At 70.4% G+C, this 43,677-nt stretch carries 52 protein-coding genes; 42 read left to right on the top strand and 10 right to left on the bottom strand.

All coding sequences use genetic code 11. The annotated features are described in order from the left end of the window. Positions 1-179 precede the first annotated feature (179 nt). From ACIQU4_RS28700 to ACIQU4_RS28630, 15 genes are all read left to right on the top strand, one after another. Positions 180-425, top strand: a complete 246-nt coding sequence (locus ACIQU4_RS28700) for a hypothetical protein (RefSeq protein ID WP_403736572.1) — start codon at positions 180-182, stop codon at positions 423-425. A 62-nt stretch (positions 426-487) separates the two neighbouring features. Then, positions 488-919, top strand: coding sequence for a hypothetical protein (locus ACIQU4_RS28695; protein ID WP_403736570.1), 432 nt, complete (start codon positions 488-490; stop codon positions 917-919). 793 nt (positions 920-1,712) lie between these two features. Beyond that, on the top strand, positions 1,713-2,009 hold the full coding sequence (locus ACIQU4_RS28690; RefSeq protein ID WP_403736567.1) for a hypothetical protein: 297 nt from the start codon (positions 1,713-1,715) through the stop codon (positions 2,007-2,009). Beyond that, positions 1,982-2,701, top strand: a complete 720-nt coding sequence (locus ACIQU4_RS28685; protein ID WP_403736565.1) for a hypothetical protein — start codon at positions 1,982-1,984, stop codon at positions 2,699-2,701. Before ACIQU4_RS28690 ends, ACIQU4_RS28685 begins: the two co-directional genes overlap by 28 nt. Continuing rightward, entirely contained in the window at positions 2,698-3,189 is a 492-nt protein-coding gene (locus ACIQU4_RS28680) for a hypothetical protein (protein ID WP_403736563.1), read from the top strand. Before ACIQU4_RS28685 ends, ACIQU4_RS28680 begins: the two co-directional genes overlap by 4 nt. 94 nt (positions 3,190-3,283) lie before the next feature. Further along, positions 3,284-4,195 carry a hypothetical protein gene (locus ACIQU4_RS28675; RefSeq protein WP_403736560.1) on the top strand — a complete coding sequence of 304 codons (912 nt, stop codon included), beginning with the start codon at positions 3,284-3,286 and terminating at the stop codon, positions 4,193-4,195. Positions 4,196-4,558: 363 nt separating this feature from the next. Beyond that, entirely contained in the window at positions 4,559-5,743 is a 1,185-nt protein-coding gene (locus ACIQU4_RS28670; protein ID WP_403736557.1) for an RNA ligase, read from the top strand. A gap of 126 nt (positions 5,744-5,869) precedes the next feature. Then, the gene (locus ACIQU4_RS28665; RefSeq protein ID WP_403736554.1) at positions 5,870-6,247 is read left to right on the top strand and encodes a hypothetical protein; all 378 of its coding nucleotides are present in this window, start codon (positions 5,870-5,872) and stop codon (positions 6,245-6,247) included. Between the two features lie 147 nt (positions 6,248-6,394). Further along, on the top strand, positions 6,395-7,423 hold the full coding sequence (locus tag ACIQU4_RS28660; RefSeq protein ID WP_403736551.1) for an ADP-ribosylglycohydrolase family protein: 1,029 nt from the start codon (positions 6,395-6,397) through the stop codon (positions 7,421-7,423). Positions 7,424-7,452: 29 nt separating this feature from the next. Then, positions 7,453-8,043: a hypothetical protein gene (locus tag ACIQU4_RS28655; RefSeq protein ID WP_403736549.1), complete on the top strand. Its 591-nt coding sequence runs from the start codon at positions 7,453-7,455 to the stop codon at positions 8,041-8,043. A gap of 111 nt (positions 8,044-8,154) precedes the next feature. Beyond that, on the top strand, positions 8,155-8,652 hold the full coding sequence (locus ACIQU4_RS28650; RefSeq protein WP_403736546.1) for a hypothetical protein: 498 nt from the start codon (positions 8,155-8,157) through the stop codon (positions 8,650-8,652). After that, positions 8,649-9,077, top strand: coding sequence for a hypothetical protein (locus ACIQU4_RS28645; RefSeq protein WP_403736544.1), 429 nt, complete (start codon positions 8,649-8,651; stop codon positions 9,075-9,077). Before ACIQU4_RS28650 ends, ACIQU4_RS28645 begins: the two co-directional genes overlap by 4 nt. A gap of 18 nt (positions 9,078-9,095) precedes the next feature. Beyond that, positions 9,096-9,881: a hypothetical protein gene (locus tag ACIQU4_RS28640; RefSeq protein WP_403736541.1), complete on the top strand. Its 786-nt coding sequence runs from the start codon at positions 9,096-9,098 to the stop codon at positions 9,879-9,881. Positions 9,882-10,053: 172 nt separating this feature from the next. After that, a complete protein-coding gene (locus ACIQU4_RS28635; protein ID WP_403736538.1) occupies positions 10,054-11,238 on the top strand; it encodes a hypothetical protein in 1,185 nt (394 codons plus the stop codon). 145 nt (positions 11,239-11,383) lie between these two features. Next, complete coding sequence (locus tag ACIQU4_RS28630; protein WP_403736536.1) at positions 11,384-11,830, top strand: hypothetical protein; 447 nt, start codon at positions 11,384-11,386, stop codon at positions 11,828-11,830. Positions 11,831-12,046: 216 nt separating this feature from the next. Here ACIQU4_RS28630 and ACIQU4_RS28625 read toward each other — a convergent pair whose 3' ends face one another. Beyond that, complete coding sequence (locus ACIQU4_RS28625) at positions 12,047-12,346, bottom strand: hypothetical protein (protein WP_403736532.1); 300 nt, start codon at positions 12,344-12,346, stop codon at positions 12,047-12,049. A gap of 33 nt (positions 12,347-12,379) precedes the next feature. Here ACIQU4_RS28625 and ACIQU4_RS28620 point away from each other — a divergent pair, with 33 nt between their 5' ends. From ACIQU4_RS28620 to ACIQU4_RS28540, 17 genes are all read left to right on the top strand, one after another. Beyond that, entirely contained in the window at positions 12,380-13,120 is a 741-nt protein-coding gene (locus ACIQU4_RS28620; protein ID WP_403736530.1) for a hypothetical protein, read from the top strand. Between the two features lie 127 nt (positions 13,121-13,247). Continuing rightward, on the top strand, positions 13,248-14,084 hold the full coding sequence (locus ACIQU4_RS28615; RefSeq protein WP_403736527.1) for an N-6 DNA methylase: 837 nt from the start codon (positions 13,248-13,250) through the stop codon (positions 14,082-14,084). 54 nt (positions 14,085-14,138) lie between these two features. Further along, a complete protein-coding gene (locus ACIQU4_RS28610) occupies positions 14,139-14,876 on the top strand; it encodes a hypothetical protein (RefSeq protein ID WP_403736525.1) in 738 nt (245 codons plus the stop codon). Between the two features lie 296 nt (positions 14,877-15,172). After that, complete coding sequence (locus ACIQU4_RS28605; RefSeq protein ID WP_403736522.1) at positions 15,173-16,195, top strand: DUF932 domain-containing protein; 1,023 nt, start codon at positions 15,173-15,175, stop codon at positions 16,193-16,195. Between the two features lie 112 nt (positions 16,196-16,307). Beyond that, positions 16,308-16,577 carry a hypothetical protein gene (locus ACIQU4_RS28600; RefSeq protein ID WP_403736519.1) on the top strand — a complete coding sequence of 90 codons (270 nt, stop codon included), beginning with the start codon at positions 16,308-16,310 and terminating at the stop codon, positions 16,575-16,577. A gap of 240 nt (positions 16,578-16,817) precedes the next feature. Then, a complete protein-coding gene (locus ACIQU4_RS28595) occupies positions 16,818-17,333 on the top strand; it encodes a hypothetical protein (protein ID WP_403736517.1) in 516 nt (171 codons plus the stop codon). 204 nt (positions 17,334-17,537) lie between these two features. Then, positions 17,538-17,897 carry a hypothetical protein gene (locus tag ACIQU4_RS28590; RefSeq protein WP_403736515.1) on the top strand — a complete coding sequence of 120 codons (360 nt, stop codon included), beginning with the start codon at positions 17,538-17,540 and terminating at the stop codon, positions 17,895-17,897. Positions 17,898-17,958: 61 nt separating this feature from the next. Beyond that, positions 17,959-18,315: a hypothetical protein gene (locus ACIQU4_RS28585; RefSeq protein ID WP_403736512.1), complete on the top strand. Its 357-nt coding sequence runs from the start codon at positions 17,959-17,961 to the stop codon at positions 18,313-18,315. 47 nt (positions 18,316-18,362) lie between these two features. Next, positions 18,363-18,725 (top strand): hypothetical protein, encoded by a 363-nt coding sequence (locus ACIQU4_RS28580; protein WP_403736510.1) that lies wholly within the window; start codon positions 18,363-18,365, stop codon positions 18,723-18,725. A 118-nt stretch (positions 18,726-18,843) separates the two neighbouring features. Beyond that, complete coding sequence (locus ACIQU4_RS28575; protein ID WP_403736507.1) at positions 18,844-19,236, top strand: hypothetical protein; 393 nt, start codon at positions 18,844-18,846, stop codon at positions 19,234-19,236. A 68-nt stretch (positions 19,237-19,304) separates the two neighbouring features. Next, complete coding sequence (locus ACIQU4_RS28570; RefSeq protein ID WP_403736504.1) at positions 19,305-19,799, top strand: hypothetical protein; 495 nt, start codon at positions 19,305-19,307, stop codon at positions 19,797-19,799. 27 nt (positions 19,800-19,826) lie between these two features. Continuing rightward, a complete protein-coding gene (gene ligA / locus ACIQU4_RS28565; RefSeq protein ID WP_403736503.1) occupies positions 19,827-21,914 on the top strand; it encodes an NAD-dependent DNA ligase LigA in 2,088 nt (695 codons plus the stop codon). A gap of 149 nt (positions 21,915-22,063) precedes the next feature. Beyond that, positions 22,064-22,585: a PH domain-containing protein gene (locus tag ACIQU4_RS28560; RefSeq protein ID WP_403736501.1), complete on the top strand. Its 522-nt coding sequence runs from the start codon at positions 22,064-22,066 to the stop codon at positions 22,583-22,585. Then, a complete protein-coding gene (locus ACIQU4_RS28555) occupies positions 22,582-23,898 on the top strand; it encodes a PH domain-containing protein (protein ID WP_403736497.1) in 1,317 nt (438 codons plus the stop codon). The genes ACIQU4_RS28560 and ACIQU4_RS28555 overlap by 4 nt, the downstream gene beginning before the upstream one ends. A 93-nt stretch (positions 23,899-23,991) precedes the next feature. Beyond that, positions 23,992-26,847 (top strand): protein kinase, encoded by a 2,856-nt coding sequence (locus ACIQU4_RS28550; protein WP_403736494.1) that lies wholly within the window; start codon positions 23,992-23,994, stop codon positions 26,845-26,847. 3 nt (positions 26,848-26,850) lie between these two features. After that, positions 26,851-27,117 carry a hypothetical protein gene (locus ACIQU4_RS28545; RefSeq protein WP_403736491.1) on the top strand — a complete coding sequence of 89 codons (267 nt, stop codon included), beginning with the start codon at positions 26,851-26,853 and terminating at the stop codon, positions 27,115-27,117. A 77-nt stretch (positions 27,118-27,194) separates the two neighbouring features. Next, positions 27,195-27,620: a hypothetical protein gene (locus tag ACIQU4_RS28540; RefSeq protein ID WP_403736489.1), complete on the top strand. Its 426-nt coding sequence runs from the start codon at positions 27,195-27,197 to the stop codon at positions 27,618-27,620. A 63-nt stretch (positions 27,621-27,683) separates the two neighbouring features. Here ACIQU4_RS28540 and ACIQU4_RS28535 read toward each other — a convergent pair whose 3' ends face one another. The 5 genes from ACIQU4_RS28535 to ACIQU4_RS28515 form a co-directional block, all read right to left on the bottom strand. Then, on the bottom strand, positions 27,684-28,151 hold the full coding sequence (locus ACIQU4_RS28535) for a hypothetical protein (protein WP_403736486.1): 468 nt from the start codon (positions 28,149-28,151) through the stop codon (positions 27,684-27,686). Between the two features lie 229 nt (positions 28,152-28,380). Continuing rightward, complete coding sequence (locus tag ACIQU4_RS28530; protein WP_403736483.1) at positions 28,381-28,812, bottom strand: hypothetical protein; 432 nt, start codon at positions 28,810-28,812, stop codon at positions 28,381-28,383. Beyond that, on the bottom strand, positions 28,803-29,021 hold the full coding sequence (locus ACIQU4_RS28525) for a hypothetical protein (RefSeq protein WP_403736480.1): 219 nt from the start codon (positions 29,019-29,021) through the stop codon (positions 28,803-28,805). The genes ACIQU4_RS28530 and ACIQU4_RS28525 overlap by 10 nt, the downstream gene beginning before the upstream one ends. A 465-nt stretch (positions 29,022-29,486) precedes the next feature. Continuing rightward, complete coding sequence (locus ACIQU4_RS28520) at positions 29,487-30,410, bottom strand: alpha/beta fold hydrolase (RefSeq protein WP_403736477.1); 924 nt, start codon at positions 30,408-30,410, stop codon at positions 29,487-29,489. Between the two features lie 2 nt (positions 30,411-30,412). Continuing rightward, positions 30,413-30,943: a GNAT family N-acetyltransferase gene (locus tag ACIQU4_RS28515; RefSeq protein ID WP_403736474.1), complete on the bottom strand. Its 531-nt coding sequence runs from the start codon at positions 30,941-30,943 to the stop codon at positions 30,413-30,415. Between the two features lie 508 nt (positions 30,944-31,451). Between ACIQU4_RS28515 and ACIQU4_RS28510 the strand changes: the two genes are divergently transcribed. The 6 genes from ACIQU4_RS28510 (at position 31,452) to ACIQU4_RS28485 (ending at position 36,656) form a co-directional block, all read left to right on the top strand. After that, a complete protein-coding gene (locus ACIQU4_RS28510; protein ID WP_403736470.1) occupies positions 31,452-32,729 on the top strand; it encodes an ADP-ribosyltransferase in 1,278 nt (425 codons plus the stop codon). A 195-nt stretch (positions 32,730-32,924) separates the two neighbouring features. Then, positions 32,925-34,280, top strand: coding sequence for an ADP-ribosyltransferase (locus ACIQU4_RS28505; protein ID WP_403736468.1), 1,356 nt, complete (start codon positions 32,925-32,927; stop codon positions 34,278-34,280). 72 nt (positions 34,281-34,352) lie between these two features. Continuing rightward, the gene (locus tag ACIQU4_RS28500) at positions 34,353-34,751 is read left to right on the top strand and encodes a hypothetical protein (protein ID WP_403736465.1); all 399 of its coding nucleotides are present in this window, start codon (positions 34,353-34,355) and stop codon (positions 34,749-34,751) included. Continuing rightward, positions 34,748-35,065 (top strand): hypothetical protein, encoded by a 318-nt coding sequence (locus tag ACIQU4_RS28495; RefSeq protein WP_403736462.1) that lies wholly within the window; start codon positions 34,748-34,750, stop codon positions 35,063-35,065. The genes ACIQU4_RS28500 and ACIQU4_RS28495 overlap by 4 nt, the downstream gene beginning before the upstream one ends. Positions 35,066-35,147: 82 nt before the next feature. Continuing rightward, on the top strand, positions 35,148-35,822 hold the full coding sequence (locus ACIQU4_RS28490; RefSeq protein WP_403736459.1) for a hypothetical protein: 675 nt from the start codon (positions 35,148-35,150) through the stop codon (positions 35,820-35,822). A gap of 162 nt (positions 35,823-35,984) precedes the next feature. Next, complete coding sequence (locus ACIQU4_RS28485; RefSeq protein WP_403736456.1) at positions 35,985-36,656, top strand: hypothetical protein; 672 nt, start codon at positions 35,985-35,987, stop codon at positions 36,654-36,656. Positions 36,657-36,738: 82 nt separating this feature from the next. Here the strand turns inward: ACIQU4_RS28485 and ACIQU4_RS28480 are convergent, their stop codons facing one another. Together ACIQU4_RS28480 and ACIQU4_RS28475 are read right to left on the bottom strand one after the other, a co-directional pair. After that, positions 36,739-37,131: a hypothetical protein gene (locus ACIQU4_RS28480; protein ID WP_403736453.1), complete on the bottom strand. Its 393-nt coding sequence runs from the start codon at positions 37,129-37,131 to the stop codon at positions 36,739-36,741. 12 nt (positions 37,132-37,143) lie between these two features. Then, positions 37,144-38,100 (bottom strand): hypothetical protein, encoded by a 957-nt coding sequence (locus ACIQU4_RS28475; protein WP_403736451.1) that lies wholly within the window; start codon positions 38,098-38,100, stop codon positions 37,144-37,146. 385 nt (positions 38,101-38,485) lie between these two features. On the opposite strand from ACIQU4_RS28475, the gene ACIQU4_RS28470 reads away from it, so the two are divergent. The 3 genes from ACIQU4_RS28470 to ACIQU4_RS28460 all read left to right on the top strand — a co-directional run bounded on the left by ACIQU4_RS28470 (position 38,486) and on the right by ACIQU4_RS28460 (position 40,538). Further along, a complete protein-coding gene (locus ACIQU4_RS28470; protein WP_403736448.1) occupies positions 38,486-38,680 on the top strand; it encodes a hypothetical protein in 195 nt (64 codons plus the stop codon). Positions 38,681-38,777: 97 nt separating this feature from the next. Next, positions 38,778-39,587 (top strand): hypothetical protein, encoded by an 810-nt coding sequence (locus ACIQU4_RS28465; RefSeq protein WP_403736445.1) that lies wholly within the window; start codon positions 38,778-38,780, stop codon positions 39,585-39,587. Between the two features lie 129 nt (positions 39,588-39,716). Beyond that, the gene (locus ACIQU4_RS28460; protein ID WP_403736443.1) at positions 39,717-40,538 is read left to right on the top strand and encodes a hypothetical protein; all 822 of its coding nucleotides are present in this window, start codon (positions 39,717-39,719) and stop codon (positions 40,536-40,538) included. 107 nt (positions 40,539-40,645) lie between these two features. Here ACIQU4_RS28460 and ACIQU4_RS28455 read toward each other — a convergent pair whose 3' ends face one another. Next, positions 40,646-40,927 (bottom strand): hypothetical protein, encoded by a 282-nt coding sequence (locus tag ACIQU4_RS28455; protein ID WP_403736439.1) that lies wholly within the window; start codon positions 40,925-40,927, stop codon positions 40,646-40,648. A 1,491-nt stretch (positions 40,928-42,418) separates the two neighbouring features. Here ACIQU4_RS28455 and ACIQU4_RS28450 point away from each other — a divergent pair. Further along, positions 42,419-43,303 (top strand): ParA family protein, encoded by an 885-nt coding sequence (locus tag ACIQU4_RS28450; RefSeq protein ID WP_403736436.1) that lies wholly within the window; start codon positions 42,419-42,421, stop codon positions 43,301-43,303. Positions 43,304-43,495: 192 nt separating this feature from the next. Here ACIQU4_RS28450 and ACIQU4_RS28445 read toward each other — a convergent pair. Beyond that, positions 43,496-43,677: hypothetical protein (locus ACIQU4_RS28445; protein WP_403736434.1), on the bottom strand; the 182-nt coding region annotated here is incomplete at its 5' end.

The following is a 43,677-nucleotide window of genomic DNA, read 5'->3' as shown; positions in this document are numbered from 1 at the left end:
CCCACGGGGCGGGCGCTCGGCGAGGACGGCTGGCTCGACGTCTGGGTCTGCGACGGCGACTGCGCATGGGAAGCAGCACGCGACGCATAGAACCCACCCAGGCCCAAGGCGCCCGGCCGGCAGCCCCCCGCCACCAACCGCGACCAGACCCAGCAAATCCACTGATTCGGAGAGACCACTTGGACTACGTCGCCCGCCGCTGCCAGATCGACCAGTTCATCGCCGCAGCCACTCCCGACCAGCTTCGCGCCGCCATCCGGGCCGCTCTCGCGGAGACGTCCTCCGCGCACGCTGACGGCCCGGACGTGACGAGCTACGGCATCGACGGCACCCTCCCTCGGGACGCAATCGATGCCGGGTACAGCGCTCGTCGCGACATGGCCGACGACATCGACGCAGCAATGCACGCGGCCCTCACAACGTAGACGGGTCACCGCACGACATACATAAGTTGATATCGGATGCGATTAGGTATAAACTAGTTTTCATGTTGAGACGGTTCTTCAGCACCAAGGAGGCATCCGTGGCCATCGCCCACGCCGAGTTCCATCCCGTCATCGTGGACAACTCCCCGAAGACGAAGACCGGCCAGCCCAACCAGCACCTCCCCGAGGGAGTCGGCCCGGACGCGGTACGCATCGTCCGCGCCGCCGACGTCCGCCCCGGCGACTGGTACCTCGGCACCTGCCAGCAGCCCTCCCCCTCCGGAAGCGGACTCCGCTACAGCACCTACCTCCCCATCGGCTACTCCTCCACCCCCCGCCTGCGCAAGTGGCGCAAGAAGGTCGCCATCGACGGCACCAACTACCGCCTGCGCGCCGACGACCTCGTCATCGTCGTACCGAGGCACCTGATACCCGAAGACGACTGGATGGGCGAGTCCTTCATCTGGGAACCGGGGGACCTCCAGAGCTCCTGAGTGCCTCATCCGCACGGACCCTTATCAACCGAACCAGCCCCAGGAGGCACACCTCGATCAGCAAGCAGCAGGCCGCTGAGCTCAACGCGGCAGCGAAGTTCTACCCCCTCGACCCCGACGAGGACGGCACTCTGCCCTGTGTAAACAACGGCGGCGCCCATACCTACTCCTACTGGAAGCCCGGCTCGGGGTTGTGCATCTCCATCCATCTGGACACCGGTGAGATCCCCGACAGCCTGCTCAGCTCATCCAGCACGGTGCCCATCGAGGTGGTCATCAACGGCGACACAGTGTTCGCCGCTTCCTGACCTGAGTACCCCTCGCCGGACTCAGACCCGTGCGGCGCGGCCTTCCCGCCGCTCCGTCCGTCACCCGGCCGGTCGCCCCGTGAGCCCCCGACCTGCCAGAACCGGAGCCCAGCCAGTGGCCGATCATAGGCCCGTCGTCCCCCAGAGCAGGACGCCTTCACAGGGCAGCGGGCGCATCCCGTCGCCCAACTCCTGCGCTGTATGTGGGATCGAGGAGCGAGAGCATGCGAGCAGGTGGAAGCCCCCTGTGGGATGGCACACCTGGATCCAGCCCACCTCTGCACTGATCTTGGAGCGGATGCGTGCCCGCCGAGCGCGTGCCACTCGCGTCGTCGAGCAGACAAGCAGCACCTCCACGCGCATCTGAAGCAAATCCGCCCGCTGACCCCATCGCGCCCGAGTCGTCGCGCAGGCACTCCGGCGCTCTGAGGTCGGCCGCGCACCTACCAGACCCACACCTGCCCGACACCAATGAGGAGCCGCCGATGGCCCGCACTATCGGAGGGCCGGACTCGTTGCTCTACCGCGCCGTCATCACCGCGACGTACACCGACGAGGTCACCCTCGCGACCGATCAGCGGACCTACGGCCGCAAGAACAAGTCGTTGACGCGTGAGGGCATGACTCTCACCTGGTACGAGGGCCCGTACGACGCGCCCGGCAAGGTCGAGTCCCGCCGCACCATCTGGACCCGCATCTACGAGAAGAAGCCTGCCGCGCGCATGGAGTGCGAGTTGCAGTCCTGCGTCCCCCAGTGGGCGCCCCTACCCGAAGCCAGCTAGGGCGCGCGCCGTGCCGTGCGCCGCCGGTAGCCCCCCGCCCTCTCACCGAGCCACGCCTGGAGACACCGCTGACCATCACCTCTGCCGATACCGCGGCTGCCGCCGCCCGCCGGCTCGACCACCGCGTCGGGCCGCTCGCCGAGCTCGCCGTCGGCGACCTGCCCGCCTGCTTCGCCCGGCTCCGTATCCAGCTGGGACGCCTCACCGGTGACGCGCACTCCACGTACGCCCTCCTCGACATGCCCGACGGTCCCGACGACGCTCTGTGGGAGCGCGGCAAGAACGAGATGATCGCCCTCGCCCACGGCCTCGGCGAACTCCACGCATGGGTGTCCGCGCAGGACTGTCTCCTCGAGCGCTGTGATTGCCGTGCCGACCGGCTCCTGCGGCAGCTGCTCCGCGAGGCCCGCGTTCCGGAGTGCATCGGCCATTCCCCGAAGCTGGGCCGCGCCACCAGCGTCATCGCCGGGCACTTCGAGCCGGACCTGGGCGGCCGCTACGTCCTGGTGGACTACCGCAACAACATCGAGCACGCGGTTCGCTTCCACGGAGGCTGGCGGGCCCGTCTCGTCACGGACGCCGGCGTCTATCCCCTCTACACCTCGCACGAGTACCCGCACACGCCGCTCGGAGGCTTCGACCGCGACACCCGGGCCTGCGTCGACGCCGTCGCCGCCGCCCTGGGCCGGTGACCCAGCGGATGCTGGCCGACCCGGTGGCGCACGCCGTCGCACGCGGCCATGGCGAGAACCACTACGAGACCAAGTGCCGGCTGGCCGGCTGGAGAGGCCATGCGATGCCCCAGGACCTGAAGAGCTTGGACGACCTTCGCGGCGTCATGCAGGACGGCTACACCCCGGAGGACGTCAACCGCGTGTTCAGCCGCATCGAGGAGACCTGCGGTCTGAGCCTCATGTGCGTGTGGGAGATGTGCGACGCCTTCGGCTTCGGCGGCAACTCCGAGTTCTACGTCCAGGCGCCGACCGGTGACCTGCACGCGCTCGTGGGCGACTTGTGGGCCTGGCTCAACGGAGACCCGCAGGACGCCGCGAACCCGGACGCCCCCGGCGCGCCGGAGAGTTGGATCGGAGCGAGGGCTGCCGTAGCCGAGCCCGCATGCGACGACGGGTTCTGCAACGTCGCCTTGGCCTGCGAGTGCGCGCCGGACGGGTCCCTCTGAGGTTCTCGACTGGACAGGTCGAGCGTATAGGTGTAAATTAGTCTTGTTGTAATGACGTCTGCACCCTCGCCGCAACACTCACCCCTGGAGCACGATGACCACCCACAAGGCCCTCAAGGAGAGGTTCGCCGCACTCCCCGACCGGATCACGCGCGAAGAGATCGCCGGCGCGACCTTCCGCAAGGTCACCGGCGTGCAGAACTGGATCAACGCCTATGAGGACTTCCCGCCCGTCGTGGGGAAGCGAGAGCGGTCTGGTGTTCGCGAGCGGGACGCGGTTCTCGTCTGGCTTCTCGAACACGAGAATCTCCTCCAGGAGCGCCGGCCTGGGCCGCGCAACCTCACCGGACAGGTGCGCAGCGCCCGCCCCGGCCGAGTCGTGACCGTTGTCGACCTGACCAGCGTGCTGGGGGTCAACCGCGCGGCCGTAACCCATTACGCGAAGACGGCCCCCGAGGGAAGCGCGGACCCCTTCCCGCCGTACACGGAGCGGGGCCGACAGTCCGTGCGGTCTTGGCCGGCTGTGCGGTCCTGGCTGCTGCGCCGGGACGACCCCCTGCCCCAGGGCGACACATCCTGGGAAGATCTGCAGAAGTGGCTGCTGGCTGTGTACGAGGTGGACAAGGACGACGAGAGCCTCGGCCACGACGAGCACGGCCTGACCGTGGCGCAGCGCGACGTCCTGGAGCGCGTTCGCGTGGCCAAGGCGGCCCGACGCCGCGTGCCTGCTGAGTGGGCGGCGGAGGTGCTCGGCCTTTCCGGGCCGAAGGATGTGGCGCGCCTGCTGGCTGCCCCGGTGGCTCCGGCGCCGCTGGCGGAGCACCTGGGGCCGGCTGCCCTGGCGCGCGAGGTCGGCATCTCGGAGCGGAGCCTTGATGGGTATGCGCGGCGATACCCGGCCGGATGCGCCGACCCGTTCCCCGCCAAGGGTGACGACGGCCTTCGCAGCGTCGCGGATGTCCGCGCCTGGCTGGCACGTACCGGCTCGCTGGTGCAAGGCTCCTGACCTCACCGTCTGCCGCGTTCAACGCACCTCTCGCGGGCCCTTGTCGCCCCGCCACCGGCCTGACCGCCGGAGGCGGGGCGACTGCCGTTTCCGAGAGGCCGGCACGCGGGGACCCCTGGCGGCACCCAGCATCGCGACACATAAAAGTTTGAATAATCGGCCACCTTCATATATACTTTTATGTGTCAGCGGGAATCGGTCCCACTGGCAGCCGCCCCGCCTCGCGCGGAGAAGCAGCACATTCCGACCGGTTGCGCCGGTCGATGACCGCCGTCCCGACGTACGCACCCCCATCCCCCTGGCGTGCGCGGGGCGGCGGGCCCCACTCCCGCGCTGCCGCGCATCCCTGCCACGGAGGCTCATGTGACGCTGCTCGACACCCTGTTCGCGCCCGGCGACGTGCAGGATGCGATCACTGCCGGGCACGTTGTCCGCACCGAGCACCCCGACCTGCCGCTGGCGCTCTACAGCTACACCCGCGCCTGCCAGTACTCCTCGGCGTGGACCGCGGTGACCACCCGGTGCCGCGGCCTGATCGTCGACGAGCGCACCGGCTCTGTTGTCGCCTGGCCCTTCGAGAAGTTCTTCAACACCGCCGAGCACGACCTCGGCCGGTCCTACGCCCCGCCCCTCCCGGACGAGCCCTTCCGCCTCTACGACAAGGTCGACGGCTCGCTCGGCATCGTCTTCTTCTTCTTCGGCGGCCGCTGGCACGCGGCGACGAAGTGCGCCTTCAACTCCCGCGAGGCGCAGTGGGCGCAGCGGTGGCTCGACGCCGGGGACACCACCGGTCTGCGGCCGGGTACGACGTACCTGGCGGAGATCGTCTTCCCCGGCAACCGGGTCGTGGTGGACTACCGCGGCCGCACCGACCTCGTTCTGCTGGCCGCCTTCGACTCCGACGGCGCCGAGCTGGACCTGGACACTGCGGCCGGTCACTGGAAGGGCGTCGGGTCGGTGGTGCGCTCCTGGCCCGCGATGGAGCTCGCCGAGCTGATCGCGAACACCGAGGCCAACCAGAGCGCCGATGGCACCCCGGCCTCGGGCCTGGACGCCGAGGGCTACGTACTGCGGTTCAACTCCGGAATGCGGGCCAAGGCCAAGCTCACGGAGTACGTGCTGATGCACCGCACGGTCAGCGGCACCACCGAGCGGACGGTGTGGCGGCACCTGGGCGTGGAGAAGTTCCATGCCCAGCCCGCCAAGGCCGTCGCCCGGGCGGTGCGCTGCTCGGAGTCGGAGGTAAACCGTCTGGCCGCAACCGCGTCAGGCCCTCTGGAGGTCCTGCTGGCCGGTGTGCCGGACGAGTTCGACGCGTGGGTGCGCGATGTAGTCGTGCGCCTGGAGGCCGAGTTCGATGAGACCACCGAGGTGATCAAGGAGACGTTCGAGCGTCATCGTCACCTCGTCGGCGATCGCGAAGCCTTCGCCACCGCTGCCCGCGCCTACGCGCCGCTCATCCGCAGTGCCCTGTTCCTGCTGCGCGACGGCGCGGACATTCCCCTGCACCTCTGGAACGGCATCCAGCCCCGCTCGGCTCACGCCTGAGCCTGCCGCGGGCCTGTCACCGCTCGGCCGCCGACTCAACTCCCCGACGTCGGCGGCCGGGCGGCACCCGCCCGGCCCCTCCCATCTGGCCCTGAATCTCCACCGTCTCGGAAAGGCCGGCCCTTCTTGCCCCACCACCACACCGCCAACAGCGTCTGCGCGGCCTGCGAGGCCACCGGCCTTCCGTACGTCAAGGCCCGCGACCTCAAGCCCGGCATGCTGATCCAGGACCGCTTCAAGCCCGGCCCGTACACCGAGTACCAGGTCGGCGAAGTCGGCGACGTCGAGATCGACCCCCTAGAGGGCGAGGACGGCGAGGAGCCCAGCGTGTTCGTGCGGTGGAACTTCGCCTGGCACCGGCGCTACCGCGGCGACCAGCTGCTCGCCGAGGAAACCGGCGACTGGCGCGTGACCCACGTCGCCATCGGCCATAGCGAGTACTTGCCGCTCGAGCCCGGCAGCGTCCAGCGCCCCGCAGACCCGCCCCCCGCGGAAGCCCCGTAGCGGCAGCTGGCCGCCCCTGTGCGGCGGCCGGCTGCCGCCGCCCGGCCAGCGTTCCGCCGCATCCCGAAACGGCCGGCGCGTACGCGCCACGGCCGGACGCTCCAGCAGAGCGGCGCCGAGAACTCCCGACTCCCTTGAAGGACCTTCATGCCCCCGACCTCCGTTCCCCGCCCCGCGCTGTACCCGGCGGCTGGCACCCTTGTCGGCCTGGCTCTGGGCGATGCGCTGGGCTACCCCACCGAGTTCGACGACGTAACAACGATCCTGGCCGGTCACGGACCCTGGGAGCAGATGTCCCTGGCCTCTCCGGCGCTCGTCAGCGACGACACACAGATGGCCCTGGCCGTCGGCCGCGCGCTGACCGCCGCGCAGGGGCACGGCTGGCTCAGCCCCGCGCTTCTTGCGCGGGCGCTGGCCTTGGAGTTCGTGCGCTGGTACGACTCTCCGGACAACGACCGGGCTCCGGGCATCACATGCCTGCAGGCATGTGCCCTGCTGAAGTCGGGGACACCATGGCTGTCGGCCACCCAGGCCGGTTCCAAGGGCTGCGGCGCAAACATGCGCGTCGCCCCGGTCGGCCTCGCCCCCGGGCTCGACGCCGAGGAGCGCGCCGGGGCCGCGCAGTTGCAGGCCGCGCTCACCCACGGCCACCCCACGGCGCTGGCTGCGTCCGACTTGACCGCCCACGCGGTGCACCTGCTCGCCGGCGGCACCGAGCCGGCCCGCCTGCCGGGCCTGCTGCGGCAGTACGCGCTCTCGAACCGAACCCGGTATCACGAGCAATGGCTCGGCGAGCTGTGGACGCGCGGGCCGGCCCGGACTCCTTCCGGGTTCATCGCCCGCGGCTGGGACGAGGTCCTCGCCGTACTCGACCGTCTCGACACAGCCCTTGCCAGCCCGCGGCCCGATGCCGACCCCTGCCTGGCCACCGGCGAAGGCTGGATCGCCGAGGAGGCCCTGGCCACCGGCCTGCTGTGCTTCCTCCTCTTCCCCGACCAGCCGCTCACCGCGCTGCGCCGCGCAGCCTGCTCCTCGGGCGACTCGGACTCCATCGCCTGCCTGACCGGTGCGTTCGCCGGCGCCCACCACGGCCTCGCCGCATGGCCGGCCGCCTGGTCAGGGCGCATCGAGTACCGCAACGAGCTGATCACCCTCGCCACCAGCTGGGACCACTGAGCCCGCCCCACTACCTGCACAGGAGCGCCGTGCCCGTTTCCCACCCGCCCCGCCACCCGTCCATCGACCCCACGCGGCCGAGCCCGACCGGCAGCTTCGCTGTCCGCGTCGTACGTGCCGGCGGTACCGAGACCCGCATCGGGCCCATCGACGACCTCGCCCTGGCCGACCGGATCCAGGACTTCCTCGCCCGGCAGACGCACAGCACGCGCCCGGACGCCTACGGCTGCACCGCCACCGTTTACCCGTACGACTGGCAGCACCAGCACCTTCCGCTGGTGCCGACGGAACCCGGTGAACTCCGCGAGGTCCTGGATGACCCCGAGCAGGGGATCGGCGGTCTGTTCCCGGACGTCTGGGACCGGATGTGCGCGCAGCTGCCCTACCCCGACGCCCGGAATGCGTTCGACCAGGCCATGGACATGCCCCGGAGCAGCACGGGCGGGCTTGCGGCCCGGCCGGGCGTGCACGCGGCGCCTGGGCGGAAGGCCGGCGGGACCGCTTCGATCGAACTGACGCTGGCCGACGGGACGAAGGCCCGGTGGACGATGCCGAGCACCGACCCCCGCCTGGACCAGGTCGAGCGCCTCCTCGGCTCCCCGGACACTCTCATTCCCTGACGCGTCGACGTCACCGCACGGCCTGCCGACCGGCCGCGACCGCGGCAGCCGCTCCGGACCGGTCGACCAATCGGCCGGCCGGTTCCGTGCCCCCCACCTACCAGGAGGACGATGCCCACGCCCCCGGCACAGCAGCAGGACCGGGCCTCATCCCCGACGACCTACCTCGGGACCGCGGTCCCCGACGACATCAAGGCCCAGTGGCACCGCTGGGAAGCAGCTCACTGGCGCCGCATGCGCCACATGGCCGCCAACGACATCTATCCGCCCGACCAGCCGTTCTCCGTGCGCCCGCCCGCGGGGATGTGCCGCGTGCACCACCAGCAGTGGATCGCCGAGCGCGACCGGATGTACAACCCGCGAACCGGCCACTGCTGGCCGGGCTTTCCGGGATCGCCGTTCCGGCCAGTCGACCGCGATCTGAACTGTGAGAGCGAGCCGCGCCGCTGTGACTGGGACCGCAAGGCGGCCGAGCAGATGCAGCAGGTTGAGGCGGTCTGTCTCTCCGGCCGCTCACCGCAATGCAGCAACAACGTCCCGGTCTGGGTCCCGCGACCGCCTGCCCGCCGGACACCGTTCTTTCCCCCTTACCGCCTTGGAGGATCATGACCGCAATTCGCTGGGGCCAGCCCGAACAGCTTCTGACCGAGGCGCCCGAGACCTTCCTCGGCGTCGAGGTCCCCGAGGACATCAAGGCGCAGTGGCAGCGGTGGGAGGGCACCGACTGGCGCCGCAACCGCTACTGGGGCACGAACAACCTGTTCCCGCCCGACCAGCGGTTCTCCGTGCGCCCGCCGCAGGACATGTGTCCGAAGCACCGCGCGGGCTGGACGAAGTGGCGCAACCACCGCTTCGACCCCGTCACCGGCAACCGGTGGCCCGGCTGTCACGGATCCCCCTTCACCCCGATCAGCCGCGACCTGGACCGGGTGCGCAACGAGCGCCGATGCGAGTGGGAGGAGAAGTGCCGCGGCCAGATGCTCATGATCGAGGGGTTCTGCCGCAACCGCCGCAACTGCGGCGATGCCGCGTGACCTTCCCCCGAAACCGAGATGGAGCTCCCCCTGACCACGTCCGACCGAGCCGTCCGGCTCGCTGAGATCCAGGCCCGCGCGGCCGACAACTCCGCGGGGGACCTGGCCTTCCTCACCGACGAACTCGCCCGGCTCAAGGACCGCTTCGACGAGGCCACCGCGCGCAACGGCGAGCTGATCGAGGAGCTTTCGCGCCTGCACCACGTCCACATCCACCCCCTCGCGGGCACGTTCTGCCGCACGTGCGCGGCCGAGGTCGAGGATGTCCGCGACGGCTGCCCCTCTCACTCACCGACGCGCATCGTGCGGGCCCTGCTCGTGCGCCACGCCGAGCTCACAGCGCGGTTCACCGTCCCGCTCGACGGTCCGGCCCCCGAGGCCGATCCCGAGCACCGACGGCAGCTGGCCGGCGAACGCGCCCGCCTCGCCGTGGACCTGCTCGACGAGACCTGCGCCCTGCTCGCCCCTGCGATGCAGACCCCGGGCCGTATCCAACTGCACCCGGGCCACCGGCCCGGCTGCGCACCGTTCGACTGCCGGTGCGGCTGTCCGCGTGGCCGGGCCTGCCCGGACTGCCGCCGCTGCACCTGCTGGAGCACCGAGTGCCGGCCCACCCGGGACGGCGACGACGCCGCAACTGCGGGCAAGGAGTGCGGCACCTGCGGGGACACCACCTGCACCGCGCCGGGGACCGAGGCGCACCTGTACTGCGTGCTGTGCAAGTGGCCGCACGGAGAGCACCGGTTCGTCGAGTGCGACAGCTTCACCCCCGAGGCCGCGACCCGGCCGTCCCATCACGCCTGACGGGCCACCCGGCTCGGTTTAGCTCGGTCCCTTCCGGGCTGCGTCGGCCGGGGCCGGCGCCGGTCTCGCAGGGCTGCCCGCTTCTTCCCCCTTGTAATTTTCGTGGAGGCCGTTCATTCCTGCTCTGCTCACCCCGATACCGGGCCTGTTCGACGAGGCTGCGGGCGATCCCTTGGTCGACTACGTGATCAACTGGGGTCGCGGTGTGGACTCCACCGCCTACCTGGTGGCCATGCTCGACGACCCTGCAGCCCACGGCGTCGATCTCGAACGAACGTGCGTGATCACCATGGCGACCGGCGACGAGTGGCCCGACTCCGATGCCGATGCCGAGCACTACATCCTTCCCCTGCTCAAGAACCGCGGGGTCCGGCTGGTCCAGCTGGCCCGCGGCGGACAGCCTGCCTCGGCCGGCATCGACGTCCTGGACGACTCCCGCAGCCCCGAGCGTCTCATCCGCCGCGGCCGGTGGTCGCTGTGGGACGAGATGGAGGCCACCGGGACAGTCCCCCAGCAGGGAGGAGTCCGAAAGTGCAGCATTCGCTCGAAGGCCGACGTGGGTGACCGATGGGTGAAGCTGCCCACGGGCGGCCGCCCGTTCCGGCAGATGATCGGCTTCAACGCCGACGAGATCGGTCGCAGTGAGCGTGACCGCCGGGAGAACAAGAACCCGCTGCGCACAGGCGTCTACCCGCTCATCGAGTGGGGCTGGGGCCGGCAGAAGTGCGAGGACTTCCTCCTCGACCGCCTCGGAGTGCGCTGGAAGAAGAGCTACTGCACGTTCTGCTGCTTTCCGGTCTCCATGGGAGCGATGGCGGCGCACCTGGACCGGATGCGAGCCTTCCCCGACATCGCCGGGCGAGTGCTGCGCCTGGAGTACACGGCCATGCGGCTGAACCCCAACGCGCGCCTGTTCGGCCGCCATTCACTGCACAGCAAGTTCGACCCCGCGCGCAGCGAGGACGGTCCGGTCCTGGAGGCGTTCGCCCAGGAGCTGACCTCGTGCCCGTGGGCCGTCTACCACCTGCGCCGCCTGCTTCCGCCGAGCACCAACGACCCCGCCGCCCCAGGCGAGTGGCTGCGCTCGGTCCGCCGGCTACGCACCGGCCAGCCCGCGGACCTGGCCCGCACCGTGGAGCGGGTGGGCGGGCGGATCGGTGCCCGGCTGGAGTACGAGGAGCAGTTCGGATCAGTGCGCGCGTGGAAGCGGGAGCGCGGGCAGGCCCTTCCGGTGACCGAGGAGTTCCTGGTCAGCGCGCCTGCGTTCGTCGCCGACAAGGAGAAGGACGTCTTCGCGAAGAAGTGGGCGCGGTACACCGATGCGGAGCCCACCCTCCAACTGACAATTAAAAGTTGACCCGCAGGCACGTCCTGATATATGCTTTTAATTGTCAACACGTTCCGGCGGGTCATCCCGCCGGATCCGGGACGAGCCAGGATCGCGCCGACTGCGAGCGCCCGCCGTCCCCTCCGCCTGCCGCGACTCCCCCCGAGGACACCGCATGCCTTCTTCCCACGCGCGCTCCACCGCGACCACCACGGCGTGGCCTTCCCTGCGCCGCCAGCGCGACGAGAGCGCGACGTGGGCTGCCGTGTCCCGCGCACTGGAGCAGGCCGGTGTCGCGGCCGCCCAGTTCAGCCTTCCCGCGGCCGACCGGGTCCGCGCCAGCCGCGGGCACCTGACCGCGGCCCGCTTTCTGTACCACTGCATCGCTGCCCGGTACGTGGCAGACGCGAGGACCGGCATCGGCCGTGCCTGGCGACGCCGCCAGGTCCGGCGCAGCGTCTACACCCGGGCCTTCGAGCAGGCAGAGAGCTACCTGTTCGCGGTGGAGACAAACCCGCACGTGATCGCCAGCTTCCTCCCCCCGCTCTACGAGCCCGCCGACTGGTTCCCGCTCCCGCTCCTGGATCGACGGGGCCGCCACCGCGCGGCATCCATGGCCTGACCCGGCTTCCGGCCACCCGTCCATCTGCCATCGGAGGACGCATGCCCCTGAGCCTCACCGAGTTCAAGCGCCGCGCCATGCAGTGCACCGACTTCGAGGTCGAGAACCACCGACTCCCCCACCGGTCGGGCCCTGCACGGTGATCAGCATGAACTCCACCGGCGTCCGGGCCATCCGCCCGGACGCGACGAACGAGGAGAGCTTCACGGCCTGGCCCTACGCGCGGCTTTGCCGGATCGAGGGCAACCGGATGACGTTCCTGCACGACGGCGAACACGCGCCCAGGCACAGGAAAGGAGAGCTGCCCTGGAAGCATCCCTCGACTACTTCCGCAAAGCCGAACTCGAGCGCGAGGCGCTCCACGCGCAAGCCGACGAGATCGGCCGTCACCTGACCGCCGCCCTCAACGAGGAGGGTGTCGAAGGCGGCGGATGGACCCACCAGACCGAGCCCGGGTACTACTACCTCAGCTTCGACCTGCTTCACCCCCGCGGCCTGCACCTGGCTCTGCGACACGAGAAGACCCACCTCAAGGGCAGCGCAGGTCGGATGCTGACCGTCAGCGGGGTCTACCCAGACGGATACTGCGGATTCCGCGCGGACCCCATCAACGTGGGCATCGGTACGGCGGCCGGCCACATGGCGCGCCGCATCACGCGGAACCTGCTGCCGGACTACCTCACCACGCTCGAGGTCGCCCTGGCCCAGCAGCGCCAGGACAAGCTGGACGAGCAGAATCGCCGGACGCTGAACCGGCAGATGGAGCAGGCGCTGCCGGCACTCCACGCTACGGGTCATGAGCCCGACTACACCAGGGCCGCCCGTACCTCCTCCTACTGGTACACCAGCCTGCCCACGGTGCCCGGCTCCCGCCGGGCTCTGGTCTCGGGCCGGGTGCGGTTGAGCTCCAGCGGCACCGAGGCCGAGGAGCTCCGTCTCACGGGCGTGCCCCAGGACCTGCTGCTGGAGATCCTCGCCCTGCTCAACCCGTCGCGGCCCATCGAGGGCCGGATCATGCCGCGCGCCGTCGCCCCGGCCCGGCGTCCTCTGTCCGCGACCCGCATCATCCCCGGCGAGGTGGTCGGTGCCGCTGAACGCGCTGCGCCCGGCGAAGTAGCCGCGCTCGCGCCGGCTGCGGCAGACGGTGCGCAGCCCGCGCTGCCGGGCGCCCGGCGCGAGGCGGCATGGCACCGCCTCCTCATCGACCCCGCACCCGCCGAGCAGCCGCAGTACGCCGATGCGGTGTCCCCGCGGCCCCGTACCTGGGAGGCACCGACTGAACCGTCCTGACAGCCCGTCCCCGAAGCGGTTCAGCGCCGCCCAGCCTCCGCCTCGCTTCCGCGCCCTCCGCTCCGGCGGGGGTGCCTTCGGCGAGGCGATCGCCGACACCTGGCACCGCACGTACGGCTCCGGCCGCATGGACATCCCCGCCGGCGTCGTCGCGGCCCTGGCTCTGTGGCCCATCAAGTCCGACGGGGCCAGGCACGCCCAGCTGCTGACGGACTTCTTCGCGGCCCAGCCCGCGGACACGTGGCCGGGAACCGTCCGCGAGGCCACGGCCGCGCACTGGGTCCGACGTCCGGACCTGATCAGCACCGCCGCGCCGATCCTGCGGTGGGCCGAGGACGAGCACTCCCCAGACCTGCTGTACGCGGTCAGGGCCGTGGCCCTGACCGCGCTGAAACACGGGGTCCTGTTCCACACCGGCGCCAGCGACCCTGCGATGCGGTCCGACACGGACCTGATGTCCTGGACGATCACGGCTCTGCGCCACCGTGGGGACCGCGCCTGGCTCGGCGAGTTCCATACTCCCCCCGAGCTCGCCGAGGCGATGAACCGCATAGCCATCGGCGACAACCCGCCCACCGTGAGCTCGCTGTACGAATGCGCCGGCGGTACGGGAGGCATGTTCCGGGTAGCAGCCCAGCACCTGCGAGAGCGCAACGTCGACCCGCAGCGGTGGACCTGGCATCTGCAGGAGCTCGACCCCGTCGCGGCAGCCGGCGCCGCGGTGAACTTCCTGATCTGGGACCTGGGCCCGAAGGCCACCGTCGCCTGCGGCAACACCCTCAGCCAGCCGGACCTGTACGAACGCTCCCTCGGGGACCGGGCCGAGCTCGACGAACTCCGCGACCGTCTCGTCGGCCGTGCCGCCACCGCCGCCGCGCACCTGCGGGTCCTGCGCACTCTCGGGGACCTCGGCGTCAGCGCCCCACGCCCGCCGGCCAGAGAGAGCAGCCAGAGCGCCGCTTGACCTGCGCGCCGCGCTTCACGTCCCTTCCCACACCTGCACGAAAGGGCTTCCGTTTTGCCGCATCACGTCATCCAGTTCAGCGGCGGCATCGGCTCCGCGCTGACCGCAGTGCGTGTCGCCGAGCGTCACCCGGGCGAGCAGATCACTCTGCTGATCGCCGACACACGAGTCGAGGATCCCGATCTGTGGCGCTTCTCCGAAGACGTGGCCGGCCTGCTGGGCGTGGAGCTCACGGTGGTCCGGGACGGCCGTACGCCCTGGGAGGTCTTCGCCGACCAGCGGTTCCTGGGCAACGACCGGCTCGCCCCCTGCACCTTCCACCTCAAGCAGAAGCCGTGCCGAGAGTGGATGGAGAAGCACGCGCCGCCGGGGGACACCATCGCCTACGTGGGCATCGAGCCCAACGACCGCGACCGGCGCCGCCGCCAGGCCATCGCCCGCAACTGGCAGCCGTGGCGTACCGAGTTCCCGCTCGCCGACGGCCCCGACGCCACCAAGGACGCGCTCCTGGACGAGGTGCGTGCCCTGGGGATCCGGCCGCCGCGCCTGTACGAACTGGGGTTCTCGCACAACAACTGCGGTGGGGCCTGCGTGCGCGCGGGGATCCGCCAGTGGCGCCACCTGCTCGCCACTCTGCCCGAGCGCTACGCGGAGGCAGAACTCCAGGAGGAGCGGCTGCGCGCACAGCTCGGCGACGTCGCGATCCTGCGCGACCGCCGGGGTGGGAAGTGCCGGCCGCTGCCGCTGGCGGCCCTGCGCGAGCGGGAAGAGACCGCAGCCGGCACGGCTTGAGAATGGCCGCGGCCTCACTGCATCGCGTGGGGACCGGGCTGTTACGGCAACCCGAGCGCGACGTGGGGCGACCAGTGCCTCCCTCAGTGCGGCACGAAGTGATCCCGGCCGCTCGTCGTCTGAGGCGATGCCCCTCTCCTCCGATCGTCATGTGCGCGCCGCGCTACCGGCCTTGAGAAGGCGGACCCCTCACCACTCGACACATTAAAGTTGACACAACAAGCTCATAGGAGTAATATTAGTTCTGTCGAGAGGGGCGAGGGAATCGCCCCGCAGGACTAGTCGAGGAGTCGCTCTTGTCTCACGCTCTTGAGGTTCACGCTGATGGCACCGCTTCCTTCGTCTCCGCCAACGGGGTCGACGCCTGGCACCGGCTGGGCACCGTCACCCGGGGCGCGCTGACCGCCGAGGAAGCCCTGGAGAAGGCGTATCTGTCCGGCTGGAACGTCCGCAAGATCGGCGACGTCCGGGCCACCGAGTACACCGAGAACGGCTTCACCGTCATCGAGTCGCCGGACGACTTCTTCACCGTCCGCACGAACCCCAAGACCGGCATCACCGAGCGTCTGGGCACCGTCGGCAGCAAGTACGAGCCCGTTCAGAACGAGGCCCACGCCGAAATGCTCAACCTCCTCGTGGACGAGTCCGGCGCGAACTTCGAGACGGCCGGATCCCTCCACGGCGGCAAGCAGGTCTTCGTGACCATGAAGCTGCCCATGGGCGTCCAGGTCGGCGGGTTCGACCGCCACGACCTCTACCTCTCCGGTCTCAACAGCCACGACGGCAACAGCGCCTTCCGCCTGCTGCTCAGCCCGACCCGCATCGTGTGCGCGAACACCCAGGCCATGGCCCTGAAGGACGCCGAGGCGTCCTACTCCATCCGCCACACCGTGGGCGCCAAGGGCAAGATCGCCGAGGCGCGCAAGGCCCTCGACATCGTCTTCGCCTACCGCGACGCCTTCGAGCGCGAGGCCGAGAAGATGATCAACGAGACTCTGACCCTCGGCGCGTTCGAGAAGGTCTGCGAGCAGATCTGGGGGCTCACTGAGCCGAACCCGGGCAAGCGCATGGTGGAGAACCACCGCCTGCGCATGAACACCCTGCGCAACCTCTTCGAGAACGCGGAGACCCAGGCGTCGATCCGTGGCACCCGGTGGGCGGGCTACAACGCGATCACCGAGTACCTCGACCACCACGCCCCGGCGGGCAAGGACGCAGTCAAGGCCGCCGAGGCCCGCGCCACGCGGACCCTGACCACCTCCAGCAAGGCCACCAAGGAGAAGCAGCAGGCGTACGACCTGCTGGCTCTGGCGGCCTGACGGGTCCGGGCCGCCGGGAGCACCCCGGCGGCCGCCCCGGCCGCCTTCGCCCAGTCGCGGAGCGTGGCGGCAGCCTCCGCCCACCCGCCCGCCTGCCGAATGGAGTCCCACGTTGACCCTCGCTTCGTCGGCCGCGGAATCGTTCGGCCACGGAGTCAGCTACCACGATGGCGGCCGACTCCTCCATCTCGCCGCCACCCCCTGGCGGTACGACTCATGGGCTGGAGCTCCCCGGAGCCCCTTTCCGGAGCTCCGGCTCCCCTGCCACATCCAGGCTGCGCAGGCCCGGTGCGGCCGCCGCCTCACCTGGCAGTCCGGCACCCCGCTCCCCGACGAGGCGCGCCCCCGCTGCTCCACCTGCTTCACCGCGGACAGCCCCTGAAGAGAGCCACACCCCTTCCCGTCTACAGGCCGTTGCGGCGCCGGCCGTTCACGCCGAAGCAGGAGAAACACCCCCCTGAACCCCGATACACACCCCTGGGCGGGCCGTTGGTCCTTCACCAGCGTCTCCGGAGTCACCTCCGGCACAGCCCGCACCGGTTCGTTCCGGGAACTGAGCTCGGCCATCTGCCGGGCGGCCCAGGAATCGCTGGGCGGCCTGAGTGAAGACGAAGGCGACGCGATGGACGACGCGTGGAACAGGTTCATCGGCAAGCTGGAACTCTGCGCCGAGACCGTGGCCACCGCAGTCGGCCGCTGGCGCTACAAGGCAGACGGGTGGGCGGACATCGAGACGACCTACCAGCGGCTCGAACCCGCAGGAAGCCCGTCGGCCCCGATCTACTCCCTCGTCCGCTTGTCCGCCGAGTGCACGTCTCTCTACACCCTCGACGCCCCCGACCTGTCGCCCGGCAACACCGAGCTCGCTCTGCCCCTGCGCCCGGCCAGCGCGATCGTCACCTACACCAGCCGCGACGGCCGATCCTGGCAGATCGACGCGATCGACATCATCGGTCGCCTCGTCCAGGACGACGAGAGCCTCTCCGAACGCTCCCGCCGCCAGCGCTACCACGTGGAGACCGACCCCCTCACGGTCGCCACCGAGTTCCGCACCGACGGACCGGAGTGGTTGCGCGAATTCGCCTCCACGGTCCGCACGCCGTCGCCGTCCGGACGGCACGAGCGAGACGCAGCGTAACGCCGGTGTAGAACGGCGCCGTCCATCTGGCGGGCCGGGCCCGCGATTCCCCGTACTTCTACCTGCCCTGCCGCCACGGCTGCGGCGCCCAGCCGATGGCCAGCGCTCCCCTCTCGTTCCTTCCCACCCGACTGCCAGCCGGCACGGACGCGCGGACCGGCCCCCTTGCCCCCGCCACGCGAGCGGAGCCCCAGAAAGGCCCCCTTGACCCAGCTCACCTACACGCACGAGCACGGCACGCGCACCTTGCACTACTCGCTCACCGACGCCGACGGCGCCCCGTTGGACTCCGGTATCGCCGACGTGCCTCCGATCCTGCCCCGCCGCGCCGCCCTCACGTATCACGCGGAAGAGGGCTCGCCCTGGGAGCTCTCGCGCATCCGTCTGCGCGGTCCCCGTTCGAAGGCTGCGCCAGCGGTCGCACCCGGTGCGCAGCTGCACGACCAGTCGTACTTCGTCGGCCCCGGCGATCACTTCTGGCAGACCGCCCCTGCCTGGGTGCGGGCGCTGGCCGAGCGGCACCGCCGCCTGCCCGCTTCGCACCCTGCTGCCTCCAGCAGCTGAGCCGCGCTTCTTGCTCTCCGGCTTCGTTCCCGTTCGGATTCCTCGACGCAAAGGACAGTTCTTGATCACGTTCCCCGACGCCGTCAACTACATCGCCAACCGCGCCAGCCTCGGTGACCTCGACCTCTTCGAAGAGGCGGCCCGGCAGCGCCAGGCCACCTTCAACCAGGAGCGCATGAAGGCGCTGGCCGTCGGCGACGAGGTCCGTCTCGGCAGCCTGAAGCCGGCGTACCTCAACGACCTGCAGGGCACCATCCGCAGCCTGAACACCTCCGGGCGCAGTCCGCAGGCCACCGTCAACCTCGACGCCGCCTCCACCTGGCTCCTCAGGAGGCAGTCCAAGTTCATGGACCGCATCCCCGACGGCGCCGAAACGTACCCGGTGACCGTGCCGCTGGCCTGCGTGTTCTCGGTCTGACCGATCCTCCGCACCACCTCGCTTCCCGCCGACGAAAGGGCACCCGCTTGACCACCTCCACGCTCACCGAAGTCCGCGCGACCGATATCGCCACCTTCATCCGCGACCACGCCACCCCGCAGGACCTCGAGGTCCTCCGCGAGCTGCGCCGCCTGCGGCGGGAGGTCCAGTGGACCGTGCAGGGCAGCCTCGTGCGGGAGGGATCCATCGTCGAGATCCACAACATGCGCCCGAACTACCTCAACGGCCTCATCGGCACCGTTACGAGCACCGGCAAGAGCCACAAGGGCGAGACCATCGCCAGCCTGCGCCTGGAACCCGCCTCGGCCGCACGCCTCGCGAAGGCCCGGCGCAACGCCACGGACCACCTCGACGGCATCCCGCTGAGTTCGTTGACCCCCCGCACCTGACGCTTCGTCTCCACCCGGCGGGCTCGAGTCGCCCGGGCCCGCCGCCCCCGCCCCCGCCCCCGTTCAAGGGAGACGCCCCATCACCGCGACCATCGTCAACGGCCTGAAGGTCCTGGAAGTGCAGCCGGCCGAGGCCCGCATCAGCACGCCCGACAAGCCGGTCACCTTCAAGCAGACCGTGCTCCTCCTCCTCGAAGACGGCACCGAGATGTTCGGCTGCGCGCACGCGGACTGCGTGTACACCCACCACACGCTCGAAGGTGTCCGCCCGCACCTGAAGGTCCACAAGCCCACGCCCCCGGCCGAGCCGACGGACCCGGCCGACATGAGCGTGCGTGACCTGCTTCAGCTCGCCTCCTCCGCCGAGCAGATCGGCGCCGAGCTGAAGTCCACCGCCCGCGAGCGCGACCGGGCCATCGAGGACCGCGACCACTGGAGGCGGCGCGCGAAGAGCTCCGAGCGGCAGCTCCGGACCATCCAGAACGCGCTGCGCCCCGTGGCCACCGCGTGACGCCCCAGGCAGGGGGACACCACCCCCGTTCCACGGCTTCTTCCGCCACCACCCCGGAGCTCCTGCGTATGACCTGCGACCGCAGTGACTGGTCGGTTCAGCTCTTCACCCCGGACGCCACTGCCTACGGCCCCTACGCCGGGCTGGCCCCCGCACGGTGGAACCCGTACGACGCGCCGCTGTTCACCCGCGCGACCGCCGAGCAGATCGTGCACGACCTCCACCGCGACACCTGCGGCCTGACCGCAGCCTGGGACGGCGACCGCCTGCACTTCGACTGGACGGCTGACTACGACGGCACCGGCGGCAGCGAAACCGTCAACCCCGACCAGCACGGCCGGTACGCCATCGGCCGGTGGCCCTGGCAGGACTGGGACGAGGACATCGCGCAGACCGTCGGACAGGCCGCCTACGCCCGCGGCGTGGCCGAAGCCCGCCTGCCGGAACCGACGCCGATGCCGGACGGGCTCGCCGAGTTGTACGCCGACGGCCGCGCCGAGGCTCTGCGTCTGACGCCCTCGCCCGCCCGAAGCCCCGGCCCCGCCGCCGTGAACGCGACCTGACCGCCCCCGACCGTAAGGACCTTGCCCTTGACCCTCGCCACCGGCACCGCCCTGGCCAGCCGCGACGACTACTCCCAGGCCATCGCCCTCGTCCGCCGCGCCTCGGCCGCGTACCACATCAGCGGGGAGAGCCCGCTGGACGACGCCACCTACGACCTCCTGCGCCAGGACGTCGCCGCGTACGAGACCGCGCACCCCGAGCACGTCAGCGAGGACTCCCCAGCCGGGAAGGTCGCCGAAGGCGCGCTCGCGCCCGGCGCCGTCGCGCACACCGTGCCCATGGGCTCCCTGAACAACGTCACCACCCCCGGGGAACTCGCCTCCTGGTACGCCAAGCTCGACACCGCCCTCTTCTGCGGGCTGACGGTGGAGAACAAGCTCGACGGCGTGGCGCTGGCCGCCCGCTACGTCGACGGTCGTCTGGTCGAGCTGCTGCTGCGCGGCAACGGCCGGCACGGCGACGACGTGAGCCACGCTATCGGCACCATCACCGGTCTGCCCGAACAGCTCGCCCAGCCCTACACCTTCGAGGCGCGGGGCGAGGTGGTCTTCACCTACGAGCAGTACGAGCAGGCGAACGCCATCCGCGCGCAGCACGGCGCGAAGCTGTTCTCCAGCCCGAGGGCCGCCGCCGCGGGCACGCTGCGCGCTACCAACCGGCCCTACCGGCTGGAGATGACCTTCTTCGCGTACCACGCCGTCGCCCTGCCGCTGGGCACCGGTATGCCCCTGCCGCCGGTGGAGACCCAGGCGCAGCTGATGGAGCAGGTGGCCTTTGCCGGGGTGCAGACCACGGCGGCCACCCCGCACGGGCTGCGCGTCGTCGCCACGGTCGAGGAGGCGCAGCAGCTGGTGGAGAAGACCGCGGCGGAGCGCGCCGGGCTGCCGTTCGGCATCGACGGCGTGGTCATCAAGGCGAACTCGCTGATCCAGCAGGCTGCGGTGGGAAGCGACGCGCGGGCCCCGTTGTGGGCGGCGGCCTACAAGCTGGCCCCGGCCGAGCGGATCACGACGCTGGAAGACGTGAAGTGGAGCATCGGCAAGACCGGTGTCCTGGCGCCGCGCGCGGTCCTCGCGCCGGTCGAGCTCGGAGGGACGACGGTCACCTCCGCGACGCTGCACAACGTGGCGGACATCCAGCGGCTGGGGCTGTGTCTGGGCGATGCGGTGACCGTGATCCAGGCCCAGGACGTGATCCCGCGTGTGCTCGCGCCGGTCGTGCACCTGCGCACCGAGGCGATGCGGCCGATCGAGATCCCGTCGGTGTGTCCGGAGTGCGGTGGGACGCTGGACCGGCGCGAGAAGCGGTGGCGGTGCGCGGCGACCGCCGTGGGCACGGCCGCGTGTGGTCTGCCGTCGGCCTTGCACTACGCGGGCCACCGGGACCAGCTGGACATCGACGGGCTGGGCCCGTCGGTGATCGCCGGTCTCATCGACGGCGGGCACGTCGCGGACGTGGGTGACCTCTTCGCCCTCTCCCCCGCGCAGCTGAGGAAGGCCACTGGCGACAGCGTGGTGCTCGCGGACAAGCTCGCCGCGCAGATCGAGGCGTCCAAGTCCCGTCCGCTGCACCGGGTGCTGGCCGCTCTCGCGGTGGCGGGCACCGGCCGGGAGCTGTCGGAGCGTCTGGCGGCGCACTTCGGTTCCATGGAGGCGTTCCTGGCGGCCGACACCGTCGCGCTGATGGCCGTGGACGGCATCGGCGTCAAGAAGGCCCGGCAGATCGTCTCCCAGTTTCCGCGACTCGCCCCGATCGTGGCCAAGCTCGCTGCGGCGGGCGTCAACCTGACCGGACCGCGCCCGCAGGAGAACGGGGACACCGGGCCGGAGGGGCCGCTGTCCGGGATGTCGGTGGTGGTGACCGGGACGATGTCGGGCACGCTCGCCAAGCTCGACCGGTCCGGGATGCGGCAGCTGATCAAGGCGGCGGGCGGAAACCCCTCGGAGAGCATCACCAAGAAGACGAGCCTGCTGGTCGTCGGGCAGCGCGCCGGGTCCAAGGTGGCCAAGGCCGAGAATCTCGGCGTCACCGTGATCGCTGAGGACGACTTCGCTCGACAGGTCGCCGCCTTCCTCGACGCCGCCGTCGGCGCCGTAGCTGCCGATCGCCCCTGACGCTCCCCGAGTCGGGGCGGCCCTGGATAGGGCCGCCCCGACACGCGAGCAGGCAGCCGCAGCTCCCCACCTCCTCTTTCCTTTGCCGCGTGGTCGTCGCACTCGCGGAATCCCAGCGGAATCCCCTCGACCCCTGGAGTCCTCCTTTGATGTCCCGCGTCCAGCCCGGGCCGCTCCTGGCGCCCGCGTCGGTCACCTTCACCGCCCTGCCCCGGGCCGCGCTGAGCGTGTGGCGCTGGAAGCTCACGATCGCGGTGCTCCCCGTAGCCCTGGTCGTGGCCGGCGTCTTCGGTCTGCTCGTGCCGCTGGCGCGGCCGTCCGTGCCGGCCTGGCCGGGCCTGGCCTTCGCCGGCGCGCTGCTGGCGGGCGCCGCGTTCCGCTGGTGGCGGCTCAAGGCCGCTTGGGCGATCAGCGGCTACACCCTCGCCGAGGACGAACTGCTCTACCGCGGCGGGCTGTTCCGCCGCTACCTGTCCGCGCTGCCGTACGGGCGGATCCAGACCGTCGAGGTCGGGTCCGGGCCGCTGCAGCGCAGGTTCGGGCTGGCCACCGTGAAGGTGGCCGCCGGCACGTTCCACCAGCTCGTCGTCCACGACGTGCCGACCGCCGAGGCGGAGGAGATCCGGGACGCTCTGACCCGGCTCGCCACCGAACGGCAGGTGTCGCTGTGAGCGAGCCCGCCGTGATCGAGGGCCGGCTGCACCCGGTCACGCCGTGGCGCCGGGCCTGGGCACTGACCTGCGCGGTCGTGGCGTTCGTCTTCCGGGACCTGCCCGAGTGGTTCCGCCAGGCGCAGCACTGGCCCCGGTGGTTCCTGGTGCTGGTGGCCGCGCTGGTCTCCCTGGCCGGTGCGGCGTACGGGTCGTGGAGGGTGACCTCCTACCGGCTGACCGCCGATGCCCTGCACTACCGGACGGGGATCCTCTTCCAGCGTCGGCGCCGGTTCGAGCTGAAGCACCTCCAGGCCGCCGACATCCACCGGCCGCTGCTGGGACGGCTCTTCGAGGTGTGCACGCTGCACCTGTCGGTGTCCGGCCAGAGCAATAACCTGGCTTACCTGAACCACGACCAGGCCGAGCAGTTGCGCGCGGCGCTGGTGGAACGGATGTCCGCCGATGCGCTCGCACCTCGTGCGCCGGGGAGTGAGCCGGCGCACGAGGAGGGCGGGCAGGTGCTGCTGGCGGTGCAGCCGAAGACGCTCGCCCTGTCGCTGGTGATGGACGCGAGCACGATGCTGAAGGCCGTCCTGCTGCTGGTGTCCGGTCTGGTGCCGTACGCGGTGTCGAAGGAGCCGTTTGCCCTACTGTCCGTGGCGGGCGTGCTCGGGCCCGTGTGGCGGATGACCGGAAGGCTGTGGCCGCGCTGGCACGGGTGGACTCTCACCCGGGAGCCGGGCGGTTACCGCGCCGACTTCGGCCTGTTCGACACCCGGCACCAGACCTTCCGCCACGCCCGTACCCAGGCCGTCGTTCTGGAGCAGCCGTGGCTGTGGCGCGGCCGGGACTGGGTGCGGGTGCTGGTTGCCACCGCCGGATACCGGCAGCCCCAGATCCTCGCGCCGGTCGCCACCCGGGAGGAAGCCGAGCGGCTGGTGGCCGAGCTCCTCGGCCAGCGGGCGGTGGAGGTCATGAACGCCTCGGAGCCCGCGCCGCGTCGTGCTTGCTGGGCAACCGCGTTCAGCAGGGCACTGTCCTACCGGGTGGACAGCGGTCATGTCTCGGTGTGGCGGGGGATGTTCCTGCGCAACGAAATCCACCTCGCCCCGGTGGACAAGATCCAGAAGGTCGTGGCCGCTCAGGGCCCGTGGCAACGTCGCCTGTCCCTGGCCACCGTGTGGATCCACTTCGCCGGCGGCGAGGCGGCGGCCGCCTGTCACCGCGATGCGGCCGAGGCAATCGCGATCACTGCCGACCTGCGCCGCCGTGCTGGGTCTGCACCCGAAGCCGCAGACCCAGCACGGCGGCGCCGTGCCGGTCTGACCTGACTGTCTTCGTCCCCGAGCCGGGGGTGGCCTTGTGCCACCCCGGCTTCGCCGTTGCACGCGAGCACCAGCGAACTCCGGCGCCACGCTGCCGCGATGGGACACAATGCGCTCATGCTGGCCCCGGGCGCCGGCACCGGGGAGCGGGAGAACACGAACAGCGTGGATGAAGCACGGGCGCTGCTGGCCGACTACGGGCAGTGGGCCAAGGACGACACCGCGACCGACGCGCAGAGGTACGAGGCATTCGCCGATCTGGTGGCCGCTCTCCTTCGTCAAGTCGTCGCCGACGGCGCCGTGCAGCGCGTCGACCTCGAGGGACTGCCCGGGCTCAGCTTCGAGTACGAAGGGCGGGACTATCTGCTCAGCCTGGCCGTCGGCCCGAAGGATGCCATGGGCGGGGCGGTGATCTCCGCGCGCCGGTCGGGAAGGGAATCCGAGCGATGGGCGCTGCTGTGGTGGACGGACACGGTCACGCCCGACGACGAGGATCTGGACCGGGCCGAGGATGCCGTGCGGGCTTTCGGCGTGGTGCTGGACCGAACCCATCTGGACGCGGCCGTGGCCGGCCTGCGGCCCCTTCCGGAACTGATCCGCGACACCTTCCGGCAGCGCCGGCCGCACGTCCCGCTCGCTCAGCTGCTCACCGCCTCCCGCCCTCCGGACCGTGCATGGTCAATGACGCCCTCAGCGCGTATCAGCCCGACGGTGCGGGTCGAGATGCAGGCCCAGGCACCGCTGACCGCTGAGCTGCTCTTCATTGGCGTGCGAGCCCTGGCGGATCCCCCCTCCGGCCTCACAGCTCGTTCGGGGTCCGGCAGGACCAGCCTGCTGATCACCGGCGCTCACGGCGTGATGGAAGTCGGTACACGAGGGGCGGCGCGCTGGCGCCTGGAGCTGTCCGGGTGTCATGGGACGCCGCTCCTCCAGAGCGACGATGCGCTACTGGTGATGTGCGGGCCGGCGCTGGTCCGCTGGCACGATGGCGCCCTGACCGTCCTGGCCGGTGCCTTCGAGGAGGGTGCGCAGCTGCTGGCGGGTCCCGGCGGGGAGCCGTGGGTGCTCTCCGGTTGCGGTGTCACCTTCGGCGCCGGTAACGGCACGCTCGCTCTGACCCGCGTCGGAAGAATGCTCGGCGACCAGCTGCGCTACCCCATCGCCTTCGAGGCAGCGGTCCGGTCGGCCGTATGGCTGGACGGGCGCCGCTTCTTCCTCGCCGCGGGCGGGCACAGCACCGTGGTGGACCTGGCCCGGAGCACGGATGCGGGCCGGCGCGAGCAGTGGATTCCGACAGCCGGGCACTACCCGGCGTACCTGTCGGCCGACGGGCGCGGCAGCGTGCTCAGCGCCTCGACCGATGGGTCGGGCAACCGCGTCCTGCTGCACCGCACCCTCGTGGCAGAGTGCTCGGCGGAGACGGTGGCCGACCTCCGGCTCGCCCAGGTCTTTGGCCTCGCCCAGAACGGCGGTGCCGACGGGCCCGTTTTCCTGCTCGCCTCCCTCCCGGACAGCGATCCTTCCCGGGTGCGCCCTGTGGTGGTCAGGATCGCCGCCCACCGGCCGGCCGCCGAGTCCGGCAGCGGGGACACCGGCCCAGCCGGGGCGCGCGTGCAGGAGTACGGCCAGGTGAGCGGATCCGCCCGTGGAGAGAAGAAGGACTACCGGATGGCACGGCTACCCATGGCGGAGGGCGGGCAGGCCGCGGTGTTCCGCGCCATGCACAAGGCGTCGCGCATCGATGTGGCGTTCAAGCGCCGCCTGGGGCAGGGGCAGCGGGAGCGTCGGCGTATGCGCCGGGAGATCGAGCTCGCGCAACGGCTGGGCGGCCACCCCCATGTGATGCCGGTCCTCGACTTCAGCCCAGACCACTCCTGGTTCGTGATGCCGATGGCCCAGGCCACCGCCGAGGAGCGACGCTCGGAGCTCCTGAAGCCGGGGCGGCTGCGGGTCCTGGTGGATGCCGTCGCCGCGGCGCTCGCGGCGGCGCACGAGCACGGGTGGCTGCACCGGGACATCAAGCCGTCCAACGTCCTGTACCTGGAGGACCGGTGGGTGCTGGCCGACTGGGGCATCGTGCGCCGGCCGCGCGGCCAGACCAGCGACCTCGGGATCCTGACCAACAGCGCGATCGGCACCGAGGGGTTCGCCGCCCCGGAGCTGTCAGCCGGCGCGCACGAGGCCACCTTCGCGAGCGACATCTACAGCCTGGGCCAGCTCATCGGGTGGATTCTGACCGGTACCTGGCCCCAGCCCAACGTCCCGCTGCTTCCGCCGCCGGGCCCGTGGTACGGAGTCGTGCGCCGGGCCACGCACCTCGACCCTTCCTTGCGGCCCCAGGACATCGCGTCCTTCCTCGACCTGGTCGAGAAGGAGACCGCCCCGGCCGCCGGGCTGCCGATCATCCGCGCCCGCCGGCTACTCGAGGCCGCGGGTGGCGGCGACGCATCGGCAGCCGGGCAGCTTCTCGACCTGGCAGCCGACCGGCCCGGCGACTACGAGCTCTACCTGGAGACGGTCACCGCGCTCGACGTCGAGGTCGTCGGCCCCGCGCTGCTGTCGGACGTGTCCCGGGCCACGGCGGTGGTCAGGGCCCTCGCCGCGCATTCCCGCGGCGACGGGCAGGGCAACTGGGCGCAGTGGGGCGAGATGGACCGGGCGATCGGTTGGCTCCTGGCCGCTGCCTCGCTGGCCACGCTGGAAGAGCACTGGGCACTCCTGGACGTCGCGGCGGACGGCATGTGCGAGTGGGACGGCTCGTGCGACCAGTGGAACGCACAGAATTCGATCAAGGGATGGCTGCGCTCCTTGGACGGGCAGGCGGCGGCCGTGGTCGCCGCGGTCCTGCGCCAGCATCCGTACAGCGCCCGGCACTTCCACGAGCTCGTCGACGAGCGGACGGTCGATGTGTCTCTGCGCAGCGCGATCCACGATGCCATAGCCGGAATGGGATGAGGCATGGGAAAGCCGCGAGGGCGCCGGATCTACGGCGCCGACCACGACGACCCGGAACCCGGACCCCAGCCCGGGCACAGTTACATGGAACTGGTGGGCGGCCCGCAGGACGGCCTGCTGCTCGACATCACCGGCTGGGGCCCGGACGACCTCGCCGAGGGCGCCGCGCTCATCAGCGAAGGCGGACACTACGGAGCTGGGGGGCGTGCCCTGTACGGGCCCAGGGCGGGTGACGCCTTGTACTTCGACTGGGAGGGCGACTGCCCATGATCGTGGACTGATCGCCGTAGGCTGACCCGATGGGGTTCTTCGAACGACTGAACGGCACCAGGCGCCCTGCAGGCGGCGTGACACCGCTCACCGCGGCCGCGGTCCGTGACGCAGTCCTCGCGGTGAGCGGTCCGGAGGCGCCCTACCGTGTGCGCCTCGCCAGCCCTTCGGAGAAGGCCGACCTGATAGCGAACTGGCGGATCCAGCACCGCTCTTTCGGCGAGGACGTGGACCTGCGTCTGAGCATCCGCATGCGGCTGGACCCTCACCGGCGCGAGGTGCGGGCCCTCCAGGTGCAGCGGTCGAGCACCAGGGGCCGGCTGTCGGCGTCGCGCGAGTACGGCCGCGGGGGAGGCTTCACCGTGGAGTGGACATACGAGCGCGGCTCTGACGGACGCCGCCGCAGGGTCACGACGTTGGATACACGCGTGATGGGAAACGCCCTGCGGCAGGCGGTCCTGGGCGCCGGATGGACCTGGCGGCCCAGGCGGTTCAAGCTCTGATCGGGAGTTCGAAGCTCTGAATTGGCCAGGGCTACCTTCACAGCCTGGCGGTGACTGCCGGAGTTACGTGGCCGTGTAAGCGATGGAGGCTGCAATCAGTCGGCCTCGTTGTGCCGCTGCGGTCAACTGGCGCTGTTGCTCCTGCTCACCGGTACGACGGGGCAGCCCCAGGTCGTCCGCCGCGTACAGCACGACATATCCCACCCTTTGCGCGAGGTAGTCCCACCGGTTTGGGACCTCGCCCGGCAGCGTGAGTAGCGGTTCGGCCTCCCCCGGCATGTGCACCTTGATCTCCTGGGTGTCTCGGTGCAGGTTCAGCCTCCAGCCGTGGGCTTCGCGGATCCGCATCGGGCTGGCGGCCTTGACCACGGGGAGACCGGCCGCGAGCAGTACGGCCAGCATCTTGGGCATCAGCGGGCCGGCTGGCCTCGGGCGCAGTTCGTCGCGCGGATCCTGGATGGCGTACCAGGCCAGCCGGTCCTGCGACATCCCGGCTGACCATGCCATGCCCTGCGCCGCCGCCGTGCTCATCCAGGTGCCTCATCTCGTTCGTGTTCAGATGGCCCCCCCGGGGGGGGCAACGACAGACCATGTCCCCTGGCTACGCACCTTCACCGGTCCTGTTTCCCTCGATGAGCTGAGCTTCTGCTCCTTGGGGCTGGCGACAGGGGCGGTCCCTGGGCGGCGGCAAGGGTCGGGCCGGGGTCCGGCCCGCTGCGGCTGCCCTGCCGCAGGCCCCACCACGGGAGGTACCGGGAGGTCAGGCCCTGTGCATCAGCAGTGCGATGCCGGTGGTGTCGTCGCGGTAGCCGTCCTCTGCCGTCTCAGCAGCGGCAACCAGGGCCTCGGCCAGGCCCTGGGGATCAGCTTCGTGACTGCGGCAGAGTTCCTCGGCCGCCTCGTGTTCCACCTGGTCCGAGAGACCGTCGGAAACGAGCAGGACCAGGCGAACTTCCTCGGGGATCTCCACCTGTCGGCAGGTGGCTGGGGCCGGGCCCATGGTCTGGTCGGTGGACCACTGGGTGAGGGCCGTTCCGTCCCAGCCGTAGGCCCGGCAGTCGCCGATCCAGTGGATGCTGGTGAGCCAGCCCGGCTCCATGCAGGCGTAGAGGGCGGAGGCGTGCGGCGGGGTGCCGTACGCGTGTGCCATCTGTCCGGCGGTGATCAGCCCGGCCAGCCCGCCTAGGGGCATTCCATGTGGGTCATCACCGCAGGCGCGATCGCTGCGTACCGGACGACCGCCTCGTGGTGTCCGGCGCCGTCCACCACCGCGGCACACACCTTGGCCCCGCTCCGCTGGACGTCCCAGCCGTCCGCGCACGGCGGCTCCGTGCCCGGACGCTGTGCCACCCCCACCGTCACGAAGTCGGAGTTCACCGCGTGCTTGGTCATCTTGGTCATCTGCTCGTCCCCACGAGTCCGGGGCCCCGGCGGGGCCTTGTGCCTCTAGGCGCGTCCGGGCAACTACTTCGTGCTCGATTGGGTTACTTGCCGAAGTTGAGGCTGGTGTGACGGGAGGGGCGAAGCAGTTCGGGCTGGTCACTGCCTGGGTGCAAGGAAGTGCCGCGGACGGCTCATGGTGGTCGGGTTCGGCCTTGCGTCGCCGGGTCCTCCCCGCACCGGCTTTGTCGAGCTGGTCTGCCGGTGAGCCGAACGACGCTTCTGCCGTGGGGCGGGCTGGTGTGCGGCCCTGAGCGGGCGGCAGGAACTCGGGCCGAGGTCCGGCCCGCTGCGCCGCTCCTGCCGCCCGCCGACCACAGGGGGACACCAGCATGACCGGTCGGCCTCTCATGCCGTGTATGGCACGGCGATGAGCATACGAATGGGCGCAGCTTGGGCCTGACCTTGCTGTTTCGCGCTGCGGTCTCAGCCGCTGCGTGCTTCGCTCGCAAGGGGAGGTGGCGTGGCGGCGGACCGGGGGCGCTCGCGGCGGGCTATGCGGTGCTTCCAGGTTCCTCGGCCCGGTTCGGCGTCCTGGCAGGCCCGTTCGAGTGCGGCGAGGAACGCTTCGGGGCTCCGTGTGGGCAGGCGGTGTCCGCCGTCGGCGACGGCGTGGAGCTGCGCGGTGGGTATCTGGGCGGCGATGCGGAGGGAGTGGATCGGGGGGATGGTGTGGTCGTTCTCGCCGACGAGCACGTGGACGGGGATGCGGGCGAGCGCGGTGAGCTGGCCCGCGACGTCGTGGCGCATGAGGGCTTTGAACCACCGGGCCGCGTGGTCGATCGGGGGCTGCGGGTAGGGGCGGGGGCGGACGAGTTCGCGAAGGCGGGCTGCCGGCCGGGGGGCGACGATGCACGCTGCCGCCATGGTGTGGCGGGCGAGGCCGATCAGCCGGGTGAGCGGGGGGTGTCGGGGCTCGGCCAGGTCCAGGCCGCCGCTGGTGGTGGAGGCGACGAGGACGGAGCGGACCTTGTCGCCGATGAGGTGGGGGTGCTGGGCGGCCAGCGCGAGGACGGCCATGCCGCCCATGGAGTGTCCGACGAGGACGACCGGGAGTCGTCCTGGGGCGGACGCGGTGATGACGGCCTTCAGGTCGTCGGCCAGCAGGGGGATTGAGGGTGTGGCACGGCCGGCCGTGGAATTGCCGTGTCCGCGCTGGTCATAGCGGACGATGCGCGTGCGGCGCCGCGGGAGTTGGCGGACGTGCTCGCTCCATATGGAGGCGGCCGCCTGCCAGCCGTGGACCATGATGACGACGAGGTCGGCGTCGTCGGGGCCGTCGAGGTAGAGGGCGAGGCGGGCGCCGTCCGGGCGCTGGAGCTCGGCGCTCGCGTTGGGCAGAAGGGGCACGGTCAGCTCCTTGTGTCGAGGGGGAGAGTGACCTCGATCAGACCGAGGTCGGGTGCGGGGATCGTGATGCCGAGGCGGCGCAGGATGGCGGCAGCTCGCTCGTTGCCCGCGCCGAACGCCGCGGTAATGGTGTGGCAGCCCTCGTCCGCGGCGGTGCGCAGGGCCTGCTCGGTGAGCCAGGTCCCCAGCCCGCGTCCCTGCCACTGGTCGTCGACCAGCAGGGCCAGTTCGTACGTTCCGGGGGTGCGGGTCTTGAGCAGGTGGATGACGGCGATGACGGTGTCGGGGTCGTGGTGGTCGGTGGTGAGCCAGGTGGTGCCGGCCGCCGGGTGTACCAGGCGGCTCCACTCGGACGGCTTCAGCTCGCGCCGCGGGCTGGCGTAGCGGGCGAAGCGGGTTGCCAAGGAGCACCGGTGGTGCAGGGCGTTGACAGCGTCGAGGTCGCCGAGGTGAGCTCTTCGGGTTCGGCCGGGCGGGTGCGGGATCCCGGCGTGCGTGTTCGGAGGGGCTGCTGTGGTTCCAGGGCCGGGCATGGCTGATCCTTCGGCTCGTTGAGGGCACGCCCGGACGGAGGCGAGCCGGTTACCCCCGGTAGGTTCGGGGCGGCGGCCTGTGGATAGCGGTCGCGGCAGCGGAAATCCGGCGCCGGCGCCAGCTGGGGGCGGATGCGCGGCGGTTTCGAGGCAGCGGCGGAGTTCGCCGTCTGCGGGGTGCATGCCGCACGACATCGCGGGCTCCCCCTGCTCCCCCGCCGGTCTGCTCGACATCACGGGCGCAGCTCGGCAGCTGCGGTGTCGCGGGCCTCCTGTGCACGGGAGGCCCCGCGAGCTTCAGACAGCCGCCTCCTCATGATCGGCCCGGCCTCTGTCCACAAGGTGTCTCTCGCACCGTGATTCGGATCTTGTTGGTCCGACCGACGCCCGTGCCCGCTGATCGGCCGGCGGCACGGGGAAAGCGAGGGCACGCGTGTGCCGATCCATTCCTCAAGGGGGGCGCCGGTGCGCCTCCTCCCACCCCAGCGTCCGAGCCGCGCAGCGGGCCGTGCCGTTCGAACTCGTCCAGGAGGTTGCCTTCACCGATCCTGGGCATCCGGCGGAGCAGGCCCTGGACCAGGCTCAGTTGTGGGCGAAGCAGGCCCGGGATGCCGCCCGGGACGGTGATGACGAGCGAGCCCGCGAGTGCGCCGAGAATGCGCAGGCGTGCGGGCGGGCATCGCGCGAGCTGCTGGATGACCCGGACGCCGACGTCGCCTATCCGGTCGTAGGGGATGCCGGCGGGCAGGACGACAGCTGGCAGCAGCTTCCAGAGGGCCGGGCGGCGAAGGCGCTGGGCGTGGCCGCGGGCGCCGGCGACGCGGAGGTGGTCGGCCGCGGTGACGGCGGCCAGACCATCGCCTGGAGCGGAGAAGGGTTCGCCGGCGCCGCGACCGTCTATCCCGGCGACGACGACGAGGACGGGCACCCGCACGCCCGCGTCGTCCTGACCGACCTGGACGAGGACCGCTACCAGGCGCTGGCCGACTCGCCCTGGCCGTACCGCACGGAGGCCGGCGCGGTCATCTACGACCGGCTGCCGGCCGACCAAGCCGAGCAGGTCCTGACGGCGGCGCGGACCGGCGAGGCAGCCAAGCCATGGCGGCGCCATGGGCTGACCGCGGGGCGCAACCGCGACGAGCTGCCGGATGAGGATGCCGCGGAGCTCGAGGACGAGTCTTTCCGCTGGTCGCAGTCCCTCAGCGAGGACCAGGAGGAGTACGTCACCGGGTACACCGGGCACGACTTCTACGAGGTCAACAAGCACCTGTATGAGGGGAAGCCGCGCGAGACGACGGTCGCGGGGATGACCGTGCCCCTGCGCGAGGTAACGCATCACCTCGACGCCGCGATCGCACGAGCGCCGCGGCCGGCACAACCCCACATCACCTACCGCGGCTACCAGCCTCCGATGGATGTGCGCCGGGCGGACCGGGTTCTGGAGTGGGCGCACGAGAACTTCAAGGTCGGCGGTACCTACCGGGATCCCTCGTACATGTCCGTCTCGCACTGCCCAGAGGTCGCCGGCGGCTTCTCCAGGAACAAGTGGTTCTCGCCATCGACCGGTGAGGAGGGCATCGCCTCGCACGGCGTGGTCTTCGAGATCGTCTCCAGCCGTGGGGCAGCCGTCGCATCGGTCTCGGCGTTCGACAACGAAGAGCGGGAGCGGCTGATGCCGCGGGGCTCGACCTTCCACGTGGTCGGCATCCAGGACAACGTGACCATCGGCCGGGAGAACAAGGTGGTCATCCAGATGGCCGACGTCCACGACGTCCCCCGCCACTGACCGGACCGTCTTTCGGCGTATCTCGCGGGCGCGGGCCGGCGGACTCTGTCCACAGGCCCGCGCCCGCACGCTCATCGGACTTTGTGATCAAGGTCCGATGCGCGCCGCCGTGGGCGGTGCGGGAAAGTGAGAACCCGCAACGTGTGCCGAACTCTTGCCGCCGGCGGTCGGCGGTGCACCTCCTCCCATCCCGCCGTGCGCTCCGCGGCCCGGGCCGCCTCGGCGCAGCTGGGGCAGCACGTGGCCGCGGCCGGCTCCGGTCACCCGGCGGCCGCCACCTACGCGCAGGCGCAGACCTGGGCGGACAAGACCAAGCAGGCGGTCGCGGACGGCGACGAGGACAAGGCGGCGCAGTACGCCGGCCACGCGCGGCAGTGCGCCGAGGCCACGCGCACGCTGCTGGCCAACCCGGGGGCGGCGACGAAACAGCCCAACCCGGCTGACCCGCGGCACGCCTTCGCCCTCGGCCCCACCCGCAAGCCCGACGAGCCGACCGGGCCCGACCACTCCATGCCGGCCGAGCTGCCGGAATTCCCCGAGCACGTACGGGCGGCCTCCGCACTTGCCCAGGCCACCGGTGCCGGCGGGCAGGCGAAGTTCGTACCCCGCCAGGACGGCGGACAGTCCGTCGCCTGGGGCCAGCCCGGCCACAGCGGTGTCGTCACCGTGTACCCCGGTGACGAGGACGAGCACCCGCACGCGCGGATCGCGTTCAGCACCCTGGACCGGGACCGCTACGAGGCGCTGGCCCGCTCGCCGTGGCCGTACCGGGTCGAGAACGGGGCGGTCGTCTACGACCGGGTGCCCGTCGACCAGGCCGAGCAGATCCTCAACACGGCGCGTACCGGGGTTCCAGGACGGCCGTGGGAGCGGCACGGGCTGGGCGACCGGCACGACCGCAACTACCTGCCGAGCGATCAGGCGGCGGCGCTGGTACCGGAGTCGAAGGCGTGGGCTGCGGGCCTGAGCCAGGAAGAGTCGTCCTGGGTCGCGACGTACACCGGCGAGGAGTACAAGCAGATCAACGCCCATCTCTACAGCGGCCGGTCGATGGATGAGGACGTCGACGGGCTGTACGTGCCGATGCGCACCGTGTCCGCCGGCCTGGACTCGGCGCTCGAGAAGGCGGGCCGCTCCGGCACGCCTCGCACCACCTACAGGGGGTTCACCCCGCCGATGGAGGTGCGCAGGGCCGACGCCGTGGACAGCTGGGTCCGGTCCAACTTCCAGGTGGGACAGGACTACAAGGACGACTCATACATGTCGGTCTCCCACTGTCCGCAGGTAGGCGCCCGCTTCAGCCAGGCGTACTGGCAGGACGAGAAGACCGGCCAGAACGGGGTGGCTCGGCACCGGGTGGTCTTCGAGGTCGTCTCCAGCCGTGGCGCCGCGGTGGCCTACGTGTCCGAGCACGGCAATTTTGAGAGGGAACGACTGATGCCGCGAGGCAGCACGTACCGGGTGGTCGGCGTCCAGCAAGACGTGAGGGTCGACGGCCACAACTGCATGGTCGTCCAGATGGTCGACACCAAGGACATCCCCCGCCACTAATATCTAACGCATTTGACTTTACGAAAGGGGAATGGTAAAATCTAATCAACTAGACGTTAGAAGGGAGGGGAGATGGCCCTCACCTGGACCGACGTCCGCGCCCTGCACGAAGGGGACGCCGAGCACCTCGTCCTCGCTGGTGGCCGCCGCTTCACTCGCGACGACCTCACCGCCTACATCGAGGCCCTGCGCATCAAGACCGACGACGCGGGGGTCCCACTCGATCGGGGATGGCAGGTGGTGGCCCGCTGCCTGCGCGGCCCGGACGGCGCCCCGGACCTCGCCGAACTGGCCGAGATCGCGGAAGCCGCCAAGGCGATCAAAACCGCCGAACGGCTACGGGACGAGCTGATCCGCCGCTACGCCCCGCACTGGACGCCCGACGCCATCGCTCACCAGGCCAACCTCAGCGCAAAGCGGATCTTCCAGATCCGAAGCACCCAGCCCGCAGAACAGGAGAACAGCGCATGAGCCAGCAGCCCCAGACCCCGCGTTCCGAGTCCCGCATGGCCGGTCAGCCGGCGCCCCGCCCGGTCCGCCCGGCCCCGGCGCAGGAGGAGCGGCCCTCCTTCGAGGAGCTGACCGCCCAAGCCGAGGCCGCCGACTACAGCGCGCTCGCCGAGCACCTGGACGACGAGGCCCGCGCCGAGCTCGGCCTGCCGGCGGCGCCGACCCCGGTCACCATCGACCACATCCTCTTCCAGCGGATCCGCGAGTACTTCCTCGACCAGCCCACCAAGACAACCCAACTGCCCGACAGCGCCCGCGACCTGCTCCACCTGTAGGTCAGCGCTCGCCACCGACACGACACAGCGCCGCCGAGCCCGGTACCTGCCGCGGCTGTTCGCACACCAGAAGGACTCGCACATGACCGACCTGTCGACCCATCCCGGCCACAGTGCCGCACCGGACCCCCTGCGCAGCGTGTATATGCGGCTGGTCGCCGCGCAATCGATACCCGAGGATGCCCGCGGGCAGTTCACCTACCTGCGCCCGCTGGCACCGGACCTTCTGGCCGGCATCGCCCTCGACACCCCGGACAACGTCCGCGTCCTCAGTGACCGCGACGTGGCCCTCTTCGAGTGGGGCGCACTCGTTTCGGCCGCACGCGCGAACCTGCTCGCCGAGCCGGCCGACTACGACACCATCGGCCTCCCCGGCGGCGCTGTCCTCCACATCCTCGGCCACCCGGAGTCGGTGTTCGCGGCCAGCAAGGCACTCGTTTTCGAAGAGGCGGTGGCCGCTGCCGGGGGGCCCGATGTCCCGGCTGAGGGTGTGCTGCTCACCGTTCCGAACCGGCACAACCTGGTTTTCTACCCGCTCGCCGACAGCCACGTGGGTGAGGCCGTCAACGCCCTCGCGCAGTTCGGCCAGGGCGCCTACGAGGACGGTCCCGGACCGATCTCGCCCAGGGTGTTCTGGTGGCGCGCCGGCGAACTGGCCTCCATCACGGCCTTCAACCCGCAGACCCGCACCATGAGCATCGAGCCGCCGGACGAGCTGATGACGATCATGCGCCGTCTGGCACACGCAGGCAGCTGATGCCGATCCGGGCAGGGAACGTGACCCACATGGGTGAATGCACACCGTGAGCTCGGCGCGGGGCCTGCGAACTGCACGGCTCTGCGATCCGGGAGCGGCATCCCCGACGCCTACGAGTGCTACGCCTGCGGGGCAGTCGGTCGGCCGGCCGTCGAGGACGCGGTGATCACGGTTCTGACGGGCTCCGGAGTCGAGATCATCATCCTCGGTCACTCCCGGTGCACGACTTCCATGGTGCTGAGCCAGTCGGAACTCGACGCGATCGCCGCGGGACGGACGCATAGCGACGGCGCCGACCTCCCCAGCCAGGGCGGTGTGATGACAGACGGGCGACTCCACGGGCGGCCCGACGCCCAGCCGATGCCTGACGCGGCGGTCAGGGACTGTCCGGCAGGGGGCCTGCACGAGGTTCCGGACGGCCTTGGCACGGGCCAGTCTCTCGCCGACCGGCTGCTCGCCGCTCACGTCGCCCGGTGCCAGCCCTGTTCCCTCGTGACCACGGCTGCCATCGACACGAACCGACAGATCCTTGCCCTCGCTGCCCTGGTCGTGAACTGGGCCGCCAACGCGTCGAAGTTCACAGGCGAGCGACGGGGTCTGACCGGCCAGGAGGCCCTTGAAGCGTGGCGCTCCGCCATCCTGCTCGAGGCGCCCCGTCACGCGAGCGAAGCGGCTGCGCGGATCACCTACGTCGCCGGGAGCCTCGGCGAAGCGCATTTCGAGGCCGGGCGGCTGGACGCCTACCTCCGCTCGCTCACGCGACGGCAGCGACGCTCCGTCGCCGAGTACGCTCTGGACGGCCTCCTGGGCGTCCTCGCGCTCCTGGGGCGCTGACCACGAGGGGGCAAGCCCCGACCCGCTTCCGGACCGGCCTGCCATCAGCACGGCGGGCCGGTTCGCTGCTTCCCGCGGCCCATCAGCTGTGGGACTCCCGGCCGCTGGAGTACTCGCGGCGCAGGTCAGCAAGCAACTGCAAGCGGTCAGGGGTGAGCGGCATCTTCCGGGCGATGAACCGGCCGTGGTTGTTGGCAGCCCACGTGTCGCCGTCGTGGCCGTTGTAGCGGAGGAACCAGGCGATGCCGGCATCCTCGTCCACCCGCAGCTCGTCGTCGGGCCAGTGCCGGGTCAACGAGCGCATCGCGCCGAAGTCGACCTGAACCGTGCCGGTGAGGTCGGCCGCGTCCGGGATCTCACCGTCGGCGGCCTGCTCGAACAGGCGGAGCCGCCGTTGGACGAGCGTGGCGCGGCGCATGGCCAGGGCCTCGGCGGCCAGAATCTCGGCCGCCTCCTCCTCCGTGGCGGGGCGCACCAGGATGCGGAACTACCAGCCGTCCTCGCCGATCAGGCAACTCGGGTTGTCCCCTTCCTCGTCGCGGCAGTACTCCGGGCGTCGCTCGCGCACCGTGGTGACGATCGCCGTCACGACGCCGTCTCGCTGGCGCCGGAAGCCCGGGGCATCGCCGGGGAAGGGCCGTCCGTGATCGTAGATCGTGCTGCGCAGCACGGTGCCCGGGGCTGCCCAGCGTTGTGGCCGGGCTCGATAAGGGCCGGGCATGCCCCGGTCGATCTCCCACAGCTCCACCCTCGGCGGGCACTCCCCGTCGGGGTGCCTCACGTCCCAGGATCGTCTGCTGCGTTCCAGGAGCCCGGCGCCGGCCGGCACCACGTTCCCGCAGAGCCTGCAGTCCTGCTCCCGGGCATTGGGCCGCGCGCCCGGCGATTTGGAAGCCGGCCTCTGGGCGGCATGGTCGGTGGCACCGGGCTTCGGGGGTGCGGGTGGGCACTGGCCCGGCTGGTGTTGGGCCTCCATGAAGCCGCGGGGGCTACGGGCCAGGATGCCTTCGCGTGCGGCGACCGGTTGGTGGCATCGCGAACATGAGTCGTTGCGCTCGTTGGGACGCGCAGGCGCTGGCGTGAGCTGCCGCACAGCCCCGACTCGGACCGGGTGCTGCTCCAGAATCTGGCGCAATGTGCCGCGTACTGAGGCGCCGAAGGCGCTCGCAGAGGACAGGGTGGAGTCACGTTCCACCTTGGGCGTGCCGTCGCTCTCCACTCGCCAGATCCGTACGCGCTTCCTGCCTCCCTCAGGCAGGGGGTCGCAGAGTACGACCACAGCGCCTGCCGGCAGCGCGTAGGAGGCGCCGGCCTCCAGCCAGTCCCCTTCGCAGCTCATCGCGCCCCGCTTGGACTCGTCCAGAGCCCGCAGCAGTTTCCGCCACGGTTTCACCGAGCCCGGTTCCATCGCAGGGATCTCGACAGCGAACTCTTGCTCCTCCATCGCCCCTTCGTCCTCTCGTCGACGCCGCCGCTGGGCGGGTCAGCATGGCGTACGGCGCTGACAATCCTGCTGAGATCGACGCCCGGTCCACCGCTGGAGGCTGCTTCTCGGCCAGAGATCTGGCTGGGTTCCGACGTGAGCGTGCTCGCCGCGGCCGGGCCGCCGGGCGTGCCGACGCCAGCGACCCCGACGCCGCTGCACTGGGCTGCACGTCTCCCCCCAACCCCACTCACCCTTCGACGTGTTCAACACGGTGGGGCCAGCGCCGTCGGCATCTCACCAGATTCCCCGGCCCCACATACCCCCATGAGCGACCATAAGTGTTGACAGCATGAACAGTTTTTGACAACATATGTGTTGACGGCGTTCACTGTTAGGGGAGAATGTGGCGAGCAAGGAAGTCAAGCAGCTCATCAAGGCCATCGAGAAGCAGGGGTTCAGCACCCGTCCGACGAAGAACGGCCACTACCAGGTCCACAAGGGCAACACGTTCGTGACGGTGCTCCCCGGCACTCCCAGCGATCCACGCTCCTTGAAGAACTGCCTGGCCTACCTCAAGAAGGCCGGATTCAAGCCCTGACCGGCCGGGTGCCGGGGCCCAGCGCCCCGGCACCCGGCCTCAGCCGTCCGCCGTCACCCACCGCCCGCACCACCCAGCAGAAGGAGCACCCCACACCATGATCACGACGAACGTGTACGTCGAGTTCGGCGCCCGCGGCGTCTCCCCGGACCACTACGGCGACCTGATGGAGGCGCTGGCCGACCACGCGCCCGGCGTCGGGCCGGCCGCCAACGGCAACCTCTCCGTTCGCCTGTTCGTCAACGCCGAGACCGTCCTGGACGCCCTCGCCCAGGCCGTGAAGGTCACCAGCCACGCCGTGCACGGGCTGGGTCTGCCCGACACCATCGTCGGCGTCGAGGTGCTCACCGAGGCCGAGTTCGAACGGCGTGAGGCCGAGCCCCAGGTGCCCGAACTCGCCGGCGTCACCGAGGCCGCCGCCATCCTCGACGTCCACAAGCAGCAGATCGCGCGCCTGGTCGAACGCGGTGAGCTGGTCGCCGTCCAGGACCTGGCCAGCGGTTCGGTCTTCGCGGCCGCCATGGTCCGCACCTACGCCGAGAAGAAGCACAGCCGGCGCATCGGCCGGCCGGTCAAGGACCTCGGCCTCTCCCCCGCCGAGCGCGCCCTCCTGGACGCGCTCGTCACCTCCGCCCGCGAGGGCACGCCGGCCAACACCACCTCCGCCGTAAAAGAGGCCCTCGTCGAGGTCCTCCCGGACGCCAGGATCCGCGTGCACTACGGCTCGCAGACGCCCGACCTGACCAGCGCCCTGGACAGGCTCGTCGACCACAAGCTCGTCCGCACCCGTGCACTTACCAAGGCCGAGCAGAAGGAAGGGAACACCACCGACCTCGTCGTCACCGTCCTCGACAAGGGCGCCCGCCACGCCCAGGCCGCCGGCAGCGCCGGGGACACCACGTCCTGACCTGCGCCGGCCGACGAGCTCGACCTGCCCCGCCCTGCGTGCCAGCGCCCAGCTCACGCACACCTCCTCCCCGCAGACGCCGCCCCACGCCCAGCCCAGACCGGATCCACCCCCATCCTCGGAGACCGAATGCCCTCCACTCCTGCAGCAGCGCACGTACACGTCACCGTCATCGGGCACCACAAGGTTGCCTTCGCCGACGCCGGCCACGCCCAGGTCCTCGCCGACCACTGGAACACCGACCACGACCAGGCGATCACCGAAGCCCGCACCGAGGGCTTCGACTCCTACGCCGACGCCCTCGCCGCGACCGTGGAGACCTGGTCGCTGGCCGACTGGGCGAAGCAGCCCGGGGGCACGCGCGCGGTGCGCACCGCACTGCCCGAAAGGACGACGGTGTACTCCCGGCATGTCGCCTACGCGGGATTCCTCCCGCGCCGGCGTCTGACCGACACCGGCCTGCTGGTGCTGCATCCCTGGGACTTCGAGAGCAACTACACCGAGCGGGCCGCAGACGGCCGGCTCGAGGACCGCTCGGCGGGCACGCTCAACCTCTACGTCCGCGGAACCGACCGAGACGCCGTCGAGACGCGGTTCGCCAAGCTGGCAGCCGCGGCAGAGTCGGCTCCAGACCCCCACGACCTGTACTGGCCCCTCGATGTCCTGGGCATCATCCGCGGCATCGCCGAAGGCAGCCCCTGGCGCTACATGCCCTCCCGCGTTGGCACGAACGACGACGTCCGCGCCGCCATCGTGTGCGGACTCATCGACCAGCACGACGGCCGGCTCTCTCTTACCCCGGCCGCCCACCACCTCCACGACTCCCTCCTCGCCTCCCTGCCCGGCACATCCACCGACCAGTGGGAAGACCAGGCCGGCATCCCAGAGGCGATCGAGAACGTGAAGAGGTTGTTCGCCGCGGCGTTCACCTCAGAAGACCTCGCCACGTAGCCCGCGCCGGACACGTGACCCGCGGAGCACAGCAGCAACCTCGGATGCTGCGCGGCCGCGGGTCGGTCTCGACCACGAACGGGCGCCGGCCTACAGGCGCGTGGTCGCTAGGGTCCCGTGTATCGGGCGCGGGCGTGCCCGCTACGCATGGTGATCTGCTCCAGCGGCCAGCCGTCGCGCCGAACGTGCCATGCGAGCGGGCCGTACTGGATCGTGAACCCTTCCGCGCGCGGGCGTACCTGCCCCTCGTTGACTCCGGTCAACCGGAGTTGCAGCTCTGCCTGGATCGCCCGCAGCCGTCCCTCGTCCGAGATCGTGGAGAAGTAGACGCAGTCGGCGATGTGCGAGGGACCTCTCAGAAGCAGGTGCGATTCCGGAACGTGGGGCATCGCAGTCAGCAGCTCGGCGGCTGTCGGGAGTGGCAGTTGCGTGGCCGTTCCTAGCCCTGCGCCGAACCGACACGGACAGCAGTTTGTTGCGTTGCGCCGCGCCCACTGCCGCCTGGACCGACCACACGGCAGCTGACAGCCGTGACGATAGCTGCCCGCGCTTCTTCTACTCGCGGCTGCTCTATCTGACGCCCCACCTGCACATTTCTTCTTCGAGCTGCAACATTGGCTGCAACGATGAGAGCAACAATGGCGGGATGAACTTTGCACGCATCCCGACTTGGTACTGCAACGATGGCTGCAACGATAATTGCGACGTTTACTGCTACGAGGAGCGCCCAAGGGTGACGGCGAGGCGCCACAGCGACTGCAACGATGACTGCAACGAGAGCTGCGACAATCAGCGCGCTACCGCTGCAACGATAGATACAACGTCGACTACTACTACAGACGCAATGATAGTTGGAACGACGATCGCTACGTGTTGAGCTACATAATCTAGAACTTAACTTGCAACGTAATCTGCAACGCTGCAACGAACCATCTAACGAACGACGTTGCTGAGCACGTCTCTCCGTTTCGAAGTCTGTGGCGATTTAGCGGAGCGTCCACGCTACTAACGGGCGATGTCACTCACTTTCCGCCTCGCTCACCGCCCGTCCTACTCGCAGTCGGGCTGCACAACTGCGCAGGCAATCAGCGAACGTCCGATTCATAGAACGCGCCGTCCTGGTGTGTCGCGAAGGAACTTGCTCACCTTCTGCATCACGCACGATCGGGCGAAGCAACCATCCAGCAGGGGAGCGACGTATCTTCTGCACTCGCTAACTGAACAGCACTCGGTCATGCGCTACGCGGTTCATCCAATCTATGTCGCACTTCTCCATAGGAACGTGTAAACCGGCGATCGGCTGAGCGAGAGTGCGGGCTTACCCGCCAGCCCGCATGCTGCTTGTCGCACCGCGTCCCTTTCACGCGCGCAACCAAGTCACCACGGTGCCGTCGCGACACCGGTACCTACACGTAGCGGAACAACTCGACCACGCGTCAGCCGCCGCCACGATGCTTCCAGGCTTCGCGCCCACCCCCGGACGACCAGCGCCACAGATCCGCGTCCCTACCCGCGTACATCTCGCCCTGCCCACTGCATTCGGCCTCAACCACGCGTCCGTCCGACACCACCATGAACACATGACCGAACGCCCCCGCCCTCGCACGCAGGGGTCATCCCACGAAGACGGTTCCGAGCCCTCCGCCTGCACATCCGACCTTGAGGCGAGTCTCACGCGCCCACGCGACCGACACCTGTTAGGGTCGTGCGCGTTATTCCGGTGTCACTAGAGCCCTGGAGCTCAAGAGACGCAGATTCACCTACACGATTCGGGCAACTATGCCGATTTTCCCCTCGCGTCGAGGGGAACTTTCGGCTGGCGCACCTGGCGACACCGGCCACAAAGCGGCAGTCAATGAAGTAGAAAGGCGGATCCCACGGTGATTGTCTTCGCCGTCGCGACTCAGAAGGGGGGAGTCGGCAAAACCAGCACCACGGTCAACATCGGTGCTGCGCTTGCCTTGTTCGGCGCCCGAGTCCTGATCGTCGACCTCGACCCGCAGGCCCAGGCCGGCACGGCGCTCGGCGTCAACCTCGCGGGCCAGGACCAGTTGCCGCGCTCCTTCGGCTGGGCCCTGCAGGCACGGCTTCAGGGCATGCACATGGACACGTCCAGCATCTGGTTCGACCGGACCGAGCTCACGCACATCTTCGAGGGCACTGGCACTCTGCACCTGCTCGCCTGTGAAGAGTCGACGATGACCGCAGCGCAGGACCTGATCCACAAGAAGGGGTACCAGTCGACTCCCGTACTCCGAAGGATGCTGCTTGAACTCTCGGACCACTTCGACTACGTAGTGATCGACACCCCTCCCGCAGTCTCTTCGCTCTCAGCAACGGCTCTCGCTGCCGCTGACTTTGTGATCACCGTGTCCGTGCCTGAATACCCGGCACTCAAGGGTGCTGCGGCAACACGCGGCACCGTTGACTACGTCAAGGATCGGACAGGCGGGGAGTGCGACCCGAAGTACCTCGGCGCAGTACTCAACAGGTCCAATCCTCCGTCGAAGTGGAAGTCCCAGGAGGTCAACATCCGCAACGGGATGCTGGGAGCCGGGCTCGCGCCCTTCATCACCGACGTGAGGACCGACAACCGCATCAGCGACTCCTTCGCCCACGGTGTGCCCGCTGCGATTCGATACGCAAGCCATGCACCAGGGAAGATGTACGGGGAACTGGCGAACCAAATCCTCCTGCGAACCCAGCAGCCTCCCGAGAAGTGGGAGCTTCCGGAGCTGATTGAGACGGAGCCGGACGTTGCCTAGCCGTAGCGCCGGCGAACCCAGGAAGCGTCGGCCCAATCACTTCCAAGGCAATGGCGCCTCTCTCGTTCAGGGTCTCCTTGCTGGCGCCGACGACGTTGCCGGCCGGTCTTTCCTGGGCGCCGGCGGACTGACTGGCCATGTTGAACCGTCCCCTCCGACCGAACCACAGGCGCACCCCGAAGCCGCGGCGGCTCAAAGCCCTCCCGTGTCCACGCCGAAGCCCGAGCCCGAGCCCGAGCCGGAACCCCAGCCCCAGCCCGAGCCCCAGCCCGAGCCCCAGCCGGAACCCCAGCCCCAGCCCGAGCCCCAGCCCGAGCCCCAGCCGGAACCCCAGCCCCAGCCCGAGCCCCAGCCCGAGCCCCAGCCGGAACCCC

This window comes from Streptomyces sp. NPDC090741 (genome assembly GCF_044769045.1).
Taxonomy (GTDB): domain Bacteria; phylum Actinomycetota; class Actinomycetes; order Streptomycetales; family Streptomycetaceae; genus Streptomyces.
This window is presented reverse-complemented; position numbering and strand designations above follow the sequence as displayed.

What these genes read in the sequence shown, in the direction of transcription:
- ACIQU4_RS28455 (WP_403736439.1), bottom strand. Translation starts at nt 40,927, where the DNA reads ATGCCCCACGTTCCGGAATCGCACCTGCTTCTGAGAGGTCCCTCGCAC.
- ACIQU4_RS28495 (WP_403736462.1), top strand. Translation starts at nt 34,748, where the DNA reads ATGAGCCAGCAGCCCCAGACCCCGCGTTCCGAGTCCCGCATGGCCGGT.
- ACIQU4_RS28545 (WP_403736491.1), top strand. Translation starts at nt 26,851, where the DNA reads ATGGGAAAGCCGCGAGGGCGCCGGATCTACGGCGCCGACCACGACGAC.
- ACIQU4_RS28490 (WP_403736459.1), top strand. Translation starts at nt 35,148, where the DNA reads ATGACCGACCTGTCGACCCATCCCGGCCACAGTGCCGCACCGGACCCC.
- ACIQU4_RS28570 (WP_403736504.1), top strand. Translation starts at nt 19,305, where the DNA reads ATGACCTGCGACCGCAGTGACTGGTCGGTTCAGCTCTTCACCCCGGAC.
- ACIQU4_RS28630 (WP_403736536.1), top strand. Translation starts at nt 11,384, where the DNA reads ATGCCTTCTTCCCACGCGCGCTCCACCGCGACCACCACGGCGTGGCCT.
- ACIQU4_RS28500 (WP_403736465.1), top strand. Translation starts at nt 34,353, where the DNA reads ATGGCCCTCACCTGGACCGACGTCCGCGCCCTGCACGAAGGGGACGCC.
- ACIQU4_RS28515 (WP_403736474.1), bottom strand. Translation starts at nt 30,943, where the DNA reads ATGCCCGGCCCTGGAACCACAGCAGCCCCTCCGAACACGCACGCCGGG.
- ACIQU4_RS28615 (WP_403736527.1), top strand. Translation starts at nt 13,248, where the DNA reads ATGGACATCCCCGCCGGCGTCGTCGCGGCCCTGGCTCTGTGGCCCATC.
- ACIQU4_RS28550 (WP_403736494.1), top strand. Translation starts at nt 23,992, where the DNA reads ATGGGACACAATGCGCTCATGCTGGCCCCGGGCGCCGGCACCGGGGAG.
- ACIQU4_RS28475 (WP_403736451.1), bottom strand. Translation starts at nt 38,100, where the DNA reads ATGGAGGAGCAAGAGTTCGCTGTCGAGATCCCTGCGATGGAACCGGGC.
- ACIQU4_RS28595 (WP_403736517.1), top strand. Translation starts at nt 16,818, where the DNA reads ATGGACGACGCGTGGAACAGGTTCATCGGCAAGCTGGAACTCTGCGCC.
- ACIQU4_RS28695 (WP_403736570.1), top strand. Translation starts at nt 488, where the DNA reads ATGTTGAGACGGTTCTTCAGCACCAAGGAGGCATCCGTGGCCATCGCC.
- ACIQU4_RS28465 (WP_403736445.1), top strand. Translation starts at nt 38,778, where the DNA reads ATGATCACGACGAACGTGTACGTCGAGTTCGGCGCCCGCGGCGTCTCC.
- ACIQU4_RS28640 (WP_403736541.1), top strand. Translation starts at nt 9,096, where the DNA reads ATGGAGCTCCCCCTGACCACGTCCGACCGAGCCGTCCGGCTCGCTGAG.
- ACIQU4_RS28675 (WP_403736560.1), top strand. Translation starts at nt 3,284, where the DNA reads ATGACCACCCACAAGGCCCTCAAGGAGAGGTTCGCCGCACTCCCCGAC.
- ACIQU4_RS28690 (WP_403736567.1), top strand. Translation starts at nt 1,713, where the DNA reads ATGGCCCGCACTATCGGAGGGCCGGACTCGTTGCTCTACCGCGCCGTC.
- ACIQU4_RS28530 (WP_403736483.1), bottom strand. Translation starts at nt 28,812, where the DNA reads ATGCCCCTAGGCGGGCTGGCCGGGCTGATCACCGCCGGACAGATGGCA.
- ACIQU4_RS28650 (WP_403736546.1), top strand. Translation starts at nt 8,155, where the DNA reads ATGCCCACGCCCCCGGCACAGCAGCAGGACCGGGCCTCATCCCCGACG.
- ACIQU4_RS28660 (WP_403736551.1), top strand. Translation starts at nt 6,395, where the DNA reads ATGCCCCCGACCTCCGTTCCCCGCCCCGCGCTGTACCCGGCGGCTGGC.
- ACIQU4_RS28620 (WP_403736530.1), top strand. Translation starts at nt 12,380, where the DNA reads ATGCTGACCGTCAGCGGGGTCTACCCAGACGGATACTGCGGATTCCGC.
- ACIQU4_RS28525 (WP_403736480.1), bottom strand. Translation starts at nt 29,021, where the DNA reads ATGACCAAGATGACCAAGCACGCGGTGAACTCCGACTTCGTGACGGTG.
- ACIQU4_RS28460 (WP_403736443.1), top strand. Translation starts at nt 39,717, where the DNA reads ATGCCCTCCACTCCTGCAGCAGCGCACGTACACGTCACCGTCATCGGG.
- ACIQU4_RS28645 (WP_403736544.1), top strand. Translation starts at nt 8,649, where the DNA reads ATGACCGCAATTCGCTGGGGCCAGCCCGAACAGCTTCTGACCGAGGCG.
- ACIQU4_RS28535 (WP_403736486.1), bottom strand. Translation starts at nt 28,151, where the DNA reads ATGAGCACGGCGGCGGCGCAGGGCATGGCATGGTCAGCCGGGATGTCG.
- ACIQU4_RS28560 (WP_403736501.1), top strand. Translation starts at nt 22,064, where the DNA reads ATGTCCCGCGTCCAGCCCGGGCCGCTCCTGGCGCCCGCGTCGGTCACC.